The 52,634-nt window shown below is 59.0% G+C and carries 52 protein-coding genes and 1 pseudogene (1 of these 53 running past the window's edge); 19 read left to right on the top strand and 34 right to left on the bottom strand.

Annotated elements, in window-relative coordinates:
- Positions 1 to 329: 329 nt before the first annotated feature.
- The 7 genes from ACQZ45_RS26110 to ACQZ45_RS26080 are packed head-to-tail and all read left to right on the top strand — an operon-like array spanning position 330 to position 6,326.
- Positions 330 to 764 carry an acetyl-CoA carboxylase biotin carboxyl carrier protein gene (locus ACQZ45_RS26110; RefSeq protein WP_060642168.1) on the top strand — a complete coding sequence of 145 codons (435 nt, stop codon included), beginning with the start codon at positions 330 to 332 and terminating at the stop codon, positions 762 to 764.
- Positions 764 to 2,152, top strand: a complete 1,389-nt coding sequence (gene accC / locus ACQZ45_RS26105) for an acetyl-CoA carboxylase biotin carboxylase subunit (RefSeq protein WP_025595284.1) — start codon at positions 764 to 766, stop codon at positions 2,150 to 2,152. Before ACQZ45_RS26110 ends, accC begins: the two co-directional genes overlap by 1 nt.
- The gene (locus ACQZ45_RS26100) at positions 2,149 to 2,577 is read left to right on the top strand and encodes a hypothetical protein (RefSeq protein ID WP_025595283.1); all 429 of its coding nucleotides are present in this window, start codon (positions 2,149 to 2,151) and stop codon (positions 2,575 to 2,577) included. The genes accC and ACQZ45_RS26100 overlap by 4 nt, the downstream gene beginning before the upstream one ends.
- Positions 2,574 to 3,281: a 5-oxoprolinase subunit PxpB gene (gene pxpB / locus ACQZ45_RS26095; RefSeq protein ID WP_025595282.1), complete on the top strand. Its 708-nt coding sequence runs from the start codon at positions 2,574 to 2,576 to the stop codon at positions 3,279 to 3,281. The genes ACQZ45_RS26100 and pxpB overlap by 4 nt, the downstream gene beginning before the upstream one ends.
- Positions 3,278 to 4,273, top strand: a complete 996-nt coding sequence (locus tag ACQZ45_RS26090) for a 5-oxoprolinase subunit C family protein (protein ID WP_025595281.1) — start codon at positions 3,278 to 3,280, stop codon at positions 4,271 to 4,273. The genes pxpB and ACQZ45_RS26090 overlap by 4 nt, the downstream gene beginning before the upstream one ends.
- 30 nt (positions 4,274 to 4,303) lie before the next feature.
- On the top strand, positions 4,304 to 5,071 hold the full coding sequence (locus tag ACQZ45_RS26085) for a 5-oxoprolinase subunit PxpA (protein ID WP_013761974.1): 768 nt from the start codon (positions 4,304 to 4,306) through the stop codon (positions 5,069 to 5,071).
- A gap of 49 nt (positions 5,072 to 5,120) precedes the next feature.
- Positions 5,121 to 6,326 carry a pyridoxal phosphate-dependent aminotransferase gene (locus ACQZ45_RS26080; RefSeq protein ID WP_082546185.1) on the top strand — a complete coding sequence of 402 codons (1,206 nt, stop codon included), beginning with the start codon at positions 5,121 to 5,123 and terminating at the stop codon, positions 6,324 to 6,326.
- A 45-nt stretch (positions 6,327 to 6,371) separates the two neighbouring features.
- Here ACQZ45_RS26080 and nac read toward each other — a convergent pair whose 3' ends face one another.
- Positions 6,372 to 7,277: a nitrogen assimilation transcriptional regulator NAC gene (nac, locus tag ACQZ45_RS26075; protein ID WP_003518016.1), complete on the bottom strand. Its 906-nt coding sequence runs from the start codon at positions 7,275 to 7,277 to the stop codon at positions 6,372 to 6,374.
- A 210-nt stretch (positions 7,278 to 7,487) separates the two neighbouring features.
- On the opposite strand from nac, the gene ACQZ45_RS26070 reads away from it, so the two are divergent.
- The 6 genes from ACQZ45_RS26070 to ACQZ45_RS26045 all read left to right on the top strand — a co-directional run bounded on the left by ACQZ45_RS26070 (position 7,488) and on the right by ACQZ45_RS26045 (position 12,127).
- On the top strand, positions 7,488 to 8,267 hold the full coding sequence (locus ACQZ45_RS26070) for an SDR family oxidoreductase (RefSeq protein WP_003518017.1): 780 nt from the start codon (positions 7,488 to 7,490) through the stop codon (positions 8,265 to 8,267).
- Positions 8,264 to 8,971, top strand: coding sequence for an amino acid ABC transporter permease (locus ACQZ45_RS26065; protein WP_448742614.1), 708 nt, complete (start codon positions 8,264 to 8,266; stop codon positions 8,969 to 8,971). The genes ACQZ45_RS26070 and ACQZ45_RS26065 overlap by 4 nt, the downstream gene beginning before the upstream one ends.
- Positions 8,968 to 9,726, top strand: coding sequence for an amino acid ABC transporter permease (locus tag ACQZ45_RS26060; RefSeq protein ID WP_003518019.1), 759 nt, complete (start codon positions 8,968 to 8,970; stop codon positions 9,724 to 9,726). The genes ACQZ45_RS26065 and ACQZ45_RS26060 overlap by 4 nt, the downstream gene beginning before the upstream one ends.
- Positions 9,723 to 10,484, top strand: coding sequence for an amino acid ABC transporter ATP-binding protein (locus ACQZ45_RS26055; protein ID WP_003518020.1), 762 nt, complete (start codon positions 9,723 to 9,725; stop codon positions 10,482 to 10,484). The genes ACQZ45_RS26060 and ACQZ45_RS26055 overlap by 4 nt, the downstream gene beginning before the upstream one ends.
- 30 nt (positions 10,485 to 10,514) lie before the next feature.
- The gene (locus ACQZ45_RS26050) at positions 10,515 to 11,351 is read left to right on the top strand and encodes an ABC transporter substrate-binding protein (protein ID WP_019566615.1); all 837 of its coding nucleotides are present in this window, start codon (positions 10,515 to 10,517) and stop codon (positions 11,349 to 11,351) included.
- Between the two features lie 101 nt (positions 11,352 to 11,452).
- On the top strand, positions 11,453 to 12,127 hold the full coding sequence (locus tag ACQZ45_RS26045; protein ID WP_003518022.1) for a 4-carboxy-4-hydroxy-2-oxoadipate aldolase/oxaloacetate decarboxylase: 675 nt from the start codon (positions 11,453 to 11,455) through the stop codon (positions 12,125 to 12,127).
- 211 nt (positions 12,128 to 12,338) lie between these two features.
- On the opposite strand, the gene speB is transcribed toward ACQZ45_RS26045, so the two are convergent.
- Genes speB through ACQZ45_RS26020 form a run of 5 tightly spaced genes read right to left on the bottom strand, consistent with a single transcriptional unit; the run spans position 12,339 to position 16,255 of the window.
- Complete coding sequence (gene speB, locus ACQZ45_RS26040) at positions 12,339 to 13,292, bottom strand: agmatinase (RefSeq protein ID WP_019566614.1); 954 nt, start codon at positions 13,290 to 13,292, stop codon at positions 12,339 to 12,341.
- Between the two features lie 19 nt (positions 13,293 to 13,311).
- A complete protein-coding gene (locus tag ACQZ45_RS26035; protein WP_003518027.1) occupies positions 13,312 to 14,094 on the bottom strand; it encodes an amino acid ABC transporter ATP-binding protein in 783 nt (260 codons plus the stop codon).
- Position 14,095: 1 nt separating this feature from the next.
- Positions 14,096 to 14,746 carry an amino acid ABC transporter permease gene (locus ACQZ45_RS26030; protein WP_019566612.1) on the bottom strand — a complete coding sequence of 217 codons (651 nt, stop codon included), beginning with the start codon at positions 14,744 to 14,746 and terminating at the stop codon, positions 14,096 to 14,098.
- Complete coding sequence (locus ACQZ45_RS26025) at positions 14,743 to 15,393, bottom strand: amino acid ABC transporter permease (RefSeq protein WP_019566611.1); 651 nt, start codon at positions 15,391 to 15,393, stop codon at positions 14,743 to 14,745. Before ACQZ45_RS26025 ends, ACQZ45_RS26030 begins: the two co-directional genes overlap by 4 nt.
- Before the next feature lie 19 nt (positions 15,394 to 15,412).
- Complete coding sequence (locus ACQZ45_RS26020) at positions 15,413 to 16,255, bottom strand: transporter substrate-binding domain-containing protein (protein WP_003518033.1); 843 nt, start codon at positions 16,253 to 16,255, stop codon at positions 15,413 to 15,415.
- A gap of 112 nt (positions 16,256 to 16,367) precedes the next feature.
- On the opposite strand from ACQZ45_RS26020, the gene ACQZ45_RS26015 reads away from it, so the two are divergent.
- The 3 genes from ACQZ45_RS26015 to arsK all read left to right on the top strand — a co-directional run bounded on the left by ACQZ45_RS26015 (position 16,368) and on the right by arsK (position 19,001).
- Positions 16,368 to 17,291, top strand: coding sequence for a LysR family transcriptional regulator (locus tag ACQZ45_RS26015; RefSeq protein WP_003518035.1), 924 nt, complete (start codon positions 16,368 to 16,370; stop codon positions 17,289 to 17,291).
- Positions 17,292 to 17,431: 140 nt separating this feature from the next.
- Positions 17,432 to 17,803 (top strand): ArsR/SmtB family transcription factor, encoded by a 372-nt coding sequence (locus ACQZ45_RS26010; RefSeq protein ID WP_060642171.1) that lies wholly within the window; start codon positions 17,432 to 17,434, stop codon positions 17,801 to 17,803.
- Complete coding sequence (gene arsK, locus ACQZ45_RS26005) at positions 17,796 to 19,001, top strand: arsenite efflux MFS transporter ArsK (protein ID WP_448742613.1); 1,206 nt, start codon at positions 17,796 to 17,798, stop codon at positions 18,999 to 19,001. The genes ACQZ45_RS26010 and arsK overlap by 8 nt, the downstream gene beginning before the upstream one ends.
- 4 nt (positions 19,002 to 19,005) lie before the next feature.
- Here the strand turns inward: arsK and arsH are convergent, their stop codons facing one another.
- The 14 genes from arsH to ACQZ45_RS25935 form a co-directional block, all read right to left on the bottom strand.
- Positions 19,006 to 19,734, bottom strand: coding sequence for an arsenical resistance protein ArsH (gene arsH / locus ACQZ45_RS26000; RefSeq protein ID WP_060642172.1), 729 nt, complete (start codon positions 19,732 to 19,734; stop codon positions 19,006 to 19,008).
- The gene (arsC, locus tag ACQZ45_RS25995) at positions 19,709 to 20,134 is read right to left on the bottom strand and encodes an arsenate reductase (glutaredoxin) (RefSeq protein ID WP_081308787.1); all 426 of its coding nucleotides are present in this window, start codon (positions 20,132 to 20,134) and stop codon (positions 19,709 to 19,711) included. The genes arsH and arsC overlap by 26 nt, the downstream gene beginning before the upstream one ends.
- A 2-nt stretch (positions 20,135 to 20,136) precedes the next feature.
- On the bottom strand, positions 20,137 to 21,195 hold the full coding sequence (arsB, locus tag ACQZ45_RS25990; RefSeq protein WP_448742612.1) for an ACR3 family arsenite efflux transporter: 1,059 nt from the start codon (positions 21,193 to 21,195) through the stop codon (positions 20,137 to 20,139).
- On the bottom strand, positions 21,195 to 21,551 hold the full coding sequence (locus ACQZ45_RS25985) for an ArsR/SmtB family transcription factor (protein ID WP_003518041.1): 357 nt from the start codon (positions 21,549 to 21,551) through the stop codon (positions 21,195 to 21,197). Before ACQZ45_RS25985 ends, arsB begins: the two co-directional genes overlap by 1 nt.
- 261 nt (positions 21,552 to 21,812) lie before the next feature.
- Positions 21,813 to 22,532, bottom strand: a complete 720-nt coding sequence (locus ACQZ45_RS25980; RefSeq protein WP_003518042.1) for a ribonuclease activity regulator RraA — start codon at positions 22,530 to 22,532, stop codon at positions 21,813 to 21,815.
- Between the two features lie 34 nt (positions 22,533 to 22,566).
- The gene (locus ACQZ45_RS25975; RefSeq protein ID WP_025595272.1) at positions 22,567 to 23,364 is read right to left on the bottom strand and encodes an NAD-dependent epimerase/dehydratase family protein; all 798 of its coding nucleotides are present in this window, start codon (positions 23,362 to 23,364) and stop codon (positions 22,567 to 22,569) included.
- 16 nt (positions 23,365 to 23,380) lie between these two features.
- The gene (gene araD, locus ACQZ45_RS25970; protein ID WP_019566605.1) at positions 23,381 to 25,105 is read right to left on the bottom strand and encodes an L-arabinonate dehydratase; all 1,725 of its coding nucleotides are present in this window, start codon (positions 25,103 to 25,105) and stop codon (positions 23,381 to 23,383) included.
- 39 nt (positions 25,106 to 25,144) lie between these two features.
- Positions 25,145 to 26,224 carry an ABC transporter ATP-binding protein gene (locus tag ACQZ45_RS25965; protein ID WP_060642175.1) on the bottom strand — a complete coding sequence of 360 codons (1,080 nt, stop codon included), beginning with the start codon at positions 26,222 to 26,224 and terminating at the stop codon, positions 25,145 to 25,147.
- A 23-nt stretch (positions 26,225 to 26,247) separates the two neighbouring features.
- Complete coding sequence (locus ACQZ45_RS25960; protein ID WP_003518047.1) at positions 26,248 to 27,291, bottom strand: carbohydrate ABC transporter permease; 1,044 nt, start codon at positions 27,289 to 27,291, stop codon at positions 26,248 to 26,250.
- Positions 27,284 to 28,252 carry a carbohydrate ABC transporter permease gene (locus tag ACQZ45_RS25955; RefSeq protein WP_003518048.1) on the bottom strand — a complete coding sequence of 323 codons (969 nt, stop codon included), beginning with the start codon at positions 28,250 to 28,252 and terminating at the stop codon, positions 27,284 to 27,286. Before ACQZ45_RS25955 ends, ACQZ45_RS25960 begins: the two co-directional genes overlap by 8 nt.
- A 57-nt stretch (positions 28,253 to 28,309) precedes the next feature.
- Entirely contained in the window at positions 28,310 to 29,578 is a 1,269-nt protein-coding gene (locus ACQZ45_RS25950; protein ID WP_060642176.1) for an ABC transporter substrate-binding protein, read from the bottom strand.
- A 22-nt stretch (positions 29,579 to 29,600) separates the two neighbouring features.
- A complete protein-coding gene (locus ACQZ45_RS25945) occupies positions 29,601 to 30,674 on the bottom strand; it encodes a Gfo/Idh/MocA family protein (RefSeq protein WP_060642177.1) in 1,074 nt (357 codons plus the stop codon).
- Positions 30,671 to 31,687: a Gfo/Idh/MocA family protein gene (locus ACQZ45_RS25940; RefSeq protein WP_019566602.1), complete on the bottom strand. Its 1,017-nt coding sequence runs from the start codon at positions 31,685 to 31,687 to the stop codon at positions 30,671 to 30,673. The genes ACQZ45_RS25945 and ACQZ45_RS25940 overlap by 4 nt, the downstream gene beginning before the upstream one ends.
- Positions 31,680 to 32,732 (bottom strand): Gfo/Idh/MocA family protein, encoded by a 1,053-nt coding sequence (locus ACQZ45_RS25935; protein ID WP_060642178.1) that lies wholly within the window; start codon positions 32,730 to 32,732, stop codon positions 31,680 to 31,682. The genes ACQZ45_RS25940 and ACQZ45_RS25935 overlap by 8 nt, the downstream gene beginning before the upstream one ends.
- A 106-nt stretch (positions 32,733 to 32,838) precedes the next feature.
- Between ACQZ45_RS25935 and ACQZ45_RS25930 the strand changes: the two genes are divergently transcribed.
- Together ACQZ45_RS25930 and ACQZ45_RS25925 are read left to right on the top strand one after the other, a co-directional pair.
- Positions 32,839 to 33,552, top strand: coding sequence for a GntR family transcriptional regulator (locus ACQZ45_RS25930; protein WP_003518055.1), 714 nt, complete (start codon positions 32,839 to 32,841; stop codon positions 33,550 to 33,552).
- A 35-nt stretch (positions 33,553 to 33,587) separates the two neighbouring features.
- On the top strand, positions 33,588 to 34,511 hold the full coding sequence (locus tag ACQZ45_RS25925) for an SMP-30/gluconolactonase/LRE family protein (RefSeq protein WP_162685962.1): 924 nt from the start codon (positions 33,588 to 33,590) through the stop codon (positions 34,509 to 34,511).
- A gap of 150 nt (positions 34,512 to 34,661) precedes the next feature.
- On the opposite strand, the gene ACQZ45_RS25920 is transcribed toward ACQZ45_RS25925, so the two are convergent.
- The 5 genes and pseudogenes from ACQZ45_RS25920 to ACQZ45_RS25900 form a co-directional block, all read right to left on the bottom strand.
- Complete coding sequence (locus ACQZ45_RS25920; RefSeq protein WP_080849893.1) at positions 34,662 to 35,258, bottom strand: NUDIX domain-containing protein; 597 nt, start codon at positions 35,256 to 35,258, stop codon at positions 34,662 to 34,664.
- A 27-nt stretch (positions 35,259 to 35,285) separates the two neighbouring features.
- Complete coding sequence (locus tag ACQZ45_RS25915; RefSeq protein WP_080849892.1) at positions 35,286 to 36,131, bottom strand: PhzF family phenazine biosynthesis protein; 846 nt, start codon at positions 36,129 to 36,131, stop codon at positions 35,286 to 35,288.
- A 43-nt stretch (positions 36,132 to 36,174) separates the two neighbouring features.
- Positions 36,175 to 36,957 carry a pyrroline-5-carboxylate reductase gene (locus ACQZ45_RS25910; RefSeq protein ID WP_080849891.1) on the bottom strand — a complete coding sequence of 261 codons (783 nt, stop codon included), beginning with the start codon at positions 36,955 to 36,957 and terminating at the stop codon, positions 36,175 to 36,177.
- A gap of 144 nt (positions 36,958 to 37,101) precedes the next feature.
- Positions 37,102 to 37,586 (bottom strand): annotated as a pseudogene (locus tag ACQZ45_RS25905) (aromatic-ring hydroxylase C-terminal domain-containing protein); the annotation flags it as partial.
- Position 37,587: 1 nt separating this feature from the next.
- On the bottom strand, positions 37,588 to 38,436 hold the full coding sequence (locus tag ACQZ45_RS25900) for a LysR family transcriptional regulator (RefSeq protein ID WP_025595263.1): 849 nt from the start codon (positions 38,434 to 38,436) through the stop codon (positions 37,588 to 37,590).
- A 152-nt stretch (positions 38,437 to 38,588) separates the two neighbouring features.
- Here ACQZ45_RS25900 and ACQZ45_RS25895 point away from each other — a divergent pair, with 152 nt between their 5' ends.
- Positions 38,589 to 40,109, top strand: a complete 1,521-nt coding sequence (locus ACQZ45_RS25895; RefSeq protein ID WP_019566594.1) for an MFS transporter — start codon at positions 38,589 to 38,591, stop codon at positions 40,107 to 40,109.
- A 25-nt stretch (positions 40,110 to 40,134) separates the two neighbouring features.
- On the opposite strand, the gene ACQZ45_RS25890 is transcribed toward ACQZ45_RS25895, so the two are convergent.
- The 9 genes from ACQZ45_RS25890 to ACQZ45_RS25850 all read right to left on the bottom strand — a co-directional run.
- Positions 40,135 to 41,316, bottom strand: coding sequence for an acyl-CoA dehydrogenase family protein (locus ACQZ45_RS25890; RefSeq protein WP_080849890.1), 1,182 nt, complete (start codon positions 41,314 to 41,316; stop codon positions 40,135 to 40,137).
- A gap of 112 nt (positions 41,317 to 41,428) precedes the next feature.
- A complete protein-coding gene (locus tag ACQZ45_RS25885; RefSeq protein WP_003518064.1) occupies positions 41,429 to 42,532 on the bottom strand; it encodes an LLM class flavin-dependent oxidoreductase in 1,104 nt (367 codons plus the stop codon).
- A 192-nt stretch (positions 42,533 to 42,724) separates the two neighbouring features.
- Positions 42,725 to 43,804, bottom strand: a complete 1,080-nt coding sequence (locus ACQZ45_RS25880) for an LLM class flavin-dependent oxidoreductase (protein WP_413372814.1) — start codon at positions 43,802 to 43,804, stop codon at positions 42,725 to 42,727.
- Positions 43,801 to 45,540: a dipeptide ABC transporter ATP-binding protein gene (locus ACQZ45_RS25875; RefSeq protein ID WP_003518066.1), complete on the bottom strand. Its 1,740-nt coding sequence runs from the start codon at positions 45,538 to 45,540 to the stop codon at positions 43,801 to 43,803. The genes ACQZ45_RS25880 and ACQZ45_RS25875 overlap by 4 nt, the downstream gene beginning before the upstream one ends.
- Complete coding sequence (locus ACQZ45_RS25870) at positions 45,519 to 46,367, bottom strand: ABC transporter permease (RefSeq protein ID WP_003518068.1); 849 nt, start codon at positions 46,365 to 46,367, stop codon at positions 45,519 to 45,521. The genes ACQZ45_RS25875 and ACQZ45_RS25870 overlap by 22 nt, the downstream gene beginning before the upstream one ends.
- On the bottom strand, positions 46,364 to 47,371 hold the full coding sequence (locus ACQZ45_RS25865) for an ABC transporter permease (RefSeq protein WP_003518071.1): 1,008 nt from the start codon (positions 47,369 to 47,371) through the stop codon (positions 46,364 to 46,366). Before ACQZ45_RS25865 ends, ACQZ45_RS25870 begins: the two co-directional genes overlap by 4 nt.
- 37 nt (positions 47,372 to 47,408) lie before the next feature.
- The gene (locus ACQZ45_RS25860) at positions 47,409 to 49,058 is read right to left on the bottom strand and encodes an ABC transporter substrate-binding protein (RefSeq protein WP_080849888.1); all 1,650 of its coding nucleotides are present in this window, start codon (positions 49,056 to 49,058) and stop codon (positions 47,409 to 47,411) included.
- A 462-nt stretch (positions 49,059 to 49,520) separates the two neighbouring features.
- The gene (locus tag ACQZ45_RS25855) at positions 49,521 to 51,815 is read right to left on the bottom strand and encodes a molybdopterin guanine dinucleotide-containing S/N-oxide reductase (RefSeq protein ID WP_112200707.1); all 2,295 of its coding nucleotides are present in this window, start codon (positions 51,813 to 51,815) and stop codon (positions 49,521 to 49,523) included.
- Between the two features lie 17 nt (positions 51,816 to 51,832).
- Positions 51,833 to 52,634, bottom strand: partial view of an FAD-binding oxidoreductase gene (locus ACQZ45_RS25850; protein WP_080849886.1) — the 3' portion only. Its footprint extends 605 nt past the window's final position; only the last 802 of its 1,407 coding nucleotides appear in the window; its start codon lies beyond the right edge, outside the window; its stop codon occupies positions 51,833 to 51,835.

Raw genomic sequence — 52,634 nt, 5'->3', positions numbered from 1 at the left:
AATCCTGCCCCCGCAACCAATATCTTCAAGACTATCAACAACAAAGCCCTCCCATCCCGGAGGGCACTTTGCGTTTAGGGCCTTGGATACCGCAAATGACTTGCTGGTGGTACAGCCCCGTGGGGCTCTGATGGCGTGCAGCGGTCGATCCATTACGCACACTCGAGCTTCGCGAACTCAACGGGCTCACGGCCCCTATTCATTGAACACCTCCATCAAAAGTTCTTCTGACCCCATCAAACAGCCTATCGTGCTAGGTCTAAGGCAGCCGAAAGTGACCCCGATCGTGCGGGATTACCGGGTGGCTTTGGACAATGCCGAGTACGCTTATGGACCTGCCAAAGATAAAGACGCTGATTGATTTTGTCGGACGAACGAACGTCACCGAACTCATGGTGACAGAGAAAAGCGTAACTGTGCGGATATTCAAAACCGCACCTCGAACAGAGACTGGCAGCAATGTCCCGGTCAAAGCCGAGGATGACGCCCTGATCGATCGGTCGGAGTCGATCCTTCCTGCCGCCACATCGGCCACTTCCGTTCATGCCCCGATTTTTGGGGTTTTGCATCGCGCTTCCGCGCCGGGACAACCTTCATTTGTCGAGGCTGGAGATGTGGTCGAGGAGGGGCAGGCCCTCTTCATCATCGAAGCCATGAAAGTCTTCAATAAAATTGTTGCGCCACGCGCTGGCCGGATCACCTATCTGACGGAGGTTGATGGTGGCGAGGTTGAGGCCAATGATTTGCTGGCGGAGATCGCGTAGTGGCGGAAGGTCTCAACACCACATCGGATATACCGGGTTTCGACACGGTCCTGATTGCCAACCGGGGTGAAATTGCTGCACGCATTCAGCGCGCCTGCCGCGAATTGGGCTTGAAGACCGTGGCCATCTGCTCTGAGGCGGACAGGCAGGCTCCATATGGCCAAACGGCTGATACCTTCCTTTGTGTTGGCCCGGCGAATGCTGCCAAGAGCTACCTCAATCAGAATGCTATCTTAATCGCTGCCCGTCTGACGGGTGCGGGTGCGATCCATCCCGGTTATGGATTTCTGTCCGAAAATGCCGCCTTTTCTCAGGCTGTCGAAGATGCCGGTCTCGTATTCATCGGTCCGGACGCAAGGTCGATCTCCACGATGGGCGACAAGATCGCTGCCAAACGGGCAATGATTGCGGCCGGTGTGCCATGTGTACCGGGACCGGATACAGCGCTTCCCGAGGATGCTGAAACGGTTGAGCGTATCGCGAATGAGATCGGCTATCCAATCATCATCAAGGCTGCGGGCGGTGGTGGCGGGCGTGGCATGCGGGTGGTGCAGGAAGCTGCCTTGCTTCATGAAGCCATTACCTTGACGAGGGAGGAGGCGAGGCAGGCTTTTGGCTCTGCTGTCCTCTATATGGAGAAGTTTCTCCAGCATCCCCGTCATATCGAGATACAGGTCTTGTGCGACACGCACGGCAATGCCGTCTGGCTTGGTCACCGCGACTGTTCGATGCAACGTCGTCATCAAAAAGTGGTCGAAGAAGCGCCAGCGCCTGGAATTTCGGTCGATGTGATCCAGCCGGTTGGTATGGCTTGCGTCGAGGCTTGCCGACAGATTGGCTATCGCGGGGTGGGAACTTTCGAATTCCTGTTTGAAGACGGCAAGTTCTATTTCATCGAGATGAATACGCGCTTGCAGGTCGAACATCCCGTCACGGAAATGACGAGCGGCATCGACATCGTTCAGGCCCAGATCAAGGCGGCGCAGGGTAAGCCTCTGGACTTGCGGCAGGCAGATGTTATCTGCGACGGACATTCTTTCGAATGCCGGATCAATGCCGAAGATCCTGATAAGTTTCTCCCCTCGGCAGGCATCGTGACCAATCTTGTGCTGCCGGAAGGAGAGGGGATTCGCGTCGATACCCATATCCATGTCGGCTACCGGGTGTCACCCTATTATGATTCCTTGATCGCCAAGTTGATCGTACATGCGCCGACCCGTGCTGAAGCCATGGTTAGGATGCGCCAAGCGCTTGCGGGTACACGGGTGGAGGGTATTTCGACCAATCTTCCGCTCCTGCGCGCCCTGTTTGAGGACGAGGCTTTTGCGCAGGGCCAAACAGACATTCACTATCTTGAACAATGGCTAAAAGAACGGAACGCGGCATGAGCAGGCCCGACTTTAGCGACCCTGTCTTACTCACAGCTTTGACCGATATGCTGACGGATGCAGGCGTGGATGGCGTGGAAATCACGACGCCTGAGGGTCAGGTACGCATTATTGTTTCTGCTTCGGCAAGATCTGCAATTTCCGTCGCCGGCACTGTTTGCTCACCAAAGGGCGCTGTTTCGAAAGTGGTGGTAAAAGCGCCGATTGCCGGTCTCTTCTGCTCTTCTAAGCCTGCTCTGCCTGCAAAAATGCAAAATCTTCCGCGTTTGGTTGCTGCAGATGACGTGATTGGATTTATCCGGATCGACCACATTCTCATCCCCGTTGTCGCGGGTCGTAACGGTTCGCTCGTCAATCAGCTTGCCGTGCAGGATGCTCTGGTTGGTTTTGGTGATCCGCTGTTCGAAATCGAGCTTCAATCATGATTGCGACATCGAACACTCTAGCACCTCGTCACGAAATCCAGCCCGTCATCAAAGGCCAGGCGCGCGTTTCGTTCATAGGCTCCCGGTCATTCTTGCTCGAAGCATCCGGCGAATTTGATCTGCCAGCACAACGCTGGATCTGGGCGCTTTCGCAAACGGTAAAAGTCTGGGCAGGTGTTGCGGAAGTCATTCCCGGCATGACGAACCTTCTGGCGATTTTTAAGGAAACGCCTGAAGATCCAGAGTCCATCGTGTCTCAGTTGCTCGATGCCTGGGATAAAGCAGCCAGTCTGGATATTGTCGGGAAGACAGTTGAAATACCGGTACATTATGGGGGCGAATACGCTGCCGACCTTCCAGCCATCTGTGATTTTTCAGGGCTGAGCGACCGCGAAGTCGTGCGGATTCACCATGAGGCGACCTACCGCGTCTTCGCGCTTGGGAGCGCGCCGGGCTTTGGCTATCTGCATGGTCTTGATGCGCGCATCTATATGCCCCGAAAAACTGTGCCATCGATCAAGATGGAAAAGGGTTGCGTGACGATCGGTGGAATGCAGACGGGTGTGGCGATGTTGACCGGACCGAATGGGTGGAATTCCATCGGTTACGCCGATTTGCAGATGTTCGATCCCGCCTCTTCTGCGCCAGCTCTTTTGGCACCCGGAGATACGGTTCGCTTCATACCTACAGGGATCGAGCTATGATCGAGATTATCGAAACCGGCCCCTTCAACACCGTGCAAGACCTCGGTCGCCCCGGTTACCGTGACATCGGGGTTTCTGCTGGCGGTGCCATGGATCCTCTGTCGCTTAAGATCGGCAATATTCTGACCGGTAATGCCGCAGATGCTGCCGTCATCGAGGTCCAGACTTTTCCATTCAAATTGCGTTTTACGAAAACAGCAACATTTGCCGTTACCGGGACGGATGGGCGCCCGTTGCTTGACGGGAAAGAGCTGCTTTCCTGGTGCGCTCATATCGGCAAGGAAGGTCAGATACTGGAACTGAGGCAGCCGCCGAAACTCGCCCGCGCCTATGTCGCGGTTACGGGCGGGTTGGACGTTCCGGTTTTGATGGGATCTCGAAGCACGGCACTGCGCGGCAGTTTCGGCGGTCACGATGGGCGACCGCTTGCAAAAGGTGACAGGCTCGAAATAGGGGCTTCCGCCGATCTGTTACCACTGCCATCAAACGGGCTTGGTGTAGTTGAGCCTTCCGTGGCTTTAAGCGATATTTTCCCGCCTGTAGTGGACGGCGTTTTGCCGATACGTGCTATTCCGGCCGGTGAACAAAAGCTGTTTGCCAATGATGGCGAGGAATTCTGGAGCCAGATCTGGCGCATATCCTCCCGCAGCGACCGGACCGGTTACCGGCTGTCGGGTGATCCTATAAAACCGACCGAAGCCATCGAAATGCGTTCCCACGGTGTGATGCCGGGCGTTGTACAGGTGCCGCCAGGTGGCGAGCCGATCATCCAGATGAGCGATGCAAATACGGCGGGCGGTTATCCAAAGATTGCCGGCGTGATCGAAGCCGACCTGTGGCGGTTAGGACAGGCACGCGCGGGTGGGAAGATCAAATTCGTGAGGTCCAATCACGAGGAAGCGCGTGTGGCCGAGCGGGCAGTTGCGAAATACGTCGATGATGTTCGCCAGACCTCACAAATGGTCAAGCGAGCGCTGAATGCGATGGGTTGACGGACAACCAGGGAGCAAAGGGAGGAAACGATGAAGATCGATCTGAACTCCGACATGGGCGAAGGCTTCGGTCCTTACCGGCTCTGTGACGACGAAGCGATGATGAAGATCGTATCGTCGGCTAATATTGCCTGTGGTTTTCATGGCGGCGAGCCAGATACGATGGCGCGAATGGTTCGCCTTGCCAAAGAAAATGGCGTCGGCATCGGCGCACATCCGGGATTGCCTGATAGGGCAGGCTTCGGCCGACGCGAAATGCCCTTCCAGCCGGATGAGTTGAGACAGCAGATGCTCTATCAGCTCGGGGCCTTGATCGCGATTGCCAAAAGCGAAGGCGTCGAAGTCGGGCACTTCAGTTTTCATGCGGCCATGGGCAATATGGTCAATCGCGACCCGGCGCTTGCCGATATGATGATGAATGCCATTTCTGCAGTTGATCCGAAGCTTGTGGTGTTCGTAACGCCGGACAGCGAAATCGAGAGAGCGGCAAAACGCGCTGGATTGAAGACCCTGGCATTGTTTTTGGCCGATCGCGCCTATGACGCCAAGGGAAGCCTTGTAGCGCGGGGTCTTCCCGGCGCGCTGGTCAAGGATGAACCATCGGTGCGCGCCCGTGTCCGCCGGTTCCTGACCGATGGCACGGTCGAAGCCATTGATGGCACGGTCATCACAATGCCGGCTCGCTCCATTCTCGTCCACAGCGATACGCCCGGTTCACTGGAGCTGGCGCGTATCGTGCGTAGTGAAATCAGCGCCTCCGGCGCAACGCTCGCGCCTGCCGCAGAACTCGCGTCTTAATGGGCCTCTGGTTGGCCCGTTCTCTAAATCTTACTGAAAGATCATGCAGATGCCCTCTACATCAGACCGCCTGAAAAACGTCTCCATCTCCGCTTCCGCTGCCATGACCCAACGCGCCAGAGAGCTGGCCGCGCAGGGTGTCAAGGTGGTCAGCCTCTCCTCAGGTGAACCGGACTTCCCGACGCCTGCTCACGCAATCGAGGCCGCGCACGAAGCAGCCCTTGGCGGGCAGACGAAATATCCACCGATGGATGGCACGCCTGCGCTGAAAGCCGCGATCGCCAGAAAGTTCAAGCGGGACAATAATCTGACCTACGATGCCAGCCAGATCATCGTTTCCGCAGGCGGCAAACAGGTAATTTTCAACGCCATGCTTGCAACCTGCAATCCGGGCGACGAGGTCGTTATTCCCACCCCGTCATGGGTCAGCTATGCGGATATCGTCAAATTCGCAGGGGGTGTTCCGGTCGCTGTGCCGTGCGTCGAACAAACCGGTTTCAAACTGCGTGCCGAAGATTTGGAAGCTGCGATTACGCCACGTACCAAGTGGCTCATTCTCAATTTTCCCAACAACCCCACCGGCGCCGCCTCCTCCCGTGCGGAGATGAAAGCAATCGCAGAGGTTATGCTGCGTCATCCCCATGTCTGGATCCTGACTGACGATATTTACGAGCATCTTGTCTATGATGGCTTCGAATTCGGCACAATTGCCGATGTGGAGCCGCGGCTTTATGACCGCGTTCTGACAATGAACGGCGTGTCGAAGGCTTACGCCATGACGGGATGGCGTCTGGGCTATTGCGCCAGCGGCTCGAAGGAACTTATCGCCGCAATAAGCAATGTAAACGGTCAGAACGGCGGCGGCATTGCCACTGTTTCGCAGGCGGCAGCGATTGCAGCGCTGGACGGTCCCCAGGATCTTCTTAAAGAACGCGCCGCTATCTATCGCGACCGTCGCGATTTTGTTCTGAGCAAACTCGGCGAGATTGACGGTTTGCGCTGCCATAAGCCGGAAGGCGCTTTTTACCTCTATCCCAATATATCTGGGCTTATCGGCAAGACCACCAAGGGCGGACGCAAAATCGAAGGTGATGTGGATTTTGTGATGGCGCTGGTGGATGAGCATCACGTGGCAACGGTACAGGGCGCCGCCTATGGTATGAGCCCATACTTCCGGATCTCCTATGCAACGAGCATGGAGATGCTGAGCGAAGGCTGCGCCCGCATTGCGCAGTTCTGCCAGGATATGCGTTGATCCTGAAAACGATCCTTTGGCTCGGCTGCCGGGCCAAAGGATACTCTAAAGTTTCAATTTTTCCGTCAGTTCCACCAGGATATCCTTGACGGCAAAAGCCGGCTCAGACAGCGAATTCTGGTCGGACATGCAGAGCGACAGTGTTTCTTCGATCCGTGGCGACAGCAGCCGGCAAATAAGTGGTTCGCTCGTTTCCGAGACGATCCGGTTGGCAATGGCTTTTGGCATGATGGTTGCGCCGAGACCACTTGCAACGGCGCGGGCAAGCGTCCTGACGATTTCCACTTCCGCGACGACCTTCAGATTGATCCGGCTGCGGGTGAATGCCGTGTCTACAGCGCGCCGGACAAAATTATACGCGGGTGGCATCAGCATGGGCATGCCATCAAGCGCGGCGATCGGCACCGGTTTTGAATCCGCTTCGATTGCGAAATCGCGATGTGCGACAAGATAAAATTCTTCGCTGAGCATGGGCTCGAATTTTACGCCCTTGATTGGTCCGACGCCGTGGATCAATGCCAGTTCCAGACGTCCATTCATGATCATCTGGCTATAGGTTTGTCCCACACTTTCCGTCAGGTGGATCAATATCCCCGGATGTCGCTTGCGCGTTTCCGCCAACAGCTCCACGGAAAGCGTTGCAGCGCTGCTGAATGGGACCAGACCGACAGAGACGCGTCCCGCAATTGAGTTACCAGCCGCCGATACGTCAACCTGCGCCTGTTCCATCTGGCGCAATATGATCTGTGCATGGCGGTAAACGGCATGTCCCGCATCCGTCATCGTCACGCCCTGCTGGCTGCGGATGAGCAATTTCTGGCCGAAATGATCTTCAAGCGCGGCTAGTTGCTGGCTGAGTGCCGGTTGCGCCAGATGCAGAATATCTGCGGCGCGCGTGATGCTGCCACTGTCTACGATGACGATGAATGATTTGAGACGTCTTATATCCATGCTTGGCGCAGCTTACAGGCTCGCACGCGTTTTGCAATCTGGGCGCCAGAGCGGAAAGCTCCTGCCTGGAACAAGAACATCCCGGAATCCCGTCTCTAATTGCCTGTTTGCGGGTCTCCATAAAACTTACTTATTACTCCAAAAATAATCGGTCTTAGGCAAGCAGGGAAAGCTTCGCTAGTGTTGATGGTAACAAAAAAGGGGATCAGAATGCCATTCTCCGATTACAAGACCGCTTTGGTCACCGGTGCTTCATCCGGTATCGGTGCCGCTGTCGTCGAGCGGTTTTGCCGCGAAAACATTGAAGTCCACGCGGTTGCCCGCAGCGCCGGCGCCCTGAATGAACTCGCCGAACGCACCGGCTGCATACCGCACGCGATCGACGTTACCGATCGCGCTGCAATTGCCGATCTTGCAAACAAGGTGCAGTTCGACATTCTCGTGAACAATGCAGGCGTCGACAGGCCGAAGAAGTTCCTTCAGGCTGATGCGGAGGATATCGACCTTTTGATCGATGTGAATCTCCGTGCCGTTCTCCACATCTGCCGGCTGATTGTTCCGGGCATGGTGGAGCGTGATCGCGGGCATGTCGTCAATATCTCGTCCATCGCCGGAAACTATAATTTCGGTGGCAACTCGACCTATCATGCCGTTAAAGCTGGTGTCGCCATGCTTTCGAACCAGTTGAGGCTGGATGCATTCGGCAGACGCGTCCGCGTAACGGAGATCTGCCCCGGCCGCGTGGCGACGGATATCTTCACTCACGTTCACGGCAACGATCCGAGCGTGCGCGAGCGCTTCATCGATGGTTTCGAGTTGCCGAAAGCGGAAGATATTGCCGACGCGATAGCCTTTGCCGTTGCCGCGCCAGTTTCCATGAATATCGGCCATATGGAAATTACCCCGACATTGCAGGTTATGGGCGGACTTCAGACGGCCAAACCGCAGACTGTGGCGCAAGCTGACGCAGCGAAGGAACAAAAGCCGTGAGCGGTTTCGACCTGTCGGCAATCCTGAGCGACCCGCAATATATTGCAATGCTTTGGTACGGATTGCAGATGACCTTCGTCATCTTTATCGGGTCATGGTCTCTCGCCATGACGCTTGCGCTGGTCCTGTTATGCGTGCGGTTTTCATCGTCGCGTTTTGCTGATCGCGCCGTGGCGGCCTATGTTTCCTACCACCGCAATGTGCCCACACTCGTGCAATTGATGCTGTGGTACTTCGGGATATTCACGCTCCTGCCTTCAGGTTTGACGGACTGGCTGATCGGTCACAATGCCGAAGCGATCTTTGCCGTGGTGGGTCTTGGTCTCTGTCAGGCAGCCTATTTCAGTGAGGATCTGCGTTCAGGCCTGCGCTCCGTCAGCCCGGGACAGATGGAGGCGGCCAAGGCATTGGGCCACGGTTATCTCTCCGCGATGCGCTTCATCATCATGCCGCAAGGCGTGCGCAATGCCCTGCCGCCGCTCATCAATCACAGTGTCTCCCTGTTCAAGAACAGCAGCCTCGCCCTCATTATCGGCGCTTCCGAATTGACCCATGCCATCAAGGAAATTGAAAATCTCAGCTTCCAGACCTTCGAGATCTATCTTGTCGGAACTGTTCTGTACCTCTTCTTCTCGCTGTTGATCATGGGTGCCGGTGCGTATCTTTCGATGCGCCTTGATCCGGCGTGGAGGGCACGCGGATGATCGGCGATATGATTACCATCGTTCATGACAACTGGTTGCTGCTGCTGATCGGGCAATATCCGAACGGCCCGCTTGGAGGGCTTGCGAACACGATCATCCTGTCTGCCCTTGCCATCGCACTGGCCTTTCCTGTCAGCATCCTTATGGCGATGGCGCGCCTGTCCAAGTGGCGGCTCCTGCGGTGGCCGGTAACGGGGCTGGTCTATGTCACGCGCGGCGTGCCTTTGCTCATGCTCATCCTTTGGAGTTATTTCCTCGTTCCGCTCTGGACCGGCGCAGACGTGCCGAGCTTCGTCATCATGTTGACGACGCTTGTCATCTATCAGGGCGCATTTCTCAGCGAAGTCGTAAGAGCGGGTATTGTCGCTCTTGGTGCCGGGCAGATGGATGCGGCGAGAGCGCTTGGCCACAGCTATCTCGGTGCAATGCGCTTCATCATCTTGCCGCAGGCGCTTTACAACATGATCCCCAGCATGATCTCGACATTCGTCGCCACGATCAAGGATACGACGCTCGGTTACGTCATCAACGTACCCGACCTCACCTTTGCGGCAAGTCAGGTCAATAATCAGCTTCTGACACAACCATTCCAGGTCTTCCTCATCCTCGCGGTTGTCTACTACGCCATTTGCTGGAGCTTGACGTATCTCGCAAATGCCGTCGAGCGGCGTATCGCCAAACGCCGTGCCGGTGTGGTCGGTCGCCGGCAACAGGCATTGCAGGCGCAGGCGAAAATCATAACGGAGCAGCCATGACAAACACGGCATCATCAACACAGCAGACCATCCGCATTTCCAATGTCTGCAAGAGTTATGGCGACTACGAAGTTTTGAAGAATGTCGACGCCGAAGTTGCGCGGGGCGAGGTTATCGTCATCTGCGGCCCTTCCGGCTCCGGCAAATCCACATTGATCCGTACCGTCAATCGTCTCGAAGAGATCAACAGCGGATCCATCACGCTCGATGGGCAGGATATTCACGCGGCAACCAAGACAAAGGAACTCAATCTTCTGCGCAGCAGAGTTGGTTTTGTGTTCCAGAATTTCAATCTCTTTCCGCACCTGTCTGTTGTCGAAAATGTCACGATTTCCCCGATCCGGGTGAAAGGCGTCGCACCTGATGTTGCCCGCCAGAAAGCTTTGAAGCTTCTGGATCGGGTAGGCCTCTCCGACAAGGCTGGCGCCTATCCGGGGCAATTGTCCGGCGGTCAGCAGCAGCGCGTGGCAATTGCGCGTGCGCTGGCCATGGAGCCGCCCGTCATGTTGTTCGATGAACCGACAAGCGCTCTCGACCCGGAAATGGTTGGAGAGGTGCTGGCCGTCATGAAGGGGCTCGCGGCAGAGGGCATGACCATGCTTTGCGTGACCCACGAAATGGGCTTTGCCCGTGAAGTTGCCGACCGCATCTGGTTCATCGACGCCGGCGAAATTCTCGAAAAAGCGACGCCGGAAGAGTTTTTCACAGCACCACGCCATCCGCGCGCGCAGCGGTTCCTTTCCGATCTGCGCCACTGATACCAATCAATCATAAGAGGAGAACTGACCATGAACTGGAAATGCCTGACACTTACCGTTGCACTGGCTGGAACCGCTCTCGCGTCACCAGCGGCGGCTGATCAACTCGATACGATCATGGCGAACAAGGTGCTTCGTTGCGCAACCTTTGCTGATGTCGTGCCATTCGCGGCACCCGATCCGAAGACCCGTGAAATGGCCGGTTTTGACGTTGATCTTTGCAACGCGATCGCCAAGGAACTGGGCGTTAAGGCCGAAGTCAAACCGGTGTCGGTGGAAGCCCGTGTGCCGGAAGTCAAGCTTGGCCGCGTCGATATCACCGTCGCCAATCTCGCCTACACACAAAGCCGCGCCGAGCAGATTCAGTTCAGCGATCCCTATTATCTCGCCAAGGAAATGCTGATCGTGCCGGTTGATGATGCCGGCAAGAAGAAGTCGGATTACGAAGGCCAGCGTGTCGCCTCCACCAAGGGCTCGACCTCTGAAATGTCTATCAAGCTCAACAAGTCCGAGCCGCTGACCTTCCAGGATACTGCCTCTGCCTATCTTGCCGTTCAGCAGGGCAAGGCGCGGGGTATGGTGGCCAACACCATGACCACCACCAAGTTCGTCAATGAATCGAAGACCAAGGGCAAACCGATGCGCATGATCGAGGAGCCGATGCTCTATCAGCCGATCGGTGTCGGCATGGCAAAGGACAATCCTGCCCTCACAGCGAAGATCAATGAAGTGCTGCGCACACTCGACGCCTCCGGCGAGATAAACAAAATCTGGGACAAGTGGCTTGGCCCGAATACCGAATACAAAATGACCCGTACGGACAAGGTCGTCCCGCTCTCCGAGCTGAAATTCGACCCGATCCCCTGATCCCGCCTGGCTTCAAGCCACGGCAACGATTGACACATGACAATTAAACTCAATGCGAGTGGCGGGACGTTCCCGCCGCCAGCCTTACCGTGGGAGGTTTTATGATCCACATTAAAGATATAGCAGAACGGCCAAGCAAGGCAGACATCGAAGCCCTTTCGAAGTTTTCGCCGGCAACCATCCACGAGGCACAGGGTCGCAGGGGCGCACTTTCCTCCCGCATCAAGCCTGTCGACTACCGCATGAAACTGTGTGGTCCCGCCTTTACCGTCAAATGCGCGCCGCGTGACAACATCATGTTGCAGCTGGCCATTAATTACGCCAAGCCCGGCGACATCATCGTGGTTTCAGCTGGTGAGTACGAAGAGGCTGGTTCCTTTGGCGACGTGCTGGCAAATGCCTGCCTTGCAAAGGGGATCGGTGGTCTGGTGACGGATACCGGTGTGCGTGACACCTTGCAGCTTCGAGACCTTGGCTTCCCTGTATTCTCGTTCAGCGTCTGCATCAAGGGTACCGTCAAGGAAACGATTGCCGCAGTAAACGATACGATCATCATTGGCGATGAGATCGTCAATCCCGGCGACATCATTGTTGGCGATGCGGACGGTTTGGTGGTTGTGCGTCGTGCTGACGCTCAGGAATCGGCACGTCTTTCGCAAATTCGCGAAGATGCTGAAGCGGGCTTCATTGAAGCTTACAAGCAGGGAAAATCCGTTATCGAAGTTAGCAATCTGGAGCCCGTCCTGAAGGCAAAGGGGCTTGTCGTTGATATCTGATTTTTGCGTGGTGCAGCGAGGCGCGTTTGGCGTTTTTGGACTTTTAAAACCGTCGCAACCATAGCTACAATCAATGCAAACAAAAGCCCTCCCCCCGGGGAGGGCTTTTGGCTTCACGTCTGACGAGACCATCGAACTCCAGGAAGCCCCAAGGGCGGCCCTTCTTGCGCGCTGCGTGTCCAAGGATCCAGTACCGGCGGATCGCGGTTTTTTATGCGTTCCGAGCTATGAAGATACGTCCGATCGTGTTGAGCAGAATCTGCGCAGCCAGAATGGCGGTGGAGCCGGTGTGATCGTAATCAGGCGCGACCTCGACCAGATCAATGCCGACGATCTCGCCACGCTTTGCAAGACCTGCAATCAGTTCCAGTACCTCGTAATAGATGAAGCCGCCATGGCTCGGGGTCCCGGTTCCTGGCGCGATGGACGGGTCGAAGCCATCGATATCGATCGAAAGATAATAGCGCTTGCCCGCGGGGATGCGCTCCACTACGGCGTCCACGCCGAGTTTGCGGATCTGGCGCACGGAGAGAATATCCGAGCCCTGGGAGCGGGCATAGTCGTATCCTTCCTTTGCGGTGGAGGAGACGTTGCGGATACCGAGCTGGGTCATTCCGGTGACCCACGGTTTTTCCGAGGCGCGGCGCATGGGGCTGCCATGTCCGAAGCGGACGCCGTGACGCTCATCGACGAAATCCAGATGCGCGTCGATCTGCACCAGATGGATCGGCTCCTGATCGCTGAAGGCATTGATGCAGGCGATGTTGATGGAGTGGTCTCCGCCAAGCACCACAGGCAGTGCGCCGGCTTTAAGGATCTTGCGGACGCCGAACTCAATATTCGCGTGGCTGTTCACCGTATCGGTATGAACAATGTCGGCGTCGCCTATATCGACGATCTTCACGCCTTCCAGATATGTGACGTCGTCCTCGTGATCGTAGGCGCCCGCGTGGCCGAAGGAAAACAGGGTGGAGGCCTCACGGATGCTGCGCGGCCCGAAGCGGGCGCCGGGGCGCCATTGCGTCCCAAAATCGAACGGGGCACCGAGGACCGCCACATCCGCATCGATCGCGTCCCAGTTTTCGACGTAGGGACTTTTGGCAAAGGTGGAAATACCGACGAATGGCAGGTTCAATCGTCCGCCGTCATAGCCGTGGGCAGTCATAGAGATGTCCTTTCAGATATCAAAGTGCGCGCTCGCGCCAGGTTTGCAGAAATTGGGAAAGGCGTTCGCTCTTCGGATTACTGAAAAGCGTCTGCGGCGCGCCTTCCTCAACGATCTTGCCGTCATCCATGAAGACGACACGGTTGGCCGCATGTGCGGCAAAACCCATTTCGTGCGTGACGATGACCATGGTCATTCCTTCCGCCGCGAGCGTCTTCATGACGGAAAGCACTTCACCGACAAGTTCGGGATCGAGTGCCGAGGTCGGCTCGTCGAACAGCATGGCGCGAGGGTTCACCGCCAGTGCGCGGGCGATGGCGACGCGTTGCTTCTGCCCACCGGACAGGCCGTCGGGTCGGCGGTCAGCGAAAGCGGCAAGCCCGACTTTATCCAGCATGGCGCGGCCGCGCTTTATCGCTTCGGCCTGGGGAAGGCCATGGACGAGCCTGAGCGCCAATGTCACGTTTTTGATGACGCTCATATGCGGCCACAGATGAAAGTGCTGAAAGACCATTCCAAGCGGGCGGCGCGTCTCTGCCAGTTCTTTCGGACCGGCGCGTTCGCGGCCAAGCGGGGTTTCACGCCAGCCGATCAGGCGGCCGAAGACATCGACATCACCCGCGTCATAGGGATCGAGAAATGCAAGCGAGCGCAGAAGTGTGCTCTTGCCCGATCCCGAAGGTCCGATGATGCACAGGACATCACCCATATGAATGTCGAGATCGATGCCTTTCAGAACGGTCTTGTCACCGAACCTTTTCTCCAGGCCGCGCGCGGAAATAACAACTGTTCGTTCGCTCATGTCAGGAGCCTTCGGTGGAAAGGCGGCGTTCGAGATAGAGGCCGAGCCGCGACAGGATTTCGACGATTGCCCAGTAGAGCAGGGCAATGGTGAGATAAGGGGTTACGACCGCGAAGGTGATCGAGCTGATCGTACCGGCGACCTTGGTCAGCTCGCTGAGCGTGATGACGGACAGAACGGCGGATTCCTTGACAAGATTAATGGCCTGGCCGACCGAAGCCGGCAGTGTCAGTGCCAGCGCCTGCGGCATCTGGATGTGGAGAAAGGTGTCGCCGACGGTAATGCCCAGCATTCCCGCCGCTTCGATCTCGCCTCTTGGAACGGCATTGAAACCGGCGCGGAAAATCTCCGCAAAGGGGCCAGCGCCATAGAGGCCGAGACCGACGATGCCGGCGGCATAGGGGCTGAGGATCAGCCCCAATTGCGGGCCGCCATAATAGAAAAGAAACAGGATCAGCGCGAGCGGCGCGCCGCGGGCAAACTCCACATAAAGCCTTACCGGCAGGGAGATGGCCATGTACCGCGACCGTAGCGCCGCAGCCAGCACGATACCGATGATGACGGCCAGTGCGATACCCGCAATGGAAACTGTCAGTGTTGTGAACAAACCGGCCGCATAGAGAGGAATATCGTTCAGAAAGCCGGAAATCATCGCGTCGCTTCCTTTGTCAGGTGCCGTTCGACAAGGAGGCCTATTCCCGCAAGCAGCGCTCCAACCGCGACATAAAGCAGGAGAGCCGAGAGATAGGCGTCGAGTGGCCGGAAGGTGGTGGCCGCATATTGCTGGGCACGGCGCGTCAAGTCGGTGACGGCGATGACCGAAACGAGTGAGGAGTTCTTCACGAGAGCCTGTATCTCGCCGACAAGTGCCGGCAACATGGTTCTGAAGGCCTGAGGCACTTCAATGTGCAGGAATGTACGACCTGCGGAAAGGCCGAGCATGGCGGCGGCTTCCCGCTCTCCCTTTGGAATGGATTGCAGGCCTGCCCTGTATATCTCCGACTGGAAGGCGGCTGTGTTTAGCGCCAGCGCCACAGTTGCGGCAGCAACCGGCGTCAGATCCAGCCCCAGAAGTGGCAGGACGTAGAAGACGATCAGCAGCTGGACTAGAATGGGCGTGCCTCGCCAGAAGGAGATGTAGAGACCGGATGCCAGGCGGGGCAGGCGGCCGCTGCGACCGCAGGCCGCGAGGAGAAGGGCCAGCGGCGCTCCCAGGAGAAGCGCCGAAAGGCTGACGGTCAGCGTGGTGAAGAGGCCGTCCAGAAGAACCGGCCAGATGGCAAAAGATATCTTGTCCATGACCGGTTCGACCTGCCGGTCACTCAGTCGCCGGCAGAGTGGCGGGCAGCTCCATCTGCGCGCCGAACCATTTCTTCTGGAATTCGGCCAGTTTGCCGGATGCATTGAGCTTTGCCAATTCACTGTCCATGAAGGCATTTAGTGTCGCACTGTCAGTATCGTTGCGGCCCGCCCATGAGAAATAGGTCTTCGGTCCGAAGGTCGGCAGAACGACTTCAAAAGCATCCGGCCGCTGGCGTGCAGCTTCCAGAAGGTTTGGAAGCGAGTTGACGACGGCGCGCAGGCGCCCGGCACCGAGGTCGGCATAAGCTTCCGAGAAATCCGTGTAGCTGGAGACCGTCGTGGCATCCTTGCCGGCGGCCTTCAGTTCGGCGGAAAACGTCTCAAGCGCCTTGAGCTGCGCGGAGCCCGCCTGCGAGCCGACGGGCTTACCCGCGATATCTTCCGGCTTGGAGATCTCGGCATCGCCCTTGCGTTTCAGGATTGCCATCGTCGCATCTGCAACGGGTGCTGAGAGCTTGTAGGCCTTCATGCGTTCGGGCGTCACGGTGACCGAGGTCACGACATAATCGAAGCGGCTGGCGGCAAGGCCTGGCAGGATGCCCTGCCAGGGCAGATCGAGACGCTTCAGCTCAACGCCCGGCAAGGCTTTCATGACTTCTTGCATGATGTCAGCGGAATAACCGACGATCTTGCCGTCCTCGACAAATTCGAACGGCGCAAACCGGGCCTCGGTTGCGACAGTGAAAACCTTATCGGCCTTGATCTTTTCCAGAAGATCGGCGGCGTGGGCGGATGCGCCGAGGCTGACGGCGAAAGCTGCGCAGAGTGCGAGAGATTTCAGAGTGGGCAGGTTTTGCATGGTTTCGTTCCCTTATTGGTTTGTGATTGGGGAGGAGGAAACCATGGACATTATTCCAGAAAAATAGGAAACTGATGGAGTTTATATTTGTAAAATTGATGTAACGGTCCCCATGCAGCTCGCGCAATCCGACCTTCGTTCTCTCGCCGTCTTCCGCGCCGTCGTGGAGCACAAGAGTTTTCTCGGCGCGCAAATCACGCTCGGGCTGAGCCAGTCCGCTGTCAGTTTCCACATCAAGGCACTGGAAGACAGGCTCGGTTTCAAGCTGTGTCGGCGAGGGCGATCCGGTTTTGAATTGACGGATCGCGGCGCGCTCGTACATGAGCGTTCGAAAGTGCTGTTCCTGGCGCTGAACGCCTTCGAAAGCGATATCGGTACGCTCAAGAACCGTATTACCGGTACGTTGCGACTGGGACTTGTGGACAACACGATTACCGATCACGATCTGCCCATTCACCGGATCATCGCCCGCATCAGCGAAAAGGCGCCGGAAGCACGTATCGAGCTGGTGATCGACACGCCGGACGCCCTGTTGTCGGAAATTGCCAATGGCGGCCTGGACATCGCACTTTTACCGGAAACGCTGCCGTATCAGGGCCTGAAGCTTTCGCGCTTCAGGGAAGAGGCGCATTCACTGTATTGCGCGAAGGGACACCAGCTCTTTCATCTTCCCGATGCCGAACTTTCCGTCGAGCGCATCGAATCCTTCGATTTTGTCGTGCGGCCCTATGCCAATATGCGTGAGCTGCAATATTTTCCGCAGGCACGGGCGCGCGCTTCGGCCTCCAACATGGAGGCGCAGGCGATGTTCGTGATGTCCGGCCACTATGTTGGGTATCTGCCTGATCATTATGCAGATGATTGGGTCCAGAAAGGAATTTTCCGGCCGTTGATGGCAGCAAAGACCCGTATCCAGTCCACCTTCGTTATTGCCACGCGGTCCGCTGAAAAGCCTTCGACGGTGCTCGATTTCTTCATTCGCGAACTCGCCGGTTTCGCATCAGAGGCGTTTCACAAGAACGCGCGCAAGGCGTAGAGCATACGCCGCTCACAGCCCCGTCGTCGCGAACGCCGACGTATGTTCCAGAGGGGCAAGTGTGATCTCGGAAGAAATTGCCTTGCCGATGGCATCGCTGTTCGCTATCCATACTTCAATAATTCAAGGATTATTGAAGTATGGATCAGCATCAGGCTCTTTCGGCATTTGCTGCCCTCTCTCAGGAGACGCGCCTCGCGATCATTCGAGCACTTGTCGTTGCCGGTCCTGACGGACTGGCCGCCGGTGCAATCGCCGAGCGCATGGGCGTCTCGGCAACGAACGTGTCGTTTCATCTCAAGGAACTGGAGCGGTCTGGCCTGGTCTCGCAACGACGAATATCGAGGTCTATCCTTTACAGCGCCAGTTACGACACTTTGGCCGAGCTTGTGAAATTCCTGGTAGAAGACTGTTGTGCCGAACATCCGGCGATTCTGGAGAATGTCGAGCGAAGCAATGGATGCGCCAGTCCGGCCGGCACTTCGTCCGATGGGGGCAATATCATTGCATAATTCGAAAGTACCTGCTGGCATCGTCTCAGCGCTTGGCCTCACGCAGATCATCGGTTACGGCACTCTCTATTACAGTTTCAGTATTCTTGCCCCCGGCATGGCGGAAGACCTCGGCCTGACATTGGCGGAGGTATTTGGCGTCTTTTCGGTGTCGCTATTCATCCGAGGTCTGTCGGCAACCTATATCGGCAGGCAGATGGATAGGATCGGAGCCGCCACGGTGATGACGGTCGGCTCAGGCCTTGCGGCCTTGATGCTGTCGCTCTGTGCCTGGTCACCGTCAGTCGCAATCTTCGCCGTTGCCATCATCCTGCTCGAGGTATCGTCCGGAATGGTGCAGTATCAGGCCGCATTCGCGACGCTGGTCGAAAGCGATCCCAGAACCGCATCCCGGAGCATCACCTACCTCACGCTGATCGGTGGATTCGCATCGACGATCTTCTGGCCGATCTCGGCCGCGCTTTCCGAATGGATGTCGTGGCGTGAGATCTATCTGGTCTTTGCAGCGCTGAATCTGTTCCTTTGCATGCCTCTACACGTCTGGATCATGCGCGTCGGCAAGACCGGACCGAATGCGGATGCGGCTGTGCCTCGCGAAGCCATAATCGGAGCAATCCCCCACGATGCGCGCCGCCGAAGCATGATCATGGTGTCGTTCGCCTTCGCGCTTCTCGGATTTACGCTTGCCGCGATCCTCGCGCACATGGTGCCGATGCTCGGTTCCATCGGGCTAGGTGGCGCGGCAGTAGTTATAGGATCTCTGTTCGGTCCGGCACAGGTCGCAAGCCGCCTGATCAACATGGTCTTCGGAAAGAACCTGTCGCCGCCAGCGCTCGCCGTCCTGTCGGCGGTGCTGATCGTGTTCGGCATCCTGATCTTGCTGGCAACGCGAGACTGGCTACCGGGGTCAGTCGCGTTCGCAATCTGCCTCGGGCTTGGGTCAGGCATCAACAGCATCGCGCAGGGTAGCCTGCCACTCTATCTGTTCGGATCGGAAGGGTATGGCGCGATCACGGGCAAGATGGCGGCAGCTCGACTGGCGCTCGGAGCCGGGGCACCCTTCGCGTTCGCGGCGTCCATGGAAAACTTTGGCCTGAGCCTGTCACTCATTGGAAACGCATGTCTCGGCGCGGTCAGCATCACGGCATTCGTTGCGGTGGCAGCGTCCTGTCGGCGGCCAGCCACCGCAACAACCTAGGTCGTCAGATCGACTTCAGGGAGACCCGCTTCTCCAACTCGACTGCTTCTTCCTTCCGCTCGCTGTAGCGGTCGGTCAAATAGGCCGAGGCATCGCGGGTCATGATGGTGAACTTCACCAGCTCCTCGCAGACATCCACCACCCGGTCGTAATAGGGAGACGGCTTCATCCGTCCGTTAGCATCGAACTCCTGATACGCCCTTGCGACCGACGACTGGTTGGGGATGGTGATCATCCGCATCCATCGCCCGAGGATACGCATCTGGTTCACGGCATTGAAGGACTGGCTGCCGCCGGAAACCTCCATGACGGCGAGCGTCTTGCCCTGTGTCGGGCGAACAGATCCGAGCGAGAGAGGAATCCAGTCGATCTGCGACTTCATGATGCCGGTCATCGCGCCGTGGCGCTCGGGGCTTACCCAAACCTGCCCTTCCGACCATTGCGAGAGCTCACGCAATTCCTGCACCTTCGGGTGGCTCACCGGTGCTTCGTCGGGCAAAGGCAGGCCCTTCGGATCGAATATCCGAACTTCGCATCCAAGCCGTTCGAGCAGCCGCCCTGCTTCGAAGGCAAGCAAACGACTGTAGGATACCTCGCGTAGCGAACCGTAGAGGATCAGAATGCGGGGCTTATGTGTCGAAAAGGCCGGACGCATAGCATCGAGATCAATCGCGTGCAGGTGCTGGCCCTCAAGTGCGGGGAATGTGTCAGGCAATGCGCTTTCCTTCATCATCGAGGAGCTGTTCGCCGTCTTCTTTGGTAAACGGCCCCTTGAATGCGTCTGCCGGAAGTATATCCAGAACCACTTCCGAGGGGCGCGACAACCGCGTACCCATTGGGGTGATGACGAATGGCCGGTTGATCAGGATTGGTGTCTCGAGCATGGCATCGATCAACTGGTCATCGGTCAGTTCAGGATATCCAAGCCCAAGCACCGTATAGGGCGTGCCCTTCTCGCGGATCGCCTCGCGGACGGTCAGCCCGGCGTCGGCGATCATCTTGACGAGTTGCTCGCGGCTCGGCGGGGTTTTCAGATACTCGATCACAGTGGGTTGAATACCGGCGTGCTCAATGAGTGCGAGGGTGTTGCGCGAAGTGCCGCAATCCGGGTTGTGATAGATGGTGACGTCCATGCTCATTGCCTTTCGGTAATTGTGTTTCGGGAAACGGCTGGGGCCGCCTCGTACCAATCCTTCGAGCGGTTCACGATCCAGACGACCGAGAGCATGACCGGAACCTCGATGAGGACACCGACAACGGTTGCCAGTGCTGCGCCTGATTGAAAACCGAACAGGCTGATAGCGGCCGCAACCGCGAGTTCGAAGAAATTGCTTGCACCGATCAGTGCCGACGGACCGGCAATGCAGTGCCGTTCGCCGCTCATCCGGTTCAGAAGATAGGCGAGCCCGGAGTTCAGATAGACCTGGATAAGGATGGGGATTGCAAGCAAGCCGATGACGGCTGGTTGGGCGATAATCTGCTCGCCTTGGAAGGCGAAGAGAAGAACCAGTGTTGCAAGCAGCGCTACCAGCGAAATCGGCTGCAGCCTTGCGAGAATGCGATCGAGCATCCGTGACGTTCCGTCCGCCATGAGCCGGTGCCGGATGAACTGCGCGAGGAAGACGGGCACGACGATATAGAGGGTAACGGAGAGGACGAGCGTTTCCCACGGAACGGTGATTGCGGACAGGCCAAGCAAAAGGCCGACAATGGGAGCAAAGGCGATGACCATGATCGCATCGTTGAGTGCGACCTGCGAGAGCGTGAATAGTGGTTCGCCGCGTGTCAGGTTAGACCACACAAAGACCATGGCAGTGCAGGGCGCTGCGGCAAGAATGATCAGTCCCGCAATATAGGAGTCGATCTGGTCAGCGGGAAGATAGGGGCGGAACAGCCAGCCGATGAAGAGCCAGCCCAGCAACGCCATCGAGAACGGCTTGACGGCCCAGTTGATGAACAGCGTGACGCCGATACCCCGCCAGTAGGTGCCGACCTGCGTGAGAGAGCGGAAATCGATCTTCAGCAGCATCGGAATGATCATCAGCCAGATCAGGATTGCGACCGGGATATTCACCTTGGCAATCTCGGCCGCGCCAATGAGCTGGAAGACGCCGGGCAGCAAATGGCCGAGGGCGACACCGACGATGATGCACAGAAACACCCAGACGGTTAGGTAACGTTCAAATGTGGACATCAGGCGGACTTTCCCGCGTGTGGAGTGCAGCAGGGCGTCAACTCGGCGATCAGCGGAGCGCAAAGCTCTGCCGATCCACCACAACAATCCTTCAGGAGAAACAGCGTCATGTCGCGAAGCTGTTCTATCTGCGCGCGATACATGATGATTCTGCTCTGGCGTTGCGATGATACGAGGCCCGCGCGTGACAGAACATTCAGATGCGCGGACATGGTGTTTTGCGGCACCACCAGCGCGCGCGCGATGTCACCCGCCGGCAAGCCTTCCGGTGCGTGCCGCACAAGCAGCCGAAAAGTTTCGAGACGGGTTGGCTGCGCAAGCGCCGCCAAAGCGAGAATAGCCTGTTCTTGTTCCATATATCCAGATTAATGGAAATATAGGCATAGTCAATGTGTTTTTGCGGGTGTTACCAAACACCACAAACTCCAGGGAATCATTTTACGAATATCGACAGAAACCCATTTCGGGCCGGTTTTTAGTGCGGGAAAATCGTCGGCCCAGTCGCTTCGGCGACTTGGTATTATTGTACATGCGAGTCCGCCTGCATGAGTGGGACGCCACCCATGCAGGCTTGCTTCAAGGCATTGCGGACGAAACCGGCAAGCGTTCTGTTCGGCTCACGCGCCCGAACGGTCTCTCTGTTCGCGCCATACGGCGAAAGCCTTCTGGTGTTCGTCCTTCGTGCAGGGATAAAGACCGATGATGGTTGCGCCGCCCTTCACCTGTTCGACCACGAAATCCTCGTAAGCGGTCATTTCCACCGCTTCTGTCGCGATTTCGTCGGCAATTCCGGCGGGGATGACGATGACGCAATCCGCATCGCCGACAATGATATCCCCGGGGAAAATCGGGGCATCGCCGCAGCCAATCGGGCCGTTGATTTCAATTGCTTCGTGTTTCGTGAGGTTTGTAGGGCTGGATGGTCGGGTGTGGTAGGCTGGAATATCCAGCTCCGCAATCGTCGCAGCATCGCGGAAACCGCCATCCGTAACGACGCCGGCAGCACCGCGCACCATCAGGCGGGTGATAAGAATATCACCAGCAGATGCGGCGCTCGGGTCTTTGCGGCTGTCCATGACCAGTACGTGGCCGGGCGGGCAGGTCTCAATGGCGACGCGCTGGGGATGTGCTGGGTTGCGGAATTCCACCAGCTGGTTGCGGTCTTCGCGGGCGGGCATGTAACGCAGCGTGAATGCAGGCCCGACCATGTTCGCGCCCTTGTGGCCAAGCGGGTGGACGCCCTGAATGACCTGGTTGCGCAGGCCGCGCTTGTAGAGTGCGGTTGCGAGGGTGGCGACGGAAACCGTCATCAATTTTTCCCTGGTTTCTGTATTCATCTTATTCTCCTCGAATAGCGTGAGTGTCTGCACATCAGTTTTTGTGGATCGGTTCGTCTATGAAAACGCCGCCCTGGTATTTCGCGATTGCGGCATCCGGATCAGGGCGAGGGACATCCCGTTCGATATCGGCCCGGAAGCGTGCGGCATTATCCCGCCGCTGCCAGCCGAGAAAATCGACGTGGGAATTATCCCACCAGCTGTCGTCATTGGCAGAGACGCCCCAGATGACCAGGCAACCGAGTTTTGGCGCGTGAAATACGGCCTCTACCAGGGAGACCAGATCGTCATGGCTGAGCCAGGTGGATAACATGCGCCAGTTGGTGGGCTTCTCTTCGCAGGAGCCAATGCGGACGATGGCCGTTTCCTGTCCGAATTTGGAATGGTAGAGGCTCGCCATTGCCTCGCCGAAAATCTTCGAGACGCCGTAAAGGCCATCCGGCAAAAACGGCGTCTGCGGCGATAGCTGCTCACCCTGCGGATAATATCCGATGGTGTGGTTGCTGGAGGCAAACAGGATGCGTGGCATGCCAGCAAGCCTTGCTGCCTCGTAAAGATTATAGACACCGCGCAGATTGGCGGCCTCGATGGGATCGTAAGCCTTTTCGACGGAGATGCCGCCGAGATGGACGATGCCGTCGCAATCCTTCACCAGCGCATGGACGGCGCCACCGTCCTCCAGAGAGCAGCGGATGATCTCTTCATTCGCTGCCGCCGCACCCATATCAACCACATCCGAAAGGCGGATGATCTCCGCGAGGTGGCCGAGCCTGCCGCGCAACATGCTGCCCAGCTTGCCGCCGGCGCCCGTAATCAGCAAACGTTTCATCATTTTGCGCGCTCCCGTCTCAGAATATGTCGGGTTCGCCAGCGGTGCGGCCGAAATCCGTCTGCAGGAAATCGAAATCGCATCCGGCATCCGCCTGGGTAACGTGTTTCGAGAAGATGTAGCCATAACCACGCTCGTAACGCGGCGGCGGCGCCTGCCATGCGGCCCGACGCTGGGCGATCTCCTCTTCGCTGACCAGCATGTCGAGACGGCGCTGGGGCAGATCGAGCCGCACGATATCGCCGGTCTTCAGCAGGGCAAGCGGCCCGCCGACGAAGCTTTCCGGCGCGACATGAAGAACGCAGGCGCCATAGGAGGTGCCGGACATGCGGGCATCGGAGATGCGCACCATATCGCGGTGACCCTTCTTGATCAGCGCCTTGGGGATGGGCAACATGCCCCATTCGGGAAAGCCTGGGCCGCCAAGCGGGCCCGCATTACGCAGAACCAGAACGTGATCGGGCGTCACATCCAGATTTTCATCGTCGATTGCCGCCTTCATCTCGGGGTAGCTATCGAAGACCAGCGCCGGACCTTCATGGAAATGGAGTTTCGGATCGCAGGCGGCGGGCTTGATCACAGCACCATCCGGGCAGAGATTGCCGCGTAGAACGGCAAGCGATCCTTCAGCGTAAACAGGGTTATCCAGCGAGCGGATGACGTCGTCATTATAGACCCGCGCGCCTTCGAGGTTTTCGCCCATGCTGCGGCCGGTAACGGTGAGCACGGAACAGTCCAGACGGCTTTCGATCTGCTTCATCAGGGCTCGCAGACCGCCCGCATAATAAAAATCCTCCATCAGGTAATCTTTGCCGGAGGGGCGGACATTGGCGATAAGCGGCGTCACGCGGCCGAGTTCGTCCAGCTCGTCCAGCGTCATCGGTACACCGGCGCGGCGCGCCATGGCAATCAGATGCACGACGGCATTGGTGGAACAACCGGTCGCCATGGCAACGATGGCCGCATTCCGAAACGCGGCCGCAGTAAGAATACGATCCGGGGTCAGCTCCTCGGCCACCATTTCCACAATGCGACGGCCACAGCCTGCCGACATGCGCTGGTGTTCGGCGTCCACCGCCGGGATGGAGGAAGCGCCGGGCAAAGTGAGACCGAGCGCATCGGTGATTGCCGTCATGGTCGATGCCGTACCCATGGTCATGCAGACGCCGGCGGAGCGGGCAATGCCGCCCTGCACGCCGCGCCATTCTTCATCGGTCACGTTACCGGCCCGGCGCTCGTCCCAGTATTTCCAGGCATCGGAGCCGGAGCCCAGCACCTTGCCGGCATAGTTGCCGCGCAGCATCGGCCCGGCTGGAAGATAGATCATCGGCACGCCGGCCGAGATCGCTCCCATGACGAGGCCGGGGGTGGTCTTGTCGCAACCACCCATCAGCACCACGCCATCCAGCGGATGCGAACGGATCATTTCCTCCGTCTCCATGGCGAGCATGTTGCGATAGAGCATGGAGGTCGGCTTGGTGAAACTCTCATCGACCGAAAGCGAGGGCATCTCGACCGGGAAGCCACCTGCCTGTAGGACGCCGCGCTTCACATCCTTCACACGTTCGGGAAAATGCGAGTGACAGGTATTCAGCTCCGACCAGGTGTTGAGAATGCCGATGACGGGTTTGCCGGCAAAATCCTCCTCCGAATAGCCAAGCTGCATCATGCGTGAGCGGTGGCCGAAACTGCGCAGATCGTCAGGCGCGAACCAGCGGGAGGAACGGAGTTTTTTGTCGGTCATGTCAAAGGTCCTGCTTTACGGGGGCGTGGCGACGAAGGCTTAGTCCTGCTTCAGCGTCTGCCCGCTTTTCGTATCGAAGAGGTGGATATGTTGGAGCGGCGCCGACATGCGGATGACTTCGCCAGCCGATGTCGATGTCTGCCCCGCAAGATGCAGGGTGACGTGGCTGCCGTCACCGAGGTTGCCATAGAGATAGGATTCCCCGCCGAGCTGCTCTGCCGTGCGCACGGACATGGTCACCGCACCATCCGGTGTGGGCTGCACATGGTTGGGGCGAATGCCGAGCGTGACCTTCTGGCCGGGTGCGTAGGAAAAGCCGCTCTGCGGCAACGGGATCAATTCGCCGGTCGCGATTTTAAGGGACGGCTGACCTTCTGCTACTACTTCGCCGGCGAAGAAGTTCATCTTCGGCGAACCGATGAAGCCTGCTACGAAAAGGTTTGCGGGGCGATTATAAAGATCGAGGGGAACGCCGAACTGCTCGAGCTTTCCGGCGCGCAGCACGGCAATCTTGTCGGCCATCGTCATGGCCTCGACCTGATCGTGGGTCACATAGATCATGGTATTGCCAAGACGCCGATGCAGGCTGGAAATCTCGCCGCGCATATCCACGCGGAGTTCCGCATCGAGGTTCGACAGCGGCTCGTCAAACAGGAAAACCCGCGGTTCGCGCACGACAGCGCGACCGATCGCGACGCGCTGTCGCTGGCCGCCCGACAGATCCTTCGGCCGCCGCTCAAGCAGCTGGTCGATCTGCAGCATCTTGGACACCTGTGAGACCTTCTCGACGATGTCTTTTTTCGGCGTGCCGATATTTTCCAGGCCGAAGGACAGGTTTTCCCGGACCGTCATATGCGGGTAGAGCGCATAGGACTGGAACACCATGGCAAGCCCGCGATCGGCAGCCGGAACCGCGTTCACCACGTCGCCGCCGATGACGATATCGCCGCCGCTCAGCTCTTCAAGACCGGAGATCATGCGCAGCAGCGTCGATTTTCCGCAACCGGACGGGCCGACGAAAACACAGAACTCGCCGTGCTTGATATCGAGATCGATACCCTTGATGACGTCGAGGGCGCCATATGTTTTTTTGACCTGACGAAGCTCTATACTTGCCATTGTGTCATTCCCTCCCTTGAGGATCATTTTCCGCCGGTCGATGCGATGCCGGTGGCGATATATTTTTGCAGGAACATGAAGACCAGCGCGATTGGCGCCAATGTCAGCACCGTCATGGCCAGCAGGTTGCTCCACTCTGTCGTCATTTCTCCCTGGAAGGAGTTGAGCGCCAGTTGCAGGGTGAAATTGTCGTTGCGCGTCAGCACGATAAGCGGCCACAGGAAGTCGTTCCAACGCCACATGATGGCGAGGATGGCCAGCACCGCTAGCGCCGGTGCAGACAGTGGCAGGATGATGCGCCAGTAGATTTTCCATTCGCTGGCCTTGTCCATGCGTGCCGCATCTAGGATTTCATCCGGGATGGTCAGCATGTACTGGCGCAGCAGAAATACGCCTGTCGGTGTGGCCGCTCCTGGAATGATCACACCCCACAGGCTGTTGATCATGCCGAGCTGGCTGGTGATGAGAAAAAGAGGAACGAGCACGACGGTCTGCGGGATCATCAACGTTCCGACGACGAGTGCCAGAACCACGCCTCTGCCCTTGAAGCTGTATTTCGACAGTGCAAAGGCCGCCATCGAGTTCACGATCAGCATGATGACGGTCGACGTCACCGTTATGAAGGTCGAGTTCCAGAAATAAAGCGGAAAGTTGAAGCGCTGGAAAAGCTCGGTGTAGTTCTCCGTCGCCAGTGCCACCTTCTCGGCCGGGCGCAGCTCGTTGAACGGCATCTTCATGACTTCGCCGGGCTTTGCCGGATCCACCACCTGGGCGACGAGCCCGACGCGCCTGATCATGCCGAGCTTGCGGCCTTCCTTGTCGACAAAGGCCGGCAAAGGTGCGGCCTGACCGTCAATGACCACGGTTTCCTGCGCATAGGGAAGCAGGCGCGGCGGAAACCGCTGGAGGTCGGCTTCCGTCTTGAAGGAGGAGAGAACGAGCCAGAGAACGGGTCCGAACATCATCAGAACGGCAACGCCGAGATAGGCGTAGGACAGCCAGTCGGTCCAGTGCAATTTGCCGTTTCTGCCGCGTGTGCGGGTTAGAAATGCGCCAATCCTAGCCATCGACTTTGCTCCTGTTGGCCCGGAATTGCAGGGCAGTCAGCACCACGAGAACCACGGCAAGCAGCAGCGAAGCGGCCGCGGCCAGTCCGAAGTTGCGGGGTGTTCCGGCAAAACCAGTCTGATAGATGAATTGAATGATGAAGGTCGTTGCCGAACCCGGCCCACCGCCGGTAAATGCGAAGACTTCATCGAAGGTCTGTACGCCCTTGATGAGGGACAATACGAGAACCACGAGCATGGTCGGGGCGAGAAGCGGCATTGTGATCCGGCGGAAAATCCGCCACGGGCTTGCCTTGTCCAGCTGTGCCGCCTCATAGACGTCACGCGGAATGGCCTGAAGACCGGCAAGCAGGATGAGCGTGTAGAAGCCCATATGCGCCCAGACGGACAGGAATACCGACCATCCAAAGGCAAGGTTGGCCTCCAGCAGCCAGTCCACCGAACCGATACCGAGGGAATCGAGCGCAGCGTTCAGGACGCCGAAACGCTGCAATATCCACTTCCATATCAGCGCCACGACCACCGGTGAAAGCAGCACGGGAAAGAAGAAGACGGCGCGGAAGAAACCGCGTGCCCTGATGTCACGGTTGAGCACGACCGCCGTAATCAGAGAGAAGCCCACCATGAACCCGACCTGCAGCACCACGAAGAAAAGCGTGTTCCAGACGGAGCGCCAGAAAAGATCGCGCTGACAGGAATTGGGATCGAAATAGTTCTGGCACGAGAGAAGGACCGAGAAGTTTTCGCCGCCCACGGAGGGGCGTTCCGACAGCAGGATATGCTCGCTGCCTGTCACTGAATAAGCCATGTTGAGAACGATCGGCAAAAACGCGAAGACCGCAAACAACAGGAGGTTGGGTGTCAGAAACACCCATGCGATGCGCCGATGCCCGAGCATTTTCTGCAAGAGGGCGAAAGGCAGCTCTATGATGCCCATGACGGGCGCAAGAAGTCTGTACATTGATGGTCCTCCTTCGATCCGGCGCGGCGCGGCAAGGCCGCGCCGGAAGGCGATGGATCACTTCGCCTGTTTCAACGCTTCCTCAAGATCGGCCTTCGCACGTGTCATGGCGTCGTCGACCGTGCTTTCGCCAACAATCGCCTGCGTGACGCGCTGGACGGAAATGTTGAACATCGCACGGTTGTTCTTGTAGCCCTGATAGGCGTAGGCGATGGGGCTGATACCAGGGACCTGATCCAGCCACGCGTTCATGGCCTTCTGGGTCGCCGGGGTTGCGCCGGTGTAGTCGATAGGCTTTGCGCCGACGGCCTTGTGAGCCGGGACGTTGCGGGTACGGACGGTGAAATCGAGGTAATTTTCGTCCTGCGCGAGGAAGTTCAGAATATCCGCGACGATCTTGGGGTTCTTGGTCTGCTTGAAGCCCACGATACCCGTTCCGCCTGGCATGCCGGTGCATGCGGCCGGTCCGCATGGCTGCGACACGACTTCCCAGTCGAAAGCATCGCCGACCTGACTGTCGAAGCGCGCTGTCTGCCAGCTGCCGGAATAATAATAGACGAGCTGACCGTTGATGAATTCCTGCGCCGCATCGCGGTAGGTGTTGCCACCCTGACCGGCCCAGACGTCACGCGCCATGGTGCCGTCCTTGTTCCACTCGACGAATTTCTTCACGAAAGTGGTGAAGCCTTCGTCGACCAGGATCGGCTTGCCGTCGGCGTCGAAAAGTTTCGCACCGTAGGAAATAGCCGGACCTGCGATACGGTGACCGGAGCGGTCGATCGCCATGGGGTATGGCGAGCCGGTGGCCTTGGCCACTTCATTTGCGGCCTTCGCCCAGTCGTCAAAAGTCGCATCCTTGCCGGGAACGGCGACTTTCGCCTGATCGAACAAGGTGCGGTTGATGAAGGCGCCGGTAATGGTAAGCTGCGTCTGCATACCATAGATGCCCTTGTCGTCGGGGCCGCTACGATACCATTTCAGCACATCGCCGAAATTGTCCTGCCAGTACTTCGCATCCACGTAGGGCGTCAGGTCGAGATAATAGCGATTGAGGCCGCCAAGATCGGTGACGGTTGCGAAATCCGGGCCGCTGCCGCCGGCGAGCTGCACCGGCAGGCCTTCGAGAAGCGCCTTGTAGGGCACGATATCCGTAACGATCTTGACGTCAGGATGCTGTTTTTCGTAACGCGACAGGATGTCCTTCAGGACCTCGCAGCCGTTGCCGTCATAGGCGCAGGTGAAGCGAACTTCCTGTGCCTCAGCGGCACCGGCAAAAGATGCCGTCCCCAGGGCCAAGGCAAACGCCAGGCTGTATTTTCTGCTCATCTGGTTTCCTCCCTTTAGATGATTATGCCGTGGCGGACGCGCGCGGAGCCCAACCCTTGAGCCGCTCATTGTCAGCGGTCAGCGGCAGGCGAACGGCCGTGCCTTCCTGTACCGATGTGTAGATCGCGGTTACGAGTTCGATGGACTGCAAGCCGTCCGTAATCGTCACTTCCTTGCCCGCGCGACCCTCCATCGCATTGGCAATCGCCTCGACAAAACCGGTGAAGCCGTTTTCGCCATCTTTAACCGTTGCGAGGACGGCGTCGATCTGGTCCTGCGTGGTCGGCGCCCGCGCCGTAAAGTGCCATTTATCTTCCGCCGGACGATAGGGCAGCGTTCCGCTTTCGGCCGTGAAGCCTTCGAAGCAGAACCGCAGACGGGACGTGTCGTCGGCTGCACCAAGCGTGACCGAGCTGGTGGCGAGCGCGCCGCTCTTCATGCGGAAGCTGATGGCGGCGCAGTCTTCCGTCTCGATCCTGTTCACCCGGGTGTCGGCCATGGCGAAGACCTGTTCCACCGGACCTAGGACATGGCACAGAAGGTCGTGGGCATGGATGGCGTGACCGAGGATCGCGCCGCCGCATTCACCCTTCCAGGTGCCGCGCCAGGGAATGTCGTAGTAGCTCGCGCCACGGTTCCAGTGAACTTCCGAGCTTGCCACATAGGCTTTGCCAGCAAGTCCGGCGTCGATGAGGGCGCGCAGCTGCCGTAGGGCGGGACCAAAACGATACTGGAAAACCGGAAAGACGCGCCGTCCGGTCTTCTTGACAGAGTCCATCAGCGCATTTGCTTCCTCCAGCGAACGCACCAGCGGCTTTTCGCAGACCACGTCCTTGCCGGCCGCGTGGGCCTTCAGCATTACGGGGAAATGCAGATGCGGCGGCAGGCAGACGTCTATGAGCGAAATGCTTTCATCGGCGAGGACTTCTTCGAGATCCGCCGTGATGCGGATGGAAGAATTTTCGCCAGCCACCGCCCGTGCCCGCTCCACATCAAGATCGCAGATCGCCTTGACGGTGAAACGTTCCGGCAGCGCCAGATAACCGGTGAGATGCTGTGCGCCGATACCGGCGCCGATAATGGCGACGCCGATCATGCTGCGGTTCCTTCAGCCTTGGCCTGCGCCTGAAGCGAGAGGTCACAAACCTTGAAGACGTGTTCCTGCGTCATGGCAGTTTCCGTGCGGTTGCGGATATCGTCGCATACACGGGCGAAGTAGGGCAGGCCGGCACCGGATGCGTCGATATATTCGCAACGGTCGCCATTGACGAGGATCAGACGGTCTGTGCCCTCGGTGTTGCCGACATCGACGTATTTGCGCAGTTCGATGTAACCTTCGGTACCGAGGATCGTCAGGCGGCCATCACCCCATGTCGGCAGTGCATCGGGTGTGTACCAGTCGACGCGGATATACCCATGGCCCTTGTCGCCGCGCAGCACGACTTCGCCGAAATCCTGCAGGCCCGGATCGCCCGGATTGGCGTAATTGGCAACGGTGGCAGATACGATCTCAACCTCGGTGGAGCCGGTAAAGAACATGAACTGGTCGATCTGGTGGCTGGCAATATCGGTGAGAATGCCGCCATAGGCCTCGCGTTCGAAGAACCATGTCGGGCGAATTTGTCGGTTCAGGCGGTGCGGACCAAGGCCAACCGTCTGGATGACGCGGCCGATGGCACCCTGTGCAACCAGCTCGGCGGCTTTCGTGACGCTCGGGACTTCGAAGCGCTCGGAAAAATCGACGGTCCAGATTCTTTTGGTCTTGGCAACGGTCTGGCGCAGGCGCTCAAGCTGGTCGAACGTGGTGCAGCCCGGCTTGTCGGACATGACGTCCTTGCCCGCTTCCATGGCAGCGATGGCAAGATCGGCACGCTTGGACGGAATGTCGGCAATGATGACGAGATCGATGGTTTGGTCAGCCAGCAAATCCTCCTTGGAGGCAGCACGCGGCACGTCCGGGAAGCGCTTTACGAAACCTTCGACCACGTCCGGCTCGCCTTGCGTCCACCAGCCCGCAAATTGCGCACCGGCATCCAGCATGTTCTGCGCCATGCCGAAAATGTGCCTGTGCTCTATGCCGAGAGCCACGAACTTGATTGGTTTACTCATCCTGCAGTTCCACTTCCTTGCCGGTTTCGGCTGAGTTGATGATCGCGTCGATCAGTCTGTGAGACAAAAGAGCTGCTTCACCGGTGACGACCGGCGGGCGCCCTGAAGAAATGGCGTCGACGAAATCGTCGAAAACGCCCTGATGCCATTCATGCGTGAAAGCCATAGGATCGGCGCCGCCGCCGGTGCCGGAAGCGGCACCACCGAAGGTTTCCTGGCGGCCGTCGCGCCAGTCGACATGCAGCAGGCCGGATGCGAGCCGCAGGCTTGCCTTGTCGAAATGGAGAAGAATGGATTCAGGCGCACCGGGAAAGCTTGCGGTGCTCGCGACGAGCGAGCCGACGGCGCCGTTTTTGAAACGAAGGCCGGCCGATACGTAATCCTCGGTTTCCATCTTGTGAAAACGCGTCGTTGCCGCCATGGCCTGCACGCGGGCCACGGGGCCTGCAAGGCTCAGGGCCAGATCGATCGTGTGGATTGCCTGCGATATCAGAACGCCGCCGCCGTCACGCGCAAGCGTGCCGCGTCCCGGCTCATCATAATAGGCCTGGGTACGCCACCACGGCACCGAAATCTCGCAAAGGCCTAGTTCGCCGAGCGTGCCGGATGCGACCAGTTCGCGTGCCTTTTGCGATGCGGCGCGCATGCGGTGCTGGAAAATGATACCGAGCGTTACACCCGCATCGCGGCAGAGCGCTACCAGATCGGCCGCTTCCCGCGTGTTGCGGGCGACAGGCTTTTCGAGAAGAATGTGTTTGCCGGCTCTTGCAAGCGGACCGACGATATCGGCGCGGGCATTGGGCGGCGTTGCGATGATGGCGAAATCGACATCCCGGTCACGCGCGGCTTCCTCGAATGACGCGTATACGGCAACGTGGTGACCGGTGTGTTTTGCCGCTTCGGCAGCCAGCGCTTTCGCGCGGCCGGAGCCACCGTCGACAATCGCTTTCAGGCGGATTTTTTCAGGGCTTGCCGCACAGGCAAGCACATGCGTCTTGGCTACCATTCCGGCACCAACGATGACGCAGGTCTTGATATTTTGCATTCGGGAGCCTCCTTCCCATGGCCATTCAATTGCATACCGGTATGCCGGTTGTCAACACACCAGTGTTCCGGTATACCGGTTATAGAGAAAGACATTTGGAGAGCGTATGCCAAAGATCCCGATGACAGGCGGCACGGTGCCGATGATGGAACGACTGGATTTCAACCGACCGGTTGTGGACCAGATCTATTCGGCGCTGAAATCTGCCATCCTTTCGCGGGAGCTGTTTCCGGGCCAGGCCGTGTCGGAAAACGAGATTGGCCAGTCCTTCAACTCCAGCCGCACCCCGGTGCGCGAGGCGTTGAGCCGGCTGCGAGATGACGGTTTGATCGTCACCCTGCCGAGCCGCGGGACCTATGTCTCCAGACTGTCGGACAAAAATATCCGCAGCGCGCAGTTCATTCGTGAGGCGCTGGAGGTTGCCGCTGCCCGCAGGCTCTGCCAGACCGGCATTCCGGCCGAAGCGGACCAGGAAATCCTGCATGCGCTGGAAGGCCAGCGTGTGGCGATGGAGCTTGGCGACAAAAAGGCCTTCCGTATCCATGACGACCAGTTCCACAGCGCCCTTGCCGCCGCAACCGGCCTCGAAAGGCTGGAGACCCTGTTGATCCGGGAAAAGGCTGGGCTAGACCGCTTGCGAGCGCTGGCGATTACCGACGAAGCACACATGGCCAGACTGCTGACGGAGCATGAGGCCGTCTACAATGCAATAAAGGCGCGTGAGGAGGAGAGCGCGGTGGATTATCTGCGCCAGCATCTCCGCCGCGTCCTCGGCATTCTGTCGCAGATCTTCGAAGCACATCAGGAATATTTCGAATAACGCCACGCTGCGCAATTCAACGGTTCAGACAGAAAATGACAACAGCAAATTTCGACAACGCGCCTGCGATCGATCAGGCAGGACTCCTGTGCGACCAAATCAGCATTCTTGCGGAAAGCCCGGTGTGGGACGAAAGACGTCAGGTCCTGTTCTGGTGCGACATTCTTGGCAAGAAGCTACGTTCAGCTGGGCTGGGCGGCGTCCAGTATCGTGAATGGACGTTCCCGGAAACCGTCTCCAGTCTTGGGCTCTGTCAGAGCGGTGATCTGATTGCCGCTTGCGGGATGGATATACTCATCCTCAATCCGGAAAGCGGCGCGCGGCGCACACTTCATTCCATTCCCGCACCTGAAGGCATCGCCTGCCGGCTGAATGACGGACGTGTCGGTCCGGATGGAGCTTTCTGGGTTGGTACCATGCACAATGTCCCGCTCTCGCAGATGCAGCCCCATGGAGAGCTCTGGCGTATTACGAATAACGGGGCCGAACGTATCCAGACCGGACTGACATGTCCCAACGGCCTCGCTTTTTCGCAGGACGGTTCCGTCATGTGGCAAAGCGATTCCGTGCAGAAATGGATACGCAGGCGGAATTTCGACAAAACCAACGGTGTATTTGATGAAGGCGTGCTCGTCGCACAAATGCAGGAAGAGACCGGAAGGCCCGATGGTGGATGTCTTGACATAAGCGGCCGATATTGGAGCGCGGGTGTCTCTGCCGGCGTTTTGAACATTTTCTCGGAAGACGGCAGTCAACAGATCGGGACAATAAGGATGCCTGTTCCGCATCCAACGATGCCCTGCTTTGGCGGGCCGGATTTCGGCTCGCTTTTCGTGACATCGCACCGCCATAACATGACGCAAGACAGGCTGAGCGAGGTACCTCTTTCCGGTGGCGTTTGGATCATTCCGTCCGACATCAAGGGCTTTCCCGCATTCCGTTTTGAGGATGGCAGGTGAAGCCAAAATCGTAAGTCTTCGAGCTTTGTCGCCCCTCCAACGCAAGTGATGGGTTTCGGCCAGTCTACGTCAGGCAAATTCGCCCTGTTCAACCCTGTAGTCTGGCCGTAATCAGCATCGCTTCCGCATTGGTAGATATTGCGGTCGAGATCAGCGTGTTCCGTGCTTTTCCTGCAAAAGCCGGATGGTGAGGTGCTGGAGCAGAACGATGGTCTTGGCGTCGCGAATATCGCCGCGGCCGATCATCTGCATAGCGTCTGGCAGAGCGATTTCCAGCACGTCTATGTCTTCTCCCTCGTCCGCGGAGCCGCCGCCTGTGCCCACTTTATGGTTCTCGGCATATTCGCCGTAGAAAAAGGCGAGGTATTCGGTGACCGATCCGGGGCTCATATAGATATCGAACAGATGGGTGAGTTCGGAAACCTCATAACCGGTCTCCTCCATCAGTTCCGCACGCATGCGCGCTGCCGGTTCAGCGCCTTCCAGCAGCCCCGCTGGTGTCTCGATCAGCGACTCGAGGCCGCCGTTCAAGAGAACCGGCAAACGGAACTGGCGGGTGAGCAAAACATGGTCGTTTGCGGGGTTGTACAACAGGCATGTCGCTCCGTTGCCGCGATCATAAGCCTCCCGGGTCTGCCGTTGCCAGCTTCCGTCCCTTAGCTGAAGTTCATACTCATATTTGGTCAGCCGTCCCCAATCATCCGCCAATACGCGTTGCGAAATCGGGCGGTAAACACTGCTATTCATCAAGTCACCTCGTCATTATCTGTCTTTTCAAAGGCCGTGCAGCCGGCCTTCGACTTGCGTGCGCGTCTCGCCGCCGACCCATATCTGGCCGGTATCATCGCGGGTCAGGTAAATGCGGCCTTGACGGCCAAGACGTGTGCCCTGGGCGGCGACATAGTCTTCCGCGACCACGCCTGTCGCAAACAGCCATTGCGCCAGCGAGGCGTTGAGGCTTCCGGTGACAGGATCCTCGGCGATGGCGCCCAGATGATCGCTGAAGAAGGCGCGAACCTCGAAGGCGGCTTCGCCGCCATTTGCGTGCGGACCAACGACGCCAACGTCAATGCGGCCGGGCCAGCTGCGGACCGGCTCAAGGGCAAGCACCTTCTCAGCCGATGCCAGCCTGATCCCCAACCAGCCGGGGCCATTGTCGATCCATGCGGCATCAACGATGTCGCGTGTCTCTATTGCCAGCAGCTGCCGGGCCTCTTCCAGCTCTGCGGGTGTCGGCGCGCCTGAACGGATAAGGGGCGGAGCGGCAAAGGAAAGTCGACCATGCGCGTGACGGATCGTGACCAGACCGGCACCACACTCCTGAACGATGCCCGTTTCGCTTTTGGGCAGGCCGTTTTCGGAGAGCCAGGCATGGCAAGTGCCGAGCGTAGGGTGTCCGGCAAACGGCATCTCCCGGTCCAGTGAGAATATCCGGACACGGTAATCAGCCTGGGGGTGGGTGGGCGGCAGCAGAAACGTGGTTTCGGACAGATTGAACCACCGCGTCAATCGCTGCATGTCATCCGTGGTCAAGGTGTCTGCACCCGTGACGACCGCCAGCGGATTGCCAGAAAGCGGGCCGGAGCCGAATACATCGATCATATGGATAGTAAAGGTCATGGCATCGTTCTTTCAGTTCGGATCGATTGTCGGCGCGCACTGTCTACTGCGTAATCCGTTCCAGCACGCGGCTCAATGCCCGCTTCAATGCGCTCGAACCGCCATTGCCGTCAAAGTCCTGAAGAACCTGCTCGTTCAGGCCACCCTTGGTGGCGAATTCGCGGCTGAGATCGGTAAAGTCCGTGTCCTTGCCGGCAAGCAGCGCCACTTCGGAGAGGCCGGCGAAGAGGGGTGCGAGATAGGCGCGGCCCTTTTCTTCCGGCAGGCCGTTTTCGGCCAACCACTCCGTCGTCTGTTGCAGAATGCCGAAATAGGTTGCCATCAGGGCGCTTGCGGCGGCGAGAAGGTCGTATTCCGCCTTTGTTTCACATTCCACCGCATTGCCGAGCACGTTGAAGATCGCGGTGGTATCCGCATCGGAGGGGTAAACGGCCGTGACGCCTTTGCGGCGGGCGACAAAAGGCAGCGGGATCGCCTGGGTCAGGCGCACATCCGCGCCGATCCAGTCAAGCAGTGCATGTCGACCGGTTGCGGCAACGACGCTTATGACTTTCTGCCCCTCGCGAAACCGCAGCGGCCGGATGACGTCCTCGGCGATCTGCGGGCGGATGGCCAGAACGACGGTATCGCAGCCGTCGACAATCGCCTGATTGTCGCTGGAGACGATCACCTGCGGGAAATCGGCGGCAAGCCTGGCCGAGATATCCGCGCTGCGTTGGGACACCATGACATGCGGCACGGCGGCAGGCGTGCTGAGGAGCCCCCGCACCATCGCATCGGTGATAGCGCCGGTTCCGATAAAGCCGATTTTCTGGGGAAGGGACATGATGACTCCATTGCATTGATAGGAAGGACGATACATCGGTACGGTTGACGCAGGAAGGCAATGAAACAATCTCGAGATTGCCGGGGGCTGGCATATCTGCCGAAGAATTGGCTTGGCAACCGGATCGGCCACTTCACATACCCGTTAAATCTCTCCGAACCAACGGGCTGCTGCCCTTGCGAATTTCTCCTTGTCCGGAGCAGACTCCGTGGCACAGGCGACGATACCATCGGGGCGCACAAGGACTGTGCTCAAGCCCAATTGATCGATGGCATTGCCGGCGACATGGGAGATCCGGCCGTTCCAGCGGCCTGCCAGCGCTTCAAGCGATGCGTCCGCGCTAAAATTCAAAAGCAGACCTTTGCCCTCTCTCAGAAGTTCGCCGGTCCTCCTCCCGTCCGCCAGTGCGAAGTCCGGAACGCTGCAGCCCACCAGCGGATGGTTGCCGCTAGCTCATAGCGGAGGGAAATGCCCCATACTCGTTCGGCGAAATATGTCGGGCCGTCGCGGGTCTCGATGATATCGCGGATGATGGCTTCCAGCGCCCGTGTAATCCGGCTTGGGCGCTTCAGTGCGACCTGGGCGCGCGACCAGTCAAGGACCTGTGCACCCACTGGGTGTCGCTCACAGTCACGGCCGATGCTCCCGGAAAGCGGCGGCCAGTGTGCGCAGCGCCTCACGGGATCTGCTGTCGGTAAGGGTCGAGAACATCACGATCTCGGTGGAAGGCAGCGGCGGGAGGCTGAAACGCTGGCTGACCTCGATTGTACCGGGTGGCGCCAGGCGGCAGGAGAATGCCGAAATGGCGAGACCTGCCGAAACGGCCGCGGTCACCATCGATGAGGTGCCGCCAAGAAAGACTTCCGTCCACGCGATGGCGGCGGAATCAAGAGCACGGGCGGCGATGTCACGTACACCGCAGGCGGGCGAAAGCGCCGCCAGTCGCAGCGGCTCGCCCTGACGATGCTCGAATTGCGGGGCTGCGAACCAGCCGAAATGCTCTGGCCCGAGCACTTCGCCATCACGCCTGTCATCCTCGCGCCGGATGATTGCAGCATCGATCTCGCCGCGGTCGAAGGCATCCAGCAACGTGCGGGAATTGTCCATCCGCACTTCTATCGTCAGTCCCGGATCGTGCGCGTTGAGCCGCGCCAGCAGCGTTGGCACTTCCGGCCCGGCAACATGGGCGGCGATGCCAAGGCCAAAGCGTCGGCGCGTGGAAAAAAGCCCTGCCATGGCGCGATCGTGCGCGGCAAGGAATTCGCGCGCTGGTGTGAGAAACACGGCGCCTTGCGCGGAAAGCCGCACCGAACGCGGCGTCCGTTCAAGAAGCCGCTGGCCGAGCCGGTCTTCCAGTCGCTTGAGCTTGACGCTGATGGCACCCTGCGTGGTTCCGAGCGTTTCGGCAGCGCGGGTGAAGCTCTGCAGATCGGCGATGGTGACGAAAGCCTGAACGGCATCCACATCCAGAGTGGTCACTTTTAATAATCCAAATTTGTTGTCTCTGAAATATCCAAGCATCCAATTCAGTTATGGTCAAGCTTTCACTAATTTGCCTTGGACTCTGCAAAACACGGATCGAAGCGGGCATGTCTTCTGATGCTTCGGTCCGAACCACGAAAGGCTGAAGAATGACCCTTGCCGTTACCGCGCCAACCCGGAGTAGAAGTGCCATTGCGCTCGCTGCCGTCTGTCTCTCCGCTCTGATGTTCGGGCTGGAAATCTCCAGCGTGCCGGCGATCCTGCCGACGCTCGAGCAGGTGCTGCACGCGGATTTCCGGCAGCTGCAGTGGATCATGAACGCCTATACGATCGGCGTGACGATGGTGCTGATGGCAACCGGCGCGTTGGCCGACCGCTTCGGTCGCAAACGCGTCTTCATCGCGACCATCGTCGCTTTCGCCATTTCCTCCCTCGCCTGCGGCATGACTGAAAGCGTGGCGGTGCTGATCGGCGCCCGCTTCCTTCAGGGACTAAGCGGTGGAGCGATGCTGGTATGCCAGATCGCCATTCTGTCACATCAGTTCCGCACGGCCCGCGAGCGTGGAATGGCTTTCGGCTGGTGGGGTATTGTCTCCGGCGTCGGGCTGGGTTTCGGGCCGATCATCGGCGGAGCCATCGTTGCGCTGTGGAGCTGGGAGTGGGTATTCCTCGTTCACGTGGCGCTCGGCATCGTGACACTGTTCCTTGCCGCAAGCGGTGTGGAAGAATCGCGTGATCCGGATGCGACCCGTCTTGATCTTGCCGGTATCGCCACACTCTCGGTTGCCGTGTTCTGCCTTGCGTTTTTCATCACCCAAGGACCGGAACTCGGCTTTGCCAGTTCAAAGGCACTTCTGATCCTTGGTCTATCAGTCGCGAGTTTTATCGCCTTCGTGATCGTCGAAAAGCTCACTCCAAGGCCGATGTTCGATTTCTCCGTATTTCGCATCCGGCCATTTTCCGGCGCGATTATCGGCTCGGCGGCGATGAACATCAGCTTCTGGCCGTTCATGATCTACCTGCCGATCTGGTTTCAGGCGGGCCTTGGTTATGACAGCGTCACCGCCGGTCTCGGTCTGCTTGCCTATACGCTGCCAGCGCTGGTCGTACCGCCGTTGGCCGAGCGTCTGTCGCTGCGTTATCAACCCCGTCTTGTCGTCCCGGCCGGGCTGTTCACCATCGGTCTCGGTTTCATGCTGATGAAACTTGGCAGCAGTGTCGCAGATGCGAGCTGGCTCACCATGCTGCCCGGCTGCATCCTGTCCGGTGTCGGGCTTGGCCTCACCAACACGCCGGTCACCAATACGACAACCGGTGCCGTTCCCGCTGCCCGTTCCGGCATGGCCTCCGGCATCGACATGAGCGCGCGAATGATCTCGCTTGCCATCAACATCCCGATCATGGGCTTCATTCTGGTTGAGGGCGTCTGGTCGTCGCTTAGGGCCAACCTGCCGTCCGGCGCGGATTTGCCCGCCCTGCGTTCGCTCGCGGAGAAGATCGCGGCGGGAACCGCGGGATCGTCGGTGGAGCGTGTTTCGGATGCACTCGTCCATCAGGCACTCGCAGACGGTTTCGGTCTGGTCATGCTTTATGCTGGCATCAGTGTCTGGTTGCTCGCCGCTCTGAGCTTTGTGGTTTTCGGCCCGGCGCGAAAGCTTGCCCACGGTTAGTGGTGCCCTGGCGCTGGGACGATAGTCAGGCGGATTTCAGGATTTGCAGTCCTGCCGAAGGTTGGGCGGCCGCAGTCTCCTCGCGGCTCCAGCGGCCAAAGGCGGAGCGGCCCAAAATCGCAATCGACGTATCCTCCTGCGGCGCATGGACGAGCACCGTCTGGATGTCGCGGAAATGTCGTTCGAGGCCCAGTTCGCTACCAAGACCTGGATTGCCGATGCCGCGCACTGCGATCTCGACGGCATCACGCAGCTGCCGGCCGGCAAGCAGCCTTGCCCTGATGAATCCTTCCGCATCGCCATTGTTGTTTTCGAGCGTGCCGAAAATGATCTGGCGGGCGCCGGAGACCAGAAGATCGATTTCGCCTGAAAGCGTTATGAAACGTTCCGTGCGGGCGATTGGATGGCCGAGATTGGCCGGCACACGCTCATGCGCGAAGCGGATGAACTTGGCCTGAGCGGCTTCTGCCACGCCGAGGTAAAGCGCTGTCAAAGCCAGCGTGAGTGCCGCATGCGCCCGGTTGTCCTGCTGGGCGACCGATGGATCGACGAGGTCGATGACGTTTTCCGCCGGGATTTCGACATTGGCATATTCGACATCGTGCGATCCCGTAGCGCGCATGCCGAGGCTCTGCCAGTTCTCGATGACCTTGATGCCCGGCAACCCGTTCGGCACCACGAATGTTCCCACCCGCGCCGGCGTTTCGTCAGTATGCGCCCAGACAAGGAAATGCGTGAGACCATATGCGCCCGTCACGAAGCGTTTTCGGCCCGTGATAGACCAGCCATTGTTTGTCCGGCGGGCGAGCGTCGCGGGCAGGCCACCGCGCGCCGGCGACCCCAGCTCCGGCTCGACACGCGCGGCATTGAGCAGCAACGGCCGTTGTTTGGCGTCCGTCAGAAGCCGCCGGTAGAGATCTTCGGGCCAGTGGTTTTTCGCGGCCTGGGCGAGATGGGTAAAGATCGTCATGGCGCTGATCAGCGCCACGGAAGGATCGCCCCGGCCAAGTGCCGCGAGAATGTGGGCGGTATCGGCAAGCGTCGCTCCCTGGCCGCCATAACGTGTCGCAACTGTGCTTTCGAGGAGGCCGTTTTCGTGAACGGCACGGATACCCGTCCAGGGAAACTGGCCAGTCTGGTCCGCATCCGGTGCGGCCTGTTCAAGGATGCGAGCGGTTGCGTCTAGGACAGTTGGGTCATGAGACATGCGTGGTCGAGGCTCTCTGTCTGTGGGGAATACCATTTCCCCATCAGGGGCGATTGGCTCCGTCCGCACTTCAAAAAAATGCCCGGTCAGGCGACCGGGCCGGATCGCGGCATCATGCAGCGGTCTTTTTCTTCGCATCTTCCCGTTCGCGAATGCCTTCGCGGACAAGCGGCAGGATGTAGCGGCCATAATCCACCGCGTCGTTGTAATTGTCGTAGCCGCGGATCGAGATCAGGTCAGCGCCAAGATCGATGTAGTCGAGGATGGAATCCGCAATGGTGCGTGGCGAACCGACCAGCGCAGTGGTGGCGCCGCTGGCATTGGTGGCGGTGACCGTCGGATACCAGAGGGCGCGATCATGCACATCGCCGCGTGCGGCGATTTCCAGAAGCCGTTGCGAACCGACATTGGCCGGGCGCGGCGCGTTGAGCGGCGCGCGTGTTACACCTTTCTGGCGGTTCTCGTTCAACCGATCCAGAGTTCTGTGAGCCTTTTCCCAGGCAAGCTCATCCGTCTCGGCGACGATTGGCCGGAATGTGACCCAGATCCGGGGGCGATCCGTGCGGCCCGCCTTTGCGGCTTCCGCATAGACCCGCTCGATCTGCTGCTTGGTTTCGGCAAGCGGCTCTCCCCACAGGCCGAAGATATCGCAGAGCGAACCACCGATGCGATAGGCGGCGTCCGAGGAGCCGCCGAGCGAAATCGGAATAAGCCCGTTTGTGGGCCGCACCGCGCTGCGGAATTGCTTGAACTGGTAATATTTTCCGTCGAAGTCGAAGGGTTCTTTCGAGGTCCAGGCCAGGCGCAGGATGCGGATATATTCCTCCTGGCGCTCATAGCGTTCTTCCTTGTTGAGGAAGTCGCCTTCACGCGCCTGTTCTTCATCGCTGCCGCCGGCAATGAAGTGCACCACGACACGCCCGCCGCTCAACTGATCGAGCGTCGCGAGCGACTTGGCCGCAACTGTGGGATAAACCGTGTTCGGCCGCAGGGCGACGATGATCTTGATGTTTTTCGTGTGCGCGAGCACCGTGGCGCCCAGCGTGAAAGGATCGAAAGACGATGAGGAGTAGGGGATCAGCGTATAGTTGAAACCGTAATCATCAAGGGCGCGGGCATAGCGCTCCAGAAAAACAGGATCCACAGGTGCGTCTGGAACGGGGTTTAGATCGTTCGATGCATTGGGAAAGCTTACGCTGATAAATTCCGCGGACATGGGCGCTCCTTCAGGTTCAATGCAAGCATGTTAGGGCGCGGCGCAGGAACGAGGAAGACAGGTCTTTCTTTTTCTATCGAATATGTAGAAAATATTCCCTGTGACGGCCTTCGATATAGGACCAGCAACCGCCGCCGCGTTTCCGTCTTCAAGTCGCTGCCACGAAGTGGCAATTGCTCGGTGCCCTAACGGTTAAAAGGTGGGCGACCAGCCCAGGCCCGGAGCCAACGTGTCCGCCAGATCGGTCAGCAGTTGTATGTTTTCGGCGAGACCGAAGGCAGGCGGCAAAAACAGCACGACCTCATCGGCTGCTGCAAGGCCCGGATCGTTGAATACCGATTCCAGCACCTGATTGGGCGTGCCCTGGAAAACGGGCGAAATTTGAAACCCCGCTGGCTGGGCTGCCTGTTCGAGAGCGCCTTTGGGGCGAGACGCGGCAATACCCTTGGTACGCCGCTCCAGATCATAGGCGGCGTATTTTTCGCGAAGCTCGGCCGTGGTGCCAACCAGGATGGAGGCGGCGACGGCGACCGGAGGCGGTTCCGTTGTCCATGTCTTGCGCCATGTGGAACGGAAGGCCTCGATGATGCGGGCCTGATATTCCCCGAAGCTCTCGCCTTCTGCCTGATCGTGCTGGACGGTTCCCGAGATAAGGCCGATGCCGAGTTCCGCCGCCTGCACAGCCGAAGCAATGCTTGCTGCACCCTGCCGGATGCGCGAACGCAGTGTCGGGCTATGCGGCGTGACACGCAGTGCCGTGCCCTCCGGGTTGGATTGGCCGCCTTCGACACGGTGCAGGACATCGCCAGCGATTGCCGAGAGGAAGCGGGCCTGACGACGTCTGGCCTCTGTGCGGGCATCGGTGTCGACCGTGCCGAATACCGCGTCAAAGGCGGCGTTTGCGCCGGTCGAAATGGCAAGTTCCAGTCGCCCATCAATCAAAAGATCGGTCGTGCCGGCCGCCTCGGCAAGCAGGATCGGATCCTGATAGCGCATGGGGATGACCGCAGAACCGAGCGTAATATGCCGGGTATGCTGGCCGGCAGCGGCGAAGAACGGAAGTGGCGAGGACAGATAGTGGTCGAAATGCCGCTGATAGGCCCAGCCGGACTGGTAGCCCAGTTGTTCGGCAGCCTTGAACAGTTCGATACCCTCACGCAGCCCCTGCGCCGGCCCGGCATCGTCGCTGAAGGATACACGGGTATTGAAGCCGAGCCGCTGTTTGGGGCGGAAGGACGTGGACGCAGTATCGATGGGTGCAGCGATGGTCATGCGATCTTTTCCTTATCGTGAACCCGCCGGGGCAGCGGCTGTGGCGCACGGGCGATGGTTGCGGCACCGGATGGGATCGATTCCAGCAGCGACGCAGTATAGGGGTGCTGCGGATTGTCGAAGATATCGACGACCGTTCCATGTTCGACGATACGCCCGCGCTGCATCACGGAAACGGTGTGGGCGAGCTGGCGTACCAGTGCCAGATCATGGGAGACGAAAACATAGGTCAGGCCGAGCTTCGCCTGCAGCGAGAGCAGCACATCGACGATGTCTGCCTGGACGCTGACATCAAGTGCGGAGGTCGGCTCGTCGAGCACGATCACATCCGGTCGGAGAACCAGCGCCCTTGCAATGGCAACGCGCTGGCGCTGGCCACCCGAAAGGGCCGTCGGCTTGCGGTTGAGAAGGTGTTCGCTCAAGCCCACATTGGCCAAAGCCTCACGAACAGTTTCGAGCCGTTCCGCACGGGTTCCGATCTTGAAACGATCAAGCGGCTCGCGCACCAGCTGTTCGACACTCCAGGTGGGATCAAGCGAGGTAAACGGGTTCTGGTAAACGAACTGAAGATGGCGCCAGGTTGCACGCAGCGACGTGCGGGAGCGGCCGGTCAATTCTTCGCCGGCTACCGATATTGTGCCGGTGTCGGGTTCCTCGAGGCCAAGCAGCAGCCGAATGGTTGTCGTCTTGCCAGAGCCGGACTCGCCAACCAGCGCATGGGTGGTACCTGCAGGCACGTTGAAGGAGACGTTGTTGACCGCCGTCAGCACCCTGTCGCCGACCCTGAAATTCTTGGTGACGGCATTGACCGCGATCTTTGGCGTCGTGGTGGACTCTGCCTTCAGCAGACGGAAACCCGGATCGCGCAGCCGGGCGTAGCGATCCGGATTGAGTGCCGGCACGTCCGCATGCAGCTTCCTTGCATAGGCAGAGGCCGGTGCGGAAAACACCGATGCGGTGCTTCCGGCTTCCTGAACCTTGCCACCCTTCAGGACTACCAGCGAATCCGCCCGTTCGGCGGCGATCGCCAGATCGTGTGTGATGAGGAGCAGGCTGATATCCAGCTCGTGCTGCAACCGCGAGAGCAGATCGAGGATCCGCTTCTGGATCGTCACATCGAGCGCAGACGTTGGCTCGTCTGCGACCAGAAGTGACGGGCGCGGCAGAACCGCAAGGCCTATGAGCACCCGCTGCAACATGCCGCCGGATAATTGGTGCGGGTAGGACTCGTAGACAACACCCGGGTTTTCCAATCCCACCTGCGCGAAGGTCTCGAGAATGAGGGCCTTGCGGATCGCCTTGTCAGGCTCGTCGAGAAGTGCGGCCGCCTCCATGGCCTGCGCGCCGATTGTCCGCACCGGATTGAGCGAATTGCCTGGATCCTGCGGGACAAAGCCGATGGCGCGTCCCCGCAGCGGTCGGAAGTTGCGCTCTGGCAGTCCCAATATCTCCTGATCACCAAAGGTGACGTGGCCGGTGGCATGTCCCCCGCTTGGCAAAAGCCGAAGGACCGCGCGGGCGATTGTCGATTTGCCGGAACCGGACTCGCCAATGAGGGCAAGGCTCTTGCCACGGCCGAGTTCGAAACCGACATTGCTGACGACCTCCTGGCCTCCATAGGCAACCGAAAGATCGTTGACCCGGAGAAGCGGGACAGGAGCCTGCTGCGGCTGCGGTCTGGCCGCAAAGGTAACGGGGCGGGCGATAGTGGTGGTCAGTCTGTCTTGCGTAGCCATCGGCTGATCCTGTTTACAGAGAGGACGGTCGCGATTGTGACGAAGGCGGGGGCGTATACGAGCCACGGCCATTTGAGGTAGTCCTTGCCGATCGAGATCAGCAGGCCCCAGTCGGAGGCGGGCGGCGGGTCGCCGTATCCGAGAAAGGCAAGGCTTGCGATCACGAGGATCGACTCGCCGAACTGCAACACGGCAAGCGGCAGCACCGAGCGTGACGCGTTGGGCAGAACATGGCGCAGAAGGATGAACCAGCGCGAGCCGCCGAGCAGGTACGAAGCCTCCACGAATGTCGCCTGTCTGGTCTTGATGACCTCCGCACGCGTGACGCGGGCAAAGACCGCCACGGCGGAGACGCCGGTGGCGATGGCGGCATTGATGGTCTCGAAACCGATGGCGGTGACCACGATCACCGCCAGCAGAAACTTTGGAATTGCCAAGAGAACATCGACCAGCCGGGCAAGTGTGATATCGACCCAGCCGCCGAGAAAGCCCGCAAGAAGCCCGATGAGACCGCCAGCGAAGACGCCGATGACGACCGCGACGAGTGCGCTGGAGACGGAAGAGGACGTGCCATAAACGACGCGTGCGTAGACATCGCGGCCAAGGTGGTCGGTGCCGAACCAATGCGCAAGACTTGGGCCGAGCAATTTGTCCGTCGGCACCCCGACGACCGGGCTGTGACTGGTAAACAGGCCGGGCGCCAGTGACCAGGCGACGACGAGCGCGATAATGGCGAAGGACAAGGCGACGGTCAGCGGTATCCGCAGGCCTGTCAGCCTGTTTGCAGGGGTCGCACCCGGCAGGGAAGCGTTCGAGGCGAAAGTCATGGTGTCACCGCCTTGGTGGTGGTGGAGGAATCCTCTGTAATGGCCAAGCGAGGCTTTCGCGCGCCGAGAATTTGCACGCGTGGATCGAGCAGGGGATAAAGAAGATCGGCAATCAGGTTGACGAGCACGAACACCACGGCTCCCAGCGAAACGATCGCTTGCAGGACAGGCAGGTCCTGCGTGCTCACGGAGCGCTGCACCAGGCTGCCGAGACCGGTTCGCCCAAAGACAGACTCGGTGATGAGTGAATTGCCAAGCAGTTCACCGACGGTGATGGCGATCACGGTGACGACGGGCAACGAGGCAGGCTTGAGCAGATGCTGTGCAAACAGCCGCGCCTGTCCGATGCCGCGGCTGCGGGCGACGGCCGCGTATTCCTGTTCTGCCTCCCTGTCGAGGTTCGCTATAAGCACCTCGGCGATTTGCGCAGAGAAAGGAATTCCGATTGTGATTGCGGCAAACACCGTTGCCCAGAAGCTATCTGGTTCGATAACGCGGAAGAGGCGCAGCTGAAAGCCGAAGAGATGGATCAGTATCAGGCCAATCACAAAATTCGGTGTCGAGAGAAACAGCGATGGGAAAGCTCGTAGCAATCCCTGGCCGTAGCGCTTTGGTACCACCTGGGTTCCGTAAGCAACGGCCATTGCCAGAATCAAGGCGACGGCAAGTCCCGTGGATGCAAGGATCAGTGTCGATGGCAGCACTTCAGCGATGAGGGTCGCCACCGGCCGGTTGGAGCGCATCGACATGCCCAGATCGCCAGTCAGAAACCCCGACAGGGACGACCACAGCTGCACGAGAACCGGTCTGTCGAGGCCCTGCGCGGCGATGATTTCCGCGATCTCCTGCTCGGTGAACCCGTTTTGCGGGTTCCTGAGCACGCTGGTGATCGGGTCGCCAGGCAGGATGCTGACGACCACGAAGGTGAAGACATAGGCCAGCAGTATGACGACGACCGCCTGGCCAAGCCGCTTTGCGGCGTAGGTTAGGTAGGCATTGCTCATGCCGGTGACCTCCTTCAACGTTGCCTTGTTGTGCGCGTCAGTCGCTGATGGAGGCGGTGTAGTAGCTGGCATAAGCCACGCCGTTATACACTTCGCCCTTCAGCTTCGGGGACTGCACGTAGATCCGCTGCACGATCTGCGTTCGCGGAATGAAATAGCCCTGCTCAAGGACATATTTCTGCAGCTCATCGAGAAGCGGGCTACGCTCGTCGACAGAGCCGGCGCCGGCGATCTTGTCGCGCAATCCGTTGAGCGTCGCGTCGCGGTCGTCAAGGGCGAACCAGTTCTCGCCATTGTTGGCGTTGGTGAGAATGCTGGCGACGGTGCCTGCATCGATGAAGCTGCGCGTCACCTCATAGGTCGGGATGGCCGCACCGCCGAATTTGACCTTTTCACCAAAGGTCACGACGTCGTAAGCGCGAATAGCGACTTTCCAACCGAGCTTGCCGAGTTGCTGGGCAATGAGTTCATCGACCGACTTGGATGTCGCGAGATAGGGATTGGAGTGGATCGTCAGCGACAGCGGTTTGCCGTCTTTGGTCCGGATACCATCGGCGCCCTTGACCCAGCCCGCCTCGTCGAGCAGCTTTTCGGCCTTGGCGGGATCGTAAGCGAGAAGTGCGCTGTGGTCGGTCGCGCCCGGCACGTTGCTTTGGATGAAGGACGTGGCGAGCTTCCAGTCTGGCGTATAGACGGTGTCGATGATTTCCTGACGGTTCACGCCGGCCTGCAGCGCCTGGCGAACCTTCACATCATCATAGGGCGGAAGCTTGGTGTTGACCGCCCAGCCGTTGACGAAGCCGAGATAACGCGGCGTTGCGACGGTAAAGCCCTCTTCGTGCAGTGACTTCAGCTCCTGCGGCGAAGCATTATAGGCGACATCGGCCTGGCCGGACTGGACCGAGGCGACACGCAACGACGGTTCCGACACCAGCTTATAGGTGATGGAATCGAGGAAGGCTGGGCCGGTGTGGCCAACGGCGGCAGGACCCCAATTGTAGTCCTTGCGCTTGACCAGCTTGACGTAATCTCCCTCCTTCCAGGATTCGACCACATAGGGGCCGCTGCCGGAAGTCTTGCTGAGATCGGCCTGCTGGGTGGCGGGCTGGGCGATGGTCTTCGGCGAGATCAGGATCGAGCCGTGGTAACCGAGCGTCGGAATAAAGCCGAGCGTCGGCTTCTTGAAGAAGACCTTCACCGTGGATGCGTCCACCGCTTCAGCATGGTCGTAGGTCTTGGGGAAAAGACCGATCGGGTTGATGCCTTCGCTCTTGCGTCCGGCATACCAGATGTCGAGATTGGCGACGACCGCCGCTGCATCCAGCGGTGTGCCATCGGAGAAGGTCACGCCGTTTTTGAGGTGAAGCGTGAATTCGGTGGCATTGTCGTTCTGCTCCCAGCGCTCGGCAAGCCAGGGGCTGACCTTACCGTCGGCATCGACATAAAGAAGCTTGTCGGCGACATGGCCCCAGATATGGCCCTGAAAGCTGGAAATGGCGCTGTTGTTCGGGATCCAGGTGTCGCCGAGAGAATCGATGAGGAAGGTGATGTCGCCGCCATTGCGGGGGGTATCTGCTGCCTCAACCGAAGCAGGCGCCATCGTCGTCAGAAGCGCGATTGCCCCTGCGAGAGTGGTGGTCAGCAGACCCCGACGGGAGAAGGAAAAAAGCGAGGAACGTATCGTCATTAAAAAATCCTGATTGGTCGCGTTGTTTCTTGTCTTTGTGATTTCAGGAACTATCGCCGCTCTGCGCCGGTCTCTTGCGGGCACACGAAAGGCTTCACACGACAGCCTTGCCGGTGGTTTCAATGTCCTGAAATCGGGAAAAATGTGCCTGCGTTACCTCTTGGAGGGTCCGACCGATGTTACGGCTTAGCCGTTACTTTCAGCCATTGACGGCTCGTTCGATCGCAGGCCGTGCTTGCTGATACATCGTGCGGTCATGACGCGGTCCCTTGTTTCGAAATTCGGTTCTTGATGTCTAACGTAGCAGGGTGGCCAGAAGGAGAAAGACCAGTTGTTCTTTTTCTATCGAATTAATGGATTATTTTGCCGCGGTTTCCGAAGGTGGTAGGATCAGCTTTTCCGACGCCCGAAATACGTTGGCGGTGCGATTTTTCAGGTAGTGCCGGAACACCCGTCCCTCACTTATTTTGCAAATGTCATCTTTTCGAAAATCCGCACCGGAGGCGCCTCACCGGCAAAACGTTCGACCTCCACTCTGGTAATCTGACCGGTCGATCCCTGCGCCAGTTTCGAGGTGCCGATGTCGCGCGTCAGGATGTTCGGATTGCCGTGAATGCACATCGCTTGCTCTGCATGCCGGTCATGCGGTTCGAACCACGCACCCGTTGCCAGCTGCATCACGCCGTTGCGCACATCCGTGCTCAGGACGGCTGCGGCGAGGCAGCTGCCACGACTGTTGAACAGCCTGATGATATCGCCATCGGCAATGCCACGGCGGGCTGCATCTTCGGGGTTGATGCGCACGGGTTCCCGGCCCTTAATCTTGGTGGAGCGGCTGAAGGCGCCATAGTCGAGCTGGCTGTGCAGACGCTGATGCGGCTGATTGCAGACCAGATGCAGCGGATAGAGCGCTTCGTCTTCCGGTTTCGTCCTGCCGGGATACCATTGCGGATGGCCGCCGCAATCGTCATAGCCGAAACCCTCGATCGTCTCGGAGAAGATTTCGATTTTACCGGATGGTGTCTTCAGAGGGAAGGCTATGGGATCATCACGGAAGGCACGCGCAGGCCCTCCGTCATCCGGCTTGAGCGGCAGACCTATCTCTCCACGTTCCCAGAACGTTTCGAAATCGGGAGCCTCATGCCCACCGGCGGCAAGCGTCCCACGCGTTGTTTCATAGAGGAAGGCAAGCCATTCCCGGCTGCTGCGGCCTTCGGTGAAGGTTTCGAATTTGCCGAGCCGGCGCGCGATCTCGGAGAAGATTTCGTAGTCGTCGCGCGCCTCACCAACCGGTTCGATCAGCTTTTTCATCGCGATCATCAGAGGATCGCGGTCGGCGGCGCCAATGTCGTCGCGCTCCAGAGTTGTCGTCGCCGGCAGCACGATATCGGCATGCCGCGCAGATGATGTCCATGCGGTTTCGTGCACGATGATGGTCTCGGGCCGTCTGAACGCTGCCCGTAGTCGGTTGATATCCTGATGGTGGTGGAACGGGTTACCACCCGCCCAGTAAACCAAGCGGATATCGGGATAGTGCATCCTCTGGCCGTTATAGTGAAATTCCCCACCCGGATTGAGCAGCATGTCGGCAATACGCGCGACCGGAATGAAATCCGCGACCGGGTTTTTGAACTGGTTAAGTGTCGGCAGGGGAACGGCCAGCAGGTTCTTGCCGACATTGCCCAAAGCGCCGAGGGAATAGGAATATCCGCCGCCGTCGAGGCCAATCTGACCGAGCATGGCGGCAAGAACGATCCCCAGCCAGACGGGTTGCTCACCATAATCGGCGCGCTGAAGCGAATGGCTGACAGTGATCAATGTTCTCGCGCGCGCCATGGTGCGGGCGAGTTCCCTTATAGTTTCCGTGCCGATGCCGCAGAGCCCGGAAGCCCATTCGGGGCTTTTCGCCACACCATCGGTCCGGCCGAGCAGGTAGTCTTCGAAACGCTGATAGCCGACGGCATAGCGGTCAAGAAACGCCCGATCGTGCAGGCCCTCGGTGACGAGAACATGCGCAAGTCCGAGCATCAGCGCGACATCGGTACCGGGTATGACCGGCAGCCACTCTGCATTGAGGTCTTTCGGAAAATCGTCTTTTAGTGGGCTGATCAGCACGAATCGCGCGCCGCGTGCGCGTGCGCCATTCAGCTTCTGTGGCACGATATGCACGCTGTTGCCGCCGCCATGCACGTCCGTATTCTTTATCGCCATGCCGCCGAAGGCGACGATCAATTCGCTGCTGCGCTCGATTGCATCCCAGGTAACGCTCTTGCGGTCGAAATGATCGTAGGGTCCGAGCACATGCGGAATGATGACCATCGCCGCGCCTGAACTATAGGTGTTGACGGAGCGCACATATCCGCCAAGCGTGTTCAGAAAACGGTGGACCTGGCTTTGCGCGTGATGGAAACGTCCGGCGCTCGACCAGCCGTAGGAGCCGCCGAACACGGCTTGAGGGCCGTAATCGCCGTAAACCCTTTGAAGCTCCTTCGCGACGAGGTCCGCCGCCTGCGGCCAATCGACCTCCACATAGTCGTCCGCCCCGCGTATCTGCGCGTTGCCCGGTTTCCCCTCCAGCCAGCCGCGCCTGACCGCCGGACGCCGGATGCGCGCGGCGCTATCGGCGATTGCCGGCAGATTGGCGAGCAAGGGCGAGGGATGTGGATCGTCCGGATGTGGACGGATATCGAGCTTGCCATTCCGGTAGCTGCCGGAAAAGGCGCCCCAGTGGGAGCTGTGGGTCTTGTAGTTATCCATCTGCGAAATCCCGCACGTCAAAGCGTTTCTCGGCGGCTGGGCAAGTCTTGGCTCGGCAGGATCTTGCCCGGATTCATGATGCCGGCCGGATCTATGGCGTTTTTGATGATCGCCATGAGGTCCACCGCGTCGCCGTGTTCCTGCCGCAGATAAGCGATCTTGCCGGTGCCAACCCCATGCTCGCCGGTGGAAGTGCCGCCAACCGAGATGGCGTGCTGCACCATCTTCTTGTTGATTGCCGCCACCTCGTCGAGTTCGGCTTGATTTGCAGGGTCTACGGCGAAGACCACGTGATAGTTGCCATCGCCGACATGGCCGAGAATGGCGGCGGGCACGCTGCAGTCGCGTAGCAATTCCCGGGTCCTGACGATGCAGCCGCTCAACTCGGATACCGGCACGCAGACATCGGAAGACCAGCCCTTGGCGTTCGGGTGCTGCGAGACCACGGCGTAAAACGCGTTGTGGCGCGCCTTCCACAGGCGGTTGCGGTCCTCCGGCGCATTCGCCCATTCGAAATCCCTGCCGCCATTGTCTTCCACTATGGCAGCGACCATCTCGACCTGTTCCTTCACGCCAGCAGGCGAGCCGTGGAACTCGAAGGCGAGCGTGTCCTCGACCTTGAGGGAAAGACTGGAATAGGCGTTGACGGCCTCGATCAGGCCACGGTCCATTAATTCCATTCTCGCAACTGGAATGCCGAGCTGCACGACCGTAATGGCTGCCGCAACTGCCTGTTCGACGCTTTCGAAGGAGCAAAGTGCAGCCGAGATGGTTTCGGGAATTCCGTAGAGTCGCAACGTCACTTCCGTGATGATGCCG

Source organism: Agrobacterium sp. 16-2014-1-2a (assembly GCF_053522705.1).
This window is presented reverse-complemented; position numbering and strand designations above follow the sequence as displayed.

What these genes read in the sequence shown, in the direction of transcription:
- ACQZ45_RS26110 (WP_060642168.1), top strand. Translation starts at nt 330, where the DNA reads ATGGACCTGCCAAAGATAAAGACGCTGATTGATTTTGTCGGACGAACG.
- ACQZ45_RS26100 (WP_025595283.1), top strand. Translation starts at nt 2,149, where the DNA reads ATGAGCAGGCCCGACTTTAGCGACCCTGTCTTACTCACAGCTTTGACC.
- pxpB (WP_025595282.1), top strand. Translation starts at nt 2,574, where the DNA reads ATGATTGCGACATCGAACACTCTAGCACCTCGTCACGAAATCCAGCCC.
- ACQZ45_RS26090 (WP_025595281.1), top strand. Translation starts at nt 3,278, where the DNA reads ATGATCGAGATTATCGAAACCGGCCCCTTCAACACCGTGCAAGACCTC.
- ACQZ45_RS26085 (WP_013761974.1), top strand. Translation starts at nt 4,304, where the DNA reads ATGAAGATCGATCTGAACTCCGACATGGGCGAAGGCTTCGGTCCTTAC.
- ACQZ45_RS26080 (WP_082546185.1), top strand. Translation starts at nt 5,121, where the DNA reads ATGCCCTCTACATCAGACCGCCTGAAAAACGTCTCCATCTCCGCTTCC.
- nac (WP_003518016.1), bottom strand. Translation starts at nt 7,277, where the DNA reads ATGGATATAAGACGTCTCAAATCATTCATCGTCATCGTAGACAGTGGC.
- ACQZ45_RS26070 (WP_003518017.1), top strand. Translation starts at nt 7,488, where the DNA reads ATGCCATTCTCCGATTACAAGACCGCTTTGGTCACCGGTGCTTCATCC.
- ACQZ45_RS26060 (WP_003518019.1), top strand. Translation starts at nt 8,968, where the DNA reads ATGATCGGCGATATGATTACCATCGTTCATGACAACTGGTTGCTGCTG.
- ACQZ45_RS26055 (WP_003518020.1), top strand. Translation starts at nt 9,723, where the DNA reads ATGACAAACACGGCATCATCAACACAGCAGACCATCCGCATTTCCAAT.
- ACQZ45_RS26050 (WP_019566615.1), top strand. Translation starts at nt 10,515, where the DNA reads ATGAACTGGAAATGCCTGACACTTACCGTTGCACTGGCTGGAACCGCT.
- ACQZ45_RS26045 (WP_003518022.1), top strand. Translation starts at nt 11,453, where the DNA reads ATGATCCACATTAAAGATATAGCAGAACGGCCAAGCAAGGCAGACATC.
- speB (WP_019566614.1), bottom strand. Translation starts at nt 13,292, where the DNA reads ATGACTGCCCACGGCTATGACGGCGGACGATTGAACCTGCCATTCGTC.
- ACQZ45_RS26035 (WP_003518027.1), bottom strand. Translation starts at nt 14,094, where the DNA reads ATGAGCGAACGAACAGTTGTTATTTCCGCGCGCGGCCTGGAGAAAAGG.
- ACQZ45_RS26030 (WP_019566612.1), bottom strand. Translation starts at nt 14,746, where the DNA reads ATGATTTCCGGCTTTCTGAACGATATTCCTCTCTATGCGGCCGGTTTG.
- ACQZ45_RS26025 (WP_019566611.1), bottom strand. Translation starts at nt 15,393, where the DNA reads ATGGACAAGATATCTTTTGCCATCTGGCCGGTTCTTCTGGACGGCCTC.
- ACQZ45_RS26020 (WP_003518033.1), bottom strand. Translation starts at nt 16,255, where the DNA reads ATGCAAAACCTGCCCACTCTGAAATCTCTCGCACTCTGCGCAGCTTTC.
- ACQZ45_RS26015 (WP_003518035.1), top strand. Translation starts at nt 16,368, where the DNA reads ATGCAGCTCGCGCAATCCGACCTTCGTTCTCTCGCCGTCTTCCGCGCC.
- ACQZ45_RS26010 (WP_060642171.1), top strand. Translation starts at nt 17,432, where the DNA reads ATGGATCAGCATCAGGCTCTTTCGGCATTTGCTGCCCTCTCTCAGGAG.
- arsH (WP_060642172.1), bottom strand. Translation starts at nt 19,734, where the DNA reads ATGATGAAGGAAAGCGCATTGCCTGACACATTCCCCGCACTTGAGGGC.
- arsC (WP_081308787.1), bottom strand. Translation starts at nt 20,134, where the DNA reads ATGGACGTCACCATCTATCACAACCCGGATTGCGGCACTTCGCGCAAC.
- arsB (WP_448742612.1), bottom strand. Translation starts at nt 21,195, where the DNA reads ATGTCCACATTTGAACGTTACCTAACCGTCTGGGTGTTTCTGTGCATC.
- ACQZ45_RS25985 (WP_003518041.1), bottom strand. Translation starts at nt 21,551, where the DNA reads ATGGAACAAGAACAGGCTATTCTCGCTTTGGCGGCGCTTGCGCAGCCA.
- ACQZ45_RS25980 (WP_003518042.1), bottom strand. Translation starts at nt 22,532, where the DNA reads ATGAATACAGAAACCAGGGAAAAATTGATGACGGTTTCCGTCGCCACC.
- ACQZ45_RS25975 (WP_025595272.1), bottom strand. Translation starts at nt 23,364, where the DNA reads ATGATGAAACGTTTGCTGATTACGGGCGCCGGCGGCAAGCTGGGCAGC.
- araD (WP_019566605.1), bottom strand. Translation starts at nt 25,105, where the DNA reads ATGACCGACAAAAAACTCCGTTCCTCCCGCTGGTTCGCGCCTGACGAT.
- ACQZ45_RS25965 (WP_060642175.1), bottom strand. Translation starts at nt 26,224, where the DNA reads ATGGCAAGTATAGAGCTTCGTCAGGTCAAAAAAACATATGGCGCCCTC.
- ACQZ45_RS25960 (WP_003518047.1), bottom strand. Translation starts at nt 27,291, where the DNA reads ATGGCTAGGATTGGCGCATTTCTAACCCGCACACGCGGCAGAAACGGC.
- ACQZ45_RS25955 (WP_003518048.1), bottom strand. Translation starts at nt 28,252, where the DNA reads ATGTACAGACTTCTTGCGCCCGTCATGGGCATCATAGAGCTGCCTTTC.
- ACQZ45_RS25950 (WP_060642176.1), bottom strand. Translation starts at nt 29,578, where the DNA reads ATGAGCAGAAAATACAGCCTGGCGTTTGCCTTGGCCCTGGGGACGGCA.
- ACQZ45_RS25945 (WP_060642177.1), bottom strand. Translation starts at nt 30,674, where the DNA reads ATGATCGGCGTCGCCATTATCGGCGCCGGTATCGGCGCACAGCATCTC.
- ACQZ45_RS25940 (WP_019566602.1), bottom strand. Translation starts at nt 31,687, where the DNA reads ATGAGTAAACCAATCAAGTTCGTGGCTCTCGGCATAGAGCACAGGCAC.
- ACQZ45_RS25935 (WP_060642178.1), bottom strand. Translation starts at nt 32,732, where the DNA reads ATGCAAAATATCAAGACCTGCGTCATCGTTGGTGCCGGAATGGTAGCC.
- ACQZ45_RS25930 (WP_003518055.1), top strand. Translation starts at nt 32,839, where the DNA reads ATGCCAAAGATCCCGATGACAGGCGGCACGGTGCCGATGATGGAACGA.
- ACQZ45_RS25925 (WP_162685962.1), top strand. Translation starts at nt 33,588, where the DNA reads ATGACAACAGCAAATTTCGACAACGCGCCTGCGATCGATCAGGCAGGA.
- ACQZ45_RS25920 (WP_080849893.1), bottom strand. Translation starts at nt 35,258, where the DNA reads ATGAATAGCAGTGTTTACCGCCCGATTTCGCAACGCGTATTGGCGGAT.
- ACQZ45_RS25915 (WP_080849892.1), bottom strand. Translation starts at nt 36,131, where the DNA reads ATGACCTTTACTATCCATATGATCGATGTATTCGGCTCCGGCCCGCTT.
- ACQZ45_RS25910 (WP_080849891.1), bottom strand. Translation starts at nt 36,957, where the DNA reads ATGTCCCTTCCCCAGAAAATCGGCTTTATCGGAACCGGCGCTATCACC.
- ACQZ45_RS25895 (WP_019566594.1), top strand. Translation starts at nt 38,589, where the DNA reads ATGACCCTTGCCGTTACCGCGCCAACCCGGAGTAGAAGTGCCATTGCG.
- ACQZ45_RS25890 (WP_080849890.1), bottom strand. Translation starts at nt 41,316, where the DNA reads ATGTCTCATGACCCAACTGTCCTAGACGCAACCGCTCGCATCCTTGAA.
- ACQZ45_RS25885 (WP_003518064.1), bottom strand. Translation starts at nt 42,532, where the DNA reads ATGTCCGCGGAATTTATCAGCGTAAGCTTTCCCAATGCATCGAACGAT.
- ACQZ45_RS25880 (WP_413372814.1), bottom strand. Translation starts at nt 43,804, where the DNA reads ATGACCATCGCTGCACCCATCGATACTGCGTCCACGTCCTTCCGCCCC.
- ACQZ45_RS25875 (WP_003518066.1), bottom strand. Translation starts at nt 45,540, where the DNA reads ATGGCTACGCAAGACAGACTGACCACCACTATCGCCCGCCCCGTTACC.
- ACQZ45_RS25870 (WP_003518068.1), bottom strand. Translation starts at nt 46,367, where the DNA reads ATGACTTTCGCCTCGAACGCTTCCCTGCCGGGTGCGACCCCTGCAAAC.
- ACQZ45_RS25865 (WP_003518071.1), bottom strand. Translation starts at nt 47,371, where the DNA reads ATGAGCAATGCCTACCTAACCTACGCCGCAAAGCGGCTTGGCCAGGCG.
- ACQZ45_RS25860 (WP_080849888.1), bottom strand. Translation starts at nt 49,058, where the DNA reads ATGACGATACGTTCCTCGCTTTTTTCCTTCTCCCGTCGGGGTCTGCTG.
- ACQZ45_RS25855 (WP_112200707.1), bottom strand. Translation starts at nt 51,815, where the DNA reads ATGGATAACTACAAGACCCACAGCTCCCACTGGGGCGCCTTTTCCGGC.